Raw genomic sequence first — 57671 nt, 5'->3', positions numbered from 1 at the left:
GCTCCCGGGCCAGCAGGGCGAGCAGCTGCCAGGCCTGGCAGGCGACCACCGGGAGTTCGGCCCGCTCCGCGACCTCGGCCGCCTCCCGGGCCAGCCGCTCGGCGTCGGCCATCCGCTCGCCCTGTCCGGGGAGCAGCGCCAGGTGTCCTTCGACCACGGCGAGCGCGGCGGTCTGCTCCGGCCTGGCGGCCTCGCCGAGCAGGGCGCGGACGGCCGCGACCTGGGCGACGGTGTCCGCGCTGCGCTCGGCGATCACCGCGACCCAGGCCAGCCGGGTGTGCAGCGCGATCCGCCGGTCGGCGCCGAGCGACCCGGCGCCGGCCGGCGGCAGGGTCTCCACCAGCTCGAAGGCGCGGTCGAGCTGCCCGGCCTCGGCGAGTGCGTACAGCAGGGACTCGGTGATGTCGGACCGGTCCGCCTGGGCGAGTTCGTGGGCGAGCTCCAGCAGCAGGACGGCCGAGCCCGAGGTGCCGTCCGCCAGGGCCCGGCGCCCGGCCTCGGCGTACACCAGGGCCGCGCCGGCCGCGTCCCCGGCCGCGACCCGGAGCCTGGCGACCAGCTGGCAGCGGCCGTCGGCCAGCTCCGGGTCGGCCGCCAGCACGGCGGCGGCGGCCTGCCGGGCGATGGCCGCGCGCTCGGCCCGGGGGAGGTTCGCCAGCAGCGCCTCGGCGGTCAGCGCGTGCCGGAAGGCGTACTGGTCGGTGCTGGCGCCGTCCGCGACGATCAGGCCCGCCTCGACGCCGGCCCGCAGCTGGGCGAAGAGCGCCCGCTCGTCGTACCCGGTGACGAGCCGCAGCGTGGCGACCGAGAAGCGGGCGCCCAGGGTGGCCCCGAGCAGCAGGAGTTCGCGCAGCCGGGGCTCCAGCAGGTCGATCCGGTGGCCGTAGCTCTGCACCACGGTCGCCGGGACGGTGGTGGAGAGGTCCCCGGCCACCTGCCAGCCGTCGGCCGTCGGCCGGAGCGCCGCGGAGCCGACCATCTCGGCGAGCAGCTCCTCGATCAGGTACGGGTTCCCGTCGCCGCTCTGCGCCAGCCGGTCGACCACCGGCGACGGCACCTCGCCGACGGTGACCGCGAGGCAGCCGGCGGCGATCGCCCGGACGTCCGGGGCGGCCAGCGGGCGCAGCGTGAACAGCGAGGCGGCCCGGCGCCGGTCGGCCTCGCGCGCCAGGTCGAGGGCGGCCCCGGGCTCGGGGCGCAGCGTGGCCAGCAGCAGCACCGGCAGCCCGGCTATGTTGTCGACGAGGTACTCGACGACGGCGAGCGTCTCGGTGTCCGCGTCGTGCAGGTCCTCCAGGGCCAGCAGCACACCGGCCTCCCGTCCCAGGACGGTGAGCAGGCGCAGCAGCGCCTCGGCGAGCTCGACCACGCTCTCGGGGTAGCCGGAGTGCGCGGCGTGCCGCCACTCCGGGATCACCCGGGCCAGCACCGGGCGGTACGGCTCCAGTTCGGCGTCCTGTGGCGGTCCGGTGGTCCGGAACCGGGAGGACAGCGCTTCGACCAGCGGCCGGAAGGGCGTCCCCGCACTGGTCGAGCTGCCCCGGCCGCGCAGCACCGGCAGGCCCAGGTCGGCGGCGTGCGCGGCGCAGTCGCCGAGCAGCCGGGATTTCCCGATGCCGGCGTCGCCGAGCAGGAACACGGCGCGGCCGTCTCGGGCCCGAAGCTCGGTCAGGGTGGCGAAGAGCTCGGTGAGTTCGGCGTCCCGGCCGACGGTGACCGGCGAAGTGGTACGCATAGGCGCAGGCTACTGGAGAGTTGTGAAGATCCGGTAGCGGGCCTTTCCCGGGCGTCCGCGAGGGCCGGGGCCGGTGCGCCGGTGGCCGGCCGGGCCGGCGGAGGGTGCGCCGCCGGGCAGGCCGGGGCCGCCCGGGGCGCGCGGAACCGCGCGTCGCGGTGGCCGCGGCACCCTCGCTTCCGGTTGGGCGGGTCCTCCGCGCGCCTCCGGCCCGGCACGGCTCCGCGCGGCCCCGGGCGGGCCCGGCAGGCGGCTGCCCGGCGGGCCGGCCGACGGGACTTCAGGACTCCTGGGGTATCGAGAGGGTGAAGGTCATCGTCGGGAACTGGTGCGAGTTGCGCAGTGCGCTGTGTCCGGCCAGCAGGCCGGCCCGGCGGGCGAGGCCGCCGGGCCGGCCGAGGCTGATCTCGCCGGCGGGGTGGTCGACGGTCCCGCCCTGCCGCGCGCCGGGCTGCTTCCACTGGCGGACCAGGTCGATGGTGTCCATGGTGGTGGTTCCTTCCCTGAGAGTCACGGCGCCGGGGGTGACGGCCGTGACGTGACCGGCGGCTGCAACAGCAGCGCCGAAGCTGTGAGTGCGGGGGCGGCGAGCCGCAGCAGCCCGTGCCCGATGCCCGCGAGCCCGGTCAGCAGGCCGGGCGCGGTGACCCCGCCGGGCGTGCCGCAACGCGGTCCGTACCGCTCCAGGTCGGCCAGCAGCGCGCCCGCGCGGCGGTCCGGCCCGGCGGGCTCCGCCGTCCGCGCGAGCAGTTCCAGCACGCCGAGCTCGCCGTGGCAGAGGCTGTGGTCGGACGACGGACCGTCCGGCGCGCCGGCGCCGGGCCCCGACCCGTGGGCAGGCCCCGACCGGTGGACAGGCACCGGCCCCTCGGCGGGAGCCGGGCCGTCGGCGGCCGCGAGCGCGATGCCCGGCAGGCCCCCGCACCAGGACCCGTCCTGCCGGGCGGACGCGGCCTCGGCCGCCGAGCGGAGCGCGGACAGCCCCGCCTGCTCGTACCCGGCGCCGCCGCCGGCCGCCGCGTACCTGCGCAGCGCCCAGCCGACACCGGCCGCGCCGCTGCCGAAGCCGGGGACGGCGGGCAGCGGGCGCTCGGCGAGCAGGGCGGCGCACGTGCGCGCACCCGTCCAGGCCTCGGCGGAGCCGGTGGCCGCGTGCACCGCGAGCAGGGCCGCGAGGCCGCCGGCCGTCCCGTCGAGGACGCCTGACGCCTCCTCGGCCGCCGCCGCGGCGGCGGCGAGCCGTACCGCCGGTGCGACCCAGCTCCGGATCTCGGCGTCGTCCAGCGCGACGGCGACGTGGGTGAGGGCGTAGGCGATGCCGCCCAGGCCGGCGAAGCCGCCGGAACCGACCAGGCCCAGCTCCTCGGGGTGCTCGGCGAGCTGCTCCAGCAGCCCGGGCAGCGGGCGCAGCGCCCGGCGGGCCGTCGTCGCGTAGCGCTCCTCGCCGGTACGTTCGGCCAACTGCGCCAGGAAGAGGGCGACCCCGGGGCAGCCGGAGCCGAGGTCGGCGCCGGCCGGGCCGAGCCGCCAGTACCGGTCGGCGAGGAGTTCGAGCCCGAGCCAGTTCGTCCGGGTGCCGCTGCGGTGCGCGTCGGCCAGCAGCCGGTCACCGATGCGGCGGGCGGCGGCGAGCAGCCGGCCGGGGGTGGCGGCGGGGGCCGCCGGTACGGCCGGGGCCGGGGCGGCGGACCGGGTCGGGGCGGGCGCGTGGGCGGGGGCGGTGGGCGCGTGGGCGGGGGCGGTGGACCTGCTCGCCATCGCCGCCCGGACGATCCACTCCTGCGCGGCGAGGTCGGCCGGGCCCATCCCCCGGATCTTCTCCGTCACCCGGTCGAGCCCGGGCCGGTCCAGGACGCCGGGTGTCCGGTGTCCGGCGCCGCTCCAGAAGTCCGCCGAGCCCGGCCGGGTGGTGAACAACGGGACGTCGCCGTCCCACAGTTCAGCGATCTCCTGGTCGAGCAACCCGGGCCAGCCGGCCGGGTCGAGCGCGTCGGTTCCCAACACGCCCAGCAGATCGTCCCGTTCGGCGGCGTCGCGCAGGACGTCGGGGTGGGTCGACTCGTCGAGCAGCCGTGCGTAGGCGTGGGTGGCCCGGGCCACCACCCGGACCTCGTCCTCCGCGAACCGGCTCAACAGGCCTTGTGGGCCAGTGAGTTCACTCCGGCCCGCCTCGATCGCGCGGTAGCCGGCCCGGAAGCCGGCCAGCAGCGCCTCGGTGTGCGCCGCCGGGTCAGCGTCGGCCCCGGCGAGCCGGGGGCGGTTCGCGGCGCCGCCGAGCCGGGCCGCCCGGCGGACCAGCCGCATCCCGTCGGTGCCGCCGTCCGCCCAGTGCACGCTCTCCACCGGCGAGCGGCGCCCGGCGTCGCCGCCCAGACCGGAGATGTCGGCCGCCGTCTCCTCGCCGAGGAACAGGTGCGGCAGCAGGCCCGTGCGGTACACCGAGGACTCCAGCGCGCGGGCCGCCGGGTCCTCGTCCGGCCGGGCGGGGGCACAGGGGTGGAAGACGGTCTCGACGTCGACCAGGACGGGTTCGGCGCCGCAGGCGATCAGGTTCTCGAAGTGCAGGTCGGTGGTGTCCAGCGCGTGCAGCAGGGCAAGCCAGCCGCCCTGCCGGAGGTAGAACCGCTCCAGCTCACGCTCGGTCGTACAGGGGTGCGGGGTGACGAACTCGGCCCAGCCGTAGCCGTCCCGCACCAGCAGGGCGAGGGGCCGCAACCGGGGTGCGCCGGGCCGGGCGTTGAACCAGCCGACCAGGTCGTTGACGTGCCCGTGGGCGTCCAGCGGGCGCGGCTTGTACACCACCCGGGTGCCGTCGGCGAAGCGCAGCACGGCGACGGACCGGCCGCGGCGGTGGCCGTCGCCGGCCGTCCGCTCCACGGCGACCAACCGCCCGGGGTCGGCGCCGGCCAGCAGGCCGGCCACCACGGCGGCCCGGTCGGCGGCGAACCGGTCCAGCAGTTCCGCCGCCGCCTCGGCCGCGAAACGGCAGGTCTGCGCCAGCAGCCGGGCCAGTACCGGGTACTCCTGGAGCAGCGCGGCCAGGCCGTCCTGACCGCCGATCAGCGCGAGGAAGCTCCGGAACCTCGCCGACGGGGTGTCACCGGCCAGCCGGCCCGTCACCCGGGCGACGTTGAGTTCCAGGACCAGGGTCCGGGCGGCCTGCCGGCCCAGGGTGGCGGCGAGCTGTGTGACGAAGTCCGCCCGGACGGCTCGCAGGTCCGCCGCGTCCTCCGGTACAACGGTGGCCAGGCGTGCTGCGGCGAGTTCGGCGAAGGGCGCCAGTACGGCCGCGAATCCGGTCGTACCGGGCAGCTCGCCACTCGGGACGCGGGGCTGCGAAGTGACGGACGAGACCGCCGACTCGGCGAACTCGGCCCACTCCGGCCTTGTGGTGCAAGGCAGTTCGGCCTTGGGCAGGCCCCGCAACCACCAGGGCGCGGCCGTAACCGCAGCCGCGACTTCCGCCTGCGCACCGATCATGGGGCTGAGCTTGTCAGCCGACGGCGCGGCCGCACAAGAGTGCGATCCACAAATCGGACCCAAAAAGATCATCTTTTCCCCGCAGCTCCGGGTGCGGCCCGTAGGCCGGCCCGAGTGCGGCTCCGCACTCGGGCCGGCCTGCGGGCCGGCCTACGGGCCTAGCTGTACTGACCCGTGAGGTTGGGGACGCGGCTTGCGGGTCGGTACACCTACGGCACCGGCTGCGGCTGGGTGACGCAGTGGATGCCGCCACCGCCGCCGCCGAGGCTGTCGATGTTCAGCTGCTCGACCACCCGGTCCGGGAAGAGCTGCTGGAGCGTGGCCTTCGCGGCGGCGTCGGCCCTGGAGTCGCCGAACTGGGCCGAGATCACGGCGCCGTTGCAGAGGTAGTAGTTGGCGTAGGAGCCGACGAAGTTGGGGTTGGTCGAGCGGATCACGTTGTAGTCGGGGCCCTGGAGCCGGGTGACCTGGATCGGCAGGCCCTGGGCGTCCGTCGCGGTGGAGAGCACCTGGTACTGCTGGCGCTCGTCGTTCGACCAGATGTCGGTGTCCGTCGCCAGCGGCATCTGGACGAGGGCCGTGGCGTCGTCCAGGAACCGGGAGGTCGCGTCCACGTGGTCGTTGGTGATGTCCTGGCCGGAGATCCCGGTGAACCAGATCACCTTGGAGGCCCCGTACGCGGCGCACATCGCGGCCTCGATCTGGGCCTGCGTCAGGTTCGGGTTGCGCTTGGGGTCGATGATGCTGCTCCTGGTGGCCATCAGCGTCGCGTCGCCGTCGGTCTCGATCGCGCCGCCCTCGCTCACCAGCCCGGCGGCGGTGAACGGCACCCCGACGTAGGCCGCCACCTTCGAGGCGACCAGCGCGTCCTTGGCGTGCGTCTGGTGGTTGCCCCAGCCGTTGAAGTTCAGGCCGATGGCGTCCAGCCCGCCCGCGCCGTCGGTGCGGAACACCGGGCCGCTGTCGCGCATCCAGCAGTCGTCGACCGGGATCGTCCCGATCACCGTGACCGAGGAGCCGCAGGCGGACCTCGCCTTGGCGACGCTCGCCGAGTTGGCGCACATCACGACCGGCTCGTACTTGGCGATCGTCCTGGCGATCAGCGCGATGTTGGCCTGGACTCCCGCCAGCTGCCTCCCCCAGATGGCGGAGCTGTCCGGCCAGGCCATCCAGGTCCGGGTGTGCTGGACGCTGTCGATCGGGACGGCGAAGGCCCCGGCCGCGCCCGGCGCGGGCGGCGCGGCGGAGGCCGCCCGCCCGTCGGCCCACGCGGTGCCCCCCGTGCCGGCCGCCCAGACCGCGCCGGCGGCCGTCAGCCCTGCGGCGGCCAGGAAGTTCCGCCGGCCCAGCGCGCGCGGTGCTGTGTGATCGTTCATCTCTGAACTCCCCTCAACCATCGGTGGTGCCTCCACCGATGACCGGAAAGCTATAACTGACCAAGCGCTCGGTCAATAAGAAGCGCAACGCCGGTTTCCGACCTGACACACCGTCAGAAACGGTGCCGGAGAAGGACCGTGCCCGGGGCCGATCACCCGGCCCCGGGCCGCCGGGCCCGGCTCGTTAGAGTGAGCGGGTGGCTACCCGCTCCGAAGACCCCCGCCCCGGCACCCCCGCAGAGCACACGGCAGAACGCACGGCAGAACGCCCCGCGGCCCGCCAGGCCGCCAGGCCGCGTGCCTCGGCCAAGGGCGAGCAGACCCGGCTGCGGCTGATCGCGGCGGCGCGGACCCTGCTGGCCGGGAACGACGAGCTGGGCCCGTTCACCACCCGCAACGTCGCCGCGCTGGGCGGCGTGACGCACGGGATGTGCCACTACCACTTCCAGAACCGGACCGACCTGCTGGTGGCCGTGGTCGAGGACATCCGGCCGGAGTGGATCCTGCCGCTGGAGGAGGCGGTCGGCGCGCCCGGCGGCTTCGCCGAGCGGGCCGAGCGGGTGCTCGCGATGCTCACCCAGCCGGAGGCCGCCGACCTGTCCCGGCTGCACTCCGCCCTGCACTGGTTCGCGCTGAATGACGACCGGGTCCGGGAGAGCCTGGCCGCCGAGTACCGGCGCTGGCGGGCCTGCTTCGTGACGCTGTTCCAGGTGCTGGCGGACGAGCGCGGCGACGGCCTCGACCCGCGCCCGCTGGGCGAGGCCGTGGCGGCGGCCGCCGACGGGCTGGCCGCGATCCAGTCGCTGGACGCGCGACTGGAGGCCGGACCGGCCCTGCGGGCGCTGGTGCTCGGGCTGGCGTCGGGCGCCTCGGCCGGGTGAACCGCCCGTCGGGGTGGGCCGCCCGGGCCGGCGGGCCGCCCGGCGGGCGCCGGGTTCACTCCTCCATGAGCCGCCGTTCGTGCCGGATGCCGAACGCCGCCGTACAGGTCAGGCTCGCCGCGATGATCCCCTCGGCCCAGAAGAACGCGATGTAGTCCATCAGCGAGCCGATCGGCGGCGAGCCCGGGGCCGCGTTGCGCAGCCCGACCAGGGCGAACAGGGTCGCGGCCATCCAGCCGAGGGCCGGCCAGACCAGCCCCTGCCGTTTACGGATCAGCACCTCCGCCCCGCCCAGCACGGCCAGCGCCAGCGCCCACATCGCGGCGATCATGAACCAGGCCAGGATGAAGGTGCTGCGCGACCTGCTGACCCGGGAGTCGAGGCGCGCGGTGGCGCCGGACGCGCCGGTGTTCTTCGGCCGCACGACGAAGAACGGGTCGGAGTCGGTGAAGGTGAGCGCCACCGGCACGGCGCTGCCGCCCGCCGAGGCCGACCAGCCGACCGAGACGGTGTAATGGTCGAAGGGGTAGTCCGAGGGCGTGCCGCCGGACATGCCCACCGGGATCAGCTGGAGTTCGGCCGGCTCCCCCGCCCTGGCCTGGAACGGCTTGGTCAGCGCGGTGGCGGCGATGTCCACGTCCCGGGTGAAGACCGGCGCGTCGGGCGGGCCGCCGGCCAGGGTGCCGTGCGGGATCGGCACCACGGCGAGCGTCAGCTCCTGGGTGGCCGGGCGGACCTCCTGCGCGGTGATGTCCAGCTCCACCCAGTCCCCGGTCGGCCGGGCACCCAGCTCCCTGGTCTGCTGGCGACTGTCGCGCTCGTCGAAGTACAGCGCGATGCCCGTCCCGCACAGCGCCGCGATGAGCGCCAGGACGACGAACTGCCGCACGCCCCGGCGGCCCGGCCCGGCGGTCGTCACGAGCCCGCCGGGGTGGCGGAGGAGGAGGCCGCGCCCGGTTCGGGCTGCTGCTGGGTCGAGCAGTGGATGCCGCCGCCGCCGGCCGCGACGGCGTTGATGGTGACCTGGACGACCTTGCGGCCGGGGTACAGGTCCGCGATGGTCGAGGCGGCGAGGTCGTCCGCCGCCTGGTCGCCGAAGCGCGGCGCGATCACCCCGCCGTTGACCACGTAGTAGTTGAGATAGGTCGCCAGGAAGTCCTTGCCCTGCCCCTGGATCCTGGTGGCGTCGGGCTCGGTGAGCTCGACCACCCGCAGCTTGCGGCCCTGGGCGTCGGTGGCGTCGTGCAGCACCTGGAGCGCCTGGTCGGACGCCCTGGACCAGATGTCCGGGGGCGTGTCGGCCGCCGGGCGGTGCAGGGCGACCACGGCCGGCCCGGCGAACCGGGCCAGCGCGTCGATGTGGCAGTCGGTGATGTCCTGGCCGGCCACGCCCTGGAACCAGATCACCTTCCGCACGCCGAGCAGATCCTTCAGCGCCGCCTCGATCTGGTCACGGCTCCTGCCGGGGTTGCGGTTCGGGTTGACGAGCGAACTCTCGGTGCACATCAGGGTGCCCTCGCCGTCCACCTCCAGCGCGCCGCCCTCGGCCGTGACGGATGCCTGGATGCGCTTGATGCCGTACTTGTCGAGCAGGTTCCGGGCGACCTGGCCGTCGTTGGTGTGGGTCTGCTTGTTGCCCCAGCCGTTGAAGTTGAAGTCCACGCCCGCGAGCCCCTGCGGACCGGTGACGAAGGTCGGGCCGGTGTCCCGGGCCCAGAGGTCGTCCACGGCCAGCTGGACGACCTCGACCGAAGGGCCGCACAGCTGCTGCGCCGCGTCGCTCTGGTCCGGCCGGGCCAGTAGGACCACCGGCTCGAACTGGGCGACGGCCTGCGCGATGTGCGCGATGTCCTGCCGGACGGCGGGCAGTTGGTCGCCCCACACCTCCTCCAGCGCGGGCCAGGCCATGAAGGTGCGGGTGTGCCGGGCCGTCTCGGCGGGCATCGCGTACGAGGCCGCGGACGCGGCGGCCGTGCCGGGCGCGGTGCCCGGCCCGGCCGCGGCGGACGGCCCGGGCTCCGGGGTGTCCGAGGAGGACGAGCTGCAGCCGCCGAGCGCGGCCGCGGCCGCGAGGGCCGGGCCGGAGCGCAGCAGCGTGCGGCGGGACAGCTGGACCTTGCGCATGAGGACCTCGTCGTCGGATGTTCCGGTGGAAATACGGCGATTCCCGACACTAGGTGCCGCCGGGCCCGCCGGCCCCGCACCGCACGCCGCCGTTCGGGCGACCCGGCGCGGCTCCGCCTGCGACAACCACCCGACCTAGGGCCTGTCTGACAATTCGCGTCGGATCAGGCCGGGTCTCCCCCAGCCTTCGGCTGGGAGGTGCCCCCATGGTGCGTGCTCTCGGCGTGCGGCCGGGGCGCCCTCGTAGCGGAGCTACTTGGGCGTTCCGGCCGTGCGGCGAATGGGGGCACCCCCGGCCGAAGGCTGGGGGAGCGTGCCGGGCAGGCCGGACCCGGCTGGGGGCACCTCCCGGCCGAAGGCTGGGGGCGAATTGTCAGACAGGCCCTAGAGCGCCCGCCGGGCCGCCGCGATCCGCCCCGGGTCCCAGCCCGGCCGGGGTACGGACTCCAGCAGCAGCCGGGTGTACGGGTGCTGAGGGTTGGCGAGCACCTCGGCGGTGCGGCCCGACTCGACGATCCGGCCGTGCCGCATGACGATCACCTCGTCGGTGACGCACCGCACCACCCCCAGGTCGTGGGTGATGAACAGGTAGCCGATGCCGGTCTGCTCGCGGATCTCGCCGAGCAGGTTGAGGATCTGCGCCTGCACGGAGACGTCGAGCGCGGCCACCGCCTCGTCCAGCACGAGCACGGCCGGTTCGACGGCCAGCGCGCGGGCGATGGCGACGCGCTGCCGCTGGCCGCCGGAGAGCTGCCGGGGCAGCGCCCCCGCCTCCCGGCTGCCGAGGCCCACCTGGTCGAGCAGTTCGGCGGTCCGCCGGGTGTGGTCGGCGTCGGGGAAGTGCAGCCGCAGGGTCTCCCGCAGCACCGCGCCGACCGGGGTGCGCGGGTCGAGCGAGAGGAACGGGTCCTGGAAGACCAGCTGCACCTCGCGGGCCCGGGCGAGGCGTTCGGCCCGGCCGCGCCGGTGCTGCGTCCGGTCCCGGCCGTGCACCAGGACCCTTCCGGCGTCCGGGTGTTCCAGGCCCACCACGATCCGGGCGGTGGTGGTCTTGCCGGATCCGGACTCGCCGACGATGCCGAGCGAGCCGCCCTCGGGCAGGCTGAACGAGACCTTGTCGACCGCCGCCACGGCACCGAAGGTGCGGCAGAGGCCGACGGCCTCCAGGACTGTGCTACTCATCGGTGGTCCGTCCTTCGAGCCGGTCGCTGTGGTGGCAGGCGACCCAGTGGGCCGGATCGCCCGGCAGGGGCAGCCGCTCGGGCATCCGCTCGGTGCAGACCTCGGTGGCCAGCGGGCAGCGCGGGGCGAACGGGCAGCCCGTCAACTCCTCCTGAAGGCTGGGCGGTTGGCCCTCGATGGCGGCGAGCCTGCCCTGTGGCGCGGCGAGCCGGGGGGTGGCGGCGAGCAGGGCGGCGGTGTAGGGGTGGCGCGGGCGCTCGAACAGCGTGGCCGCCGGGCCGGTCTCGGCGATCCGCCCGGCGTACATCACGTACACCCGGTCGCTGATGGCGGCGGCGAGCCCGAGGTCGTGGGTGACGAAGAGCAGCCCGGTGCCGAACCGCTCGCGCAGGTCGCCGAGCAGCGCGACCACCTCGGCCTGGGTCGTCACGTCCAGTGCGGTGGTCGGCTCGTCGGCCAGGATCAGGGCGGGTCCGCCCATCAGCGCCGCCGCGATCATGACGCGTTGCAGCATGCCGCCGGAGAGCTCGCCCGGGTACTGGCGGAGCGCGGCGGCGGTGAGGCCGACGGCTTCGAGCATCTCGGTGGCCCGCGCGGTGGCCTCGGCCTCGGGGGTGCCCGCGTTCAGCCGCAGGCTCTCGGTGAGGAAGTCGCCGATCCGGCGCAGCGGGTTGATGGCCGACCTGGGGTCCTGGAAGACCATCGCGGCGGTGCCGGTCCGCAGGTCGCGCAGTTCGGCGGGGTTCATCGCCAGCACGTCCTGGCCGGCCACCCGGACGGCGCCCTCGGTGGCGGCGCCGGCCGGCAGCAGCCGCAGCACGCTGCGCGAGGTGAGCGTCTTGCCGGAGCCGGACTCGCCGACCAGCGCGACGGTCTCGCCCGCGCCGACGGTGAGGTCGACGCCGTCGAGGACGGGACGGGCGGTGTCCGGCAGGCGCAGCCGGAGCCCCTGGATGTCGAGGATGTTCAACGGTCCCTCCTGGCGACCTGGTCGGCCCAGCGCTCGCCGACGACGTTGAAGGCGACCACGGTCAGCACGATCGCGGCGCACGGCAGGATCGCCGACAGCGGGTAGCCGTGCTGGATGGCGACCTGCCCGTCGAAGACCATCCGGCCCCAGTCGGGGGTCAGCGCGGGGACACCGAGCCCGAGGAAGGAGAGGCCGGCCAGGTCGATCAGGGCGTAGCCGAAGTTGATGGTGGACTGGGCGAGCACGACGGGTGCGATGTTGGGGATGACGTGCCGCAGGCAGATCTGCAGCCCGGAGTGGCCCTGCACCTGGTACGCCTCGACGTAGGGGCGTTCGCGTTCGGCCAGGACGAGCGAGCGGGTGAGCCGGCTGACGTACGGGAGGTAGGCGACGGCCAGGGCCAGCACGGGGGCCAGCAGGCCATCGCCGTAGATCGAGACGATCAGGATCGCCAGCAGCAGCCCGGGGAAGGCGAAGACCAGCTCGGTGCTGCGGGAGAGCACCGAGTCCAGCCAGCCGCCGCGCCAGGCGGCGGCGACGCCGACGGCGACGCCCGCGAGGGTGGAGAAGACCACCACGCCGAGCGGGCCGAGCAGCGAGGTGCGCGCGCCGGTGACCAGGCGGCTGAGGGTGTCGCGCCCGGCGGAGTCGACGCCGAGCAGGTGGTCGGCGGACGGCCCGCCGTACGCGTTGCCGAGGTCGACGGCGTTGGGATCGTGCGGGGAGAGCCAGGGGGCGAGGACGGCCAGCAGGACGACCAGGCCGACGAAGCCGAGGCAGAGCAGGTAGAGCGGCGAACCGGCGGCGCGGATCCGGGCGAGGCCGGGGCGGCGGACGAGGGCGGCGGTCACGGGGCGGACCTCCGGGGGCCGAGGGTGACCCGGGGGTCGACCAGCGGGTGCAGCAGGTCGACGACCAGGTTCACCGCCATGAAGAGCCCGACGATGATCAGCGAGATGGCCTGGACCACGGGGAAGTCCTTGGTGGTGGTGGAGAGTTCGAGGAGCTGGCCGACGCCGCCCACGCTGAACGCGGACTCCACCAGGACGGTGCAGATCAGCAGCGTGGAGACGATCAGGCCGCCCGTGGTGAGCACCGTGCCGAGCGAGTTGCGGAACACGTGCCGGCGGATCACCTGGTGCTCGGACACCCCCCGGCTGCGGGCCACCGCGACGTGCTCCTGGCCGAGGACTTCGAGCATCGCGGCGCGGGTGACGCGGGCGAGCATGCCGATCAGGTAGAGCGCGAGGGCGATCGCGGGCAGCGTCAGGTGCCACACCAGCTGCCCGAACCCGCTGCCGGTACCGCTGCTGGGGAACCAGCCGAGCTTGACGGCGAACAGGCCCTGGAGCAGGACGGCGGCGACGAACGAGGGGGTGCCGACCGCGAAGGTGGTGGTGACCAGGATGGTGGCGTCGGTGGCCCCGCCCTTGACGGCGCCGGTCCAGCCGAGCGCCAGCCCGAGCACGACCACCAGCACCAGCGCCATCGCGACCAGCATCAGGGTGCTGGGCAGCCGGTCCGCGAGCAGCTTCGACACGTCGGTGCGGTACTCGATCGAGCGCCCGAAGTCGCCGTGCAGCACCTGGCCGAGCCAGCGCAGGTACTGCACCGCGAACGGGTCGTTCAGGTGGTACTGGTCGTTGATCGCCTTCAGCGCCTCCGGCGAGGCCGACCGGCCCGAGAGCAGGAAGCTGGCGGGGTTGCCCGGTGCCAGGTACATCGCGCCGAAGATCACGAAGGAGGCGGCGAGCAGCGTGGCGGCCATCTCGGCCAGCCGTCGTACGGCGAACCTCAGGAAGTTCACCGGGCGGCCCCCACATCGGCGGCCCACGGGTAGTACAGGTACGAGATGGTGGTCGGCGCGCCGGTGATCCGCTTGTTCAGGAAGACGCTGGTGGGCCAGTTGGCGACGGGGATCCACAGCAGCTGGTCGGCGGCCTGCTTCTGCAGCTTCGCCTCGATCGCCAGCCGCTGCGCCGGATCGTAGGCCGACTGGGCCTGCTTGACCAGGGCGTCGTACGCCGGGTCGCTGTACTGGGCGTAGTTCTGGAAGCTGCCGGTCTCGAAGTTGGTGAGCAGGTCCATCGGGTCGGTGACGGACAGGTAGTACGTCTCCGGGAACATGTCGATGCCCTGGCGGGCCTTCGGGTCGGTGAACAGCGCGGAGAAGGCGTCGGGGGCGATCGTCTTCAGCCGGACGTCCAGCCCGATCTGGGTCCCGGCCGCCTGGACGGCGGTGGCCAGCAGCGACACGTCCTGGCCGATCGAGCTGGTCGCGACCGTCACGGTTTTGCCCGTGGCGCCCGCCTCCTTGACCAGCGCCTTGGCCTGCGCCAGGTCCTGCGCGGCCGACGGCAGGTCGAAGGCGGCCTTGCGGGTCTCCTCGGGCGCCGCCGCCCAGGCGGCCGGGACGGTGAGCGCGCCCGTCACGGAGCCGACCCCGGCCAGGCCGGTCTTGACGAACCCGGGCCGGTCCAGCGCCAGCGAGAGCGCCCGGCGCACCCGGACGTCGCCGAGCGCGCCCTGCATGTTGGTGACGTTGAGGTTGACGGTGCTCAGGCTCTCGCCGAAGTACAGGGTGCCCACGCCGCTGGAGCGCAGCCGGTCGTAACTCTCGGTCGGGATCAGGTAGCCGCCGTCGATCTCGCCGCTCAGCATCGCGTTGGTACGGGCCGAGGGGTCCTTGAGGAAGTCGAAGACCACCTTCTTGGACTTGGCCTTCGTGCCCCAGTAGTCGTCGAAGCGGGTCAGTTCGAGCGACTGCCCCTTCGACCAGGTGCCGAGCTTGTACGGGCCGGTGCAGTCGACGCTGTTGCTGCCCCAGTCCTTGCCGGCCGCCTTCACCGCGGCCTGGCTGGCCACCACGCCGGCGGCCGTCGCCATGTACTGCGGGAACTGCGAGTCCGGCGACTTGAGCTTGACGGTGACCTGGAGCGGGCCGGTCTTCGTCACCGAACCGACGTTCTGGAAGACGCTCGACCAGGCCGCGCCCAGGTTCGGGTCCATCTGGCGCTCCAGGCTGAAGACCACGTCGTCGGCGGTCATCACGCTGCCGTCGTGGAAGTGCACGCCCTGGCGCAGGTCGTAGACCCAGGTGGCCGGGTCGGGGTTGCTCGCCTTCTCCGCAAGGCCCGGGACCTCGGTGAGCTGCGGGGTCCACCGCATCAGGCTCTCGCAGACGTTGGACAGGATCATGTTCGACGGGTAGTCGAAGGCGTTGACGTAGTCCAGGGTCAGCGGCTCGGCGTACAGGGCCCAGCTGAACGAGTCCAGCCCGCCCTTGGCGGCGGGGGTGCCGGCCGAGAGCTGGTAGGCGGCGGACGTACCGGAGCCGGCGGGCGGCCCGGAGCAGGCGGCGACCAGGGTGAACGCGGTCAGTGCGGCGGACGCGAGCGCGAACCCGCGGCGCGCGGACGGGCGGCCCCGGTGGGGACGGGGCAGGGGTCTGGACATCGGTGTGCTCTCCTTCACGCGGGGCAGGGGGCGGCCGCGGGGTGCGGCGGCCGGGGGACGACCGCGCGGGTCATCCGGTCGGGCCGGCGACCGGCACCTGCTGGGTGATGCAGTGGATGCCGCCGCCACCGTAGGCGATCACCCGGGTCCGCACACCGACGACCTTACGGCCGGGCAGCGCGGCGGCGATGACGGCGAGCGCGCCCTCGTCCCCGGGCGCGTCGGCGATCGGCACGACCACCCCGCCGTTGGCGACGTAGAAGTTGAGGTAGCCGACCTCGGTGCGGCGGCCGTCGACCTCGACGAACGAGCTCTGCGGCAGCTCGACGATCTCCAGGCTGCGGCCCCGGGCGTCGGTGGCCGCCGCCAGCACGGCGCGGTTGACCCGCATCCGCTCGTGGTCGGGGTGCGCCGGGTCGCTCGGCAGCTGGACCACGACCTTGCCCGGGGCGACGAACGCGCAGACACCGTCCACGTGGCCGTCGGTCTCGGTGTCCTCCAGGCCGCCGTACGGCAGCCAGATCACCTTCGTCACGCCGAGCCGGGCGATCAGCTCGGCCTCGATCTCGGCCTTGGTCATCCCGGGGTTGCGGTTGGGGTGCAGCAGGCACTGCTCGGTGGTGATCAGCGTGCCCTCGCCGTCGACGGTGATCGCGCCGCCTTCGAGGATCATCCGGGACTCGATCCGCGGGACGCCGAGACGCTCCAGCAGCGCGGCGGCGATCTTGTCGTCGGTGTCGAAGGGGTGGTGCTTGCCGCCCCAGGCGTTGAAGCGGAAGTCCACCCCGGCGCGCTCGCCGTCCGGCCCGAGCACGAAGATCGGCCCGGAGTCGCGGAACCACGAGTCGTCGATCGGCAGCTCCACCACCTCGATCCCGCCGCCGTCACCGCACAGTTCGCGCGCCTCGGCCGCCTGGCCCGGCACGCAGACCATGGTGACCGGTTCGAACTCGGCGATGGCCCGGGCGACCTGGGCGTACTCCCGCCGGACCTCGTCGTACGTCTCGCCCCACAGCTCGCGCCGGGTCGGCCAGGCCATCAGGCAGCCCTCGTGCTCGGTCCACTCGGCCGGCATACGGAAGTTCATGATCACTCGCTCACTGTTCGAAGGTTCAGTCAGGGCTGGACAGGGAGAACGGGATGGAGGGGGTGGTTTGGTGTCCCGAATCTTCCATCGAACTGAAAATTCAGTCAATACTTCGGGAGGTGGCAGTTCTGCACCCACCACGACCAGGACATATACCCCCGTATACGCAGGGCTGGGGCCCAGCACCTGGCACATACTGATACTTCAGTCAGGAAATGGCTGCCGACCGGGCCGACCGGCCAGTAGAGTGTCGGCTCGTGTCGGACCGTCGAACAGAGATACTCAGGGCAGCCACCCGCGTCATCACGCGGCGCGGCGTGCGCGGACTGCGGGTGGCAGAGCTGGCAGCCGAGGCGGGCGTCTCCACCTCGCTGATCTACTACCACTTCACCGACCGCGCCGGGATCCTGCACCGGACCCTGGAGTTCATCAGCGACCGGGCCGGCCGCTACACCGCCGAGCGGGAGCCCGTCGGCGAGGACGACACCGACCCGCGGACCGACCTGGAGCAGATCCTGCTGCTCGAACTCCAGGACACCCCCGAGGTGCGGGAGAACAGCACCGCCTGGGGTGAGCTGCGGGCCAGCGCGGTCTTCGACCCGGAGCTGCGTGAGGACCTGGCCAAGGCCACCCACACCTGGGTGCACGAGATCGCCGAGCTGCTCGGCCGCGCCCACCCGATGGGCACCGCCCCCGCCCACGCGGCCTCCGCCGAGCGCCTGACGGCCCTGCTGGAGGGCCTCAGCGTCCGTTGGCTCAGCGGCTCGCTGCCGCTGGAGCACGCGCGCCACCTGCTGCTGGGGGCGATCGACACCGAGCTGCGCCGGCCCTGACCGGCCGGGCGGCACCGCCCGGGGCCGCGAGGGCACGGCTCCGCGCACGGGCCGCCGGGTACCGCACCGACGTGCGACTTCGGTCTTGACTGAATTTTCAGTCAGTGTCAGAGTGTGGCCATGGCGAAGCTCCTTACGGCAGCCCACCTGCCGCCGGAGCGATACTCGATCTGGAGACTCCATGACTGACGCAAGCAGCTCCGGCCGTTCCCTCGGCAGCCGCCTCTTCGGCTCGGCGCCCTCACGGCGGGCCGTGCTGGGCGCCGCCGGGCTGGGGGCGGCCGGGCTCGCGCTCGGCTCGACCGTCGCCGCCGCCGGCCCCGCGAGCGCGGCCACCCGGCGCTGGTGGGTGGAGAAGGACGACGTACCCCACACCCGTACCTGGATGTCCTGGCCGTCCCGCAAGTCCGTCTGGGGCCGGCAGCTGGCCGGCGTCCAGCAGGACATCGCCCTGATCGCGGCGACGATCGCCCGGTACGAACCGGTGGTCATGTGCGCCCCGGAGGAGGACGCCGCCACCGCGCGCTCCTGGTGCGGCCCGATGGTCACCGTGACCACCGCGATCCCCACCGACGACCTCTGGATGCGCGACATCGCACCGGTCTTCCGCCGCGACGGCCTCGGTGGGCTCGACGCCGTGGGCCTCGGCTTCAACGGCTGGGGCAACAAGCAGACCCACTCCTACGACGCCCAGGTCGCCAAGGGCATCGCCGACTACGACTACCTGGCCTTCAGCCAGGCGGACTTCGTCGGCGAGGGCGGCGCGATCGAGACCGACGGCGACGGCACCGTGATGGCCACCGAGAGCAGCCTGGTCAACCGCAACCGCAACCGGGGCATGAGCCGGGACGAGATCGAGGCGGCGGTCCTCGACGCGTACGGCGCGGACAAGATGATCTGGGTGCCCGGCCTCAAGGGCCAGGACATCACCGACGACCACATCGACGTCACCTCCCGGTTCGTCCGGCCCGGCGTGGTGATGGTGCAGCTGCCCCCCGCGGACCGCAACGACGTCTGGGCGCGGGACGCCCGGGAGCAGTTCGGCATCCTGGCCGGCTCGACCGACGCCAGGGGCCGCCGGCTCCAGGTGATCCGGGTGGACGGCCCGGACACCGTACGGTCGAAGGACTCGAAGTTCGTCGACTCGTACCTCAACTTCCACCTCGTCAACGGCGCCCTGATCACCGCACAGTTCGGCGACCAGGTCAAGGACAATGCGGCCCGGCAGGCCCTGGCCGCGGCGTTCCCCGGCCGCGAGATCGTCCAGCTGGACGTGGACCGCCTGATGGCCGGCGGTGGCGGCATCCACTGCTCGACGATGCACGAGCCCCGGCCGTAACGGTCCGTCCGGTCACCTGCCCGCCCGTCCCGTTCCGCCCGTCCAGTTTCGCTCTTCCCGCCGGAGTCCCACGTGTCTGATCCCTCCCTCTCCCGCCGCACGATGCTGCGCTCCGCCGCCGGCGCCGGCCTGCTCGCCCTCGGCGCCGCGGCGTGCGGCCCGGCCGACGACACGGCGGAGCCCGGCACGTCCGCGCAGCCCTCGGCGCCGGCCGCCAAGGGGGTCCCGACCCCCGGGCGCAGGTTCGGCGCCGAGTGGGAGAGCCACGCGCGGACCTTCATGGCCTGGCCCGCCTCGGACGGGATCTGGGGCGGGCAACTGGCCGGCGTCCGGCAGGACATCGCGGGCCTGGCCCGGGCCGTCGGGGGCTACGAGCCGGTGGTGATGTTCGCCCGGCCCGGGCAGGAGGACGCGGCGCAGCAGGCCTGCGGCAACGGCGTCGAGGTCGTGCCGCTGCCCGTGGACGACCTGTGGGCCCGGGACACCGTCTCGGTCTTCGTGGAGGACTCCGGCACCCTCAAGGGCGTCGACTTCAACTTCAGCGGCTGGGGCAACAAGCAGAAGGAGCACGGCAACGACACCGCGCTCGCCGCCGCCGTGCTGTCGAAGTACGGGATCGGGCGGATCGGCACACCGGTGGTCGCCGAGGGCGGCTCGTTCGAGACCGACGGCCAGGGCACCCTGCTGGTCACCGAGAGCTCGGTCGTCAACGAGCGGCGCAACCCCGGCAGGAGCCGGGACGAGATCGAGGCCGAACTGATGAAGGCGCTCGGCGTCAGCAAGGTGATCTGGTTCGCCGGGGTACGCGACAAGGACATCACCGACGCGCACGTCGACTGCCTGGTCCGGTTCGTCGCACCCGGGGTCGTCCTGCTCGACCAGTCCTTCCCCGGCGGACCGGCCGACGTCTGGTCACGCTCGGCCGCCCAGGCGAAGGAGGTGCTGAAGAACGCCACCGACGCCCACGGCAAGCCCCTGCAGGTGATCGAGCTGCCCCAGCCGGACCCGGACCGGATCACCGGCCGGGGTGACGCCTTCGTCTCCTCGTACATCAACTTCTACGTCGCCAACAAGTCGCTGTTCATGCCGCAGTTCGGCGACGCCACGGCGGACGACCGCGCGCAGCAGATCCTCCGGGACCACTTCCCGGGCCGGGACATCGTGCCGCTGAAGATCGACAACATCGCCTCCGGCGGAGGCGGCATCCACTGCTCCACCCACGACCAGCCCGGCAAGCCGGTCGGCTAGCCGTCACCGCCGCCCGACCGGTTCTGGAGCCGCCGCCGACGCCGGCGGCGGCGGCTCGCATCGGAGGGGCGCACCAGCTCGCCTGCGGCGAGCGTCACGCTCGCCACGACGCGGACCCAGCGCGGCCCGCCGCGCTCCGCCCACACCACGCACACGCACCCGCCGACGGCGAGCGCCAAGACCCCGAGCAGTACCGGACCGATCATGTTCCCCACTCCCGCAGCCGTTCGTCCGTGCCGGGTGACCGGCCCCCGAGCGGGCCGGAGCACCCCGGATGCCGGATCGAGGGGCCTCCCGGCCCGGCCCACCATTCTTACCTGCCCGGGCCCCTGACCGATGGTCCGACCTGCGCGGCGGTCCCGCGCACCGCAGGCCGGCTCCGGGAGACCGGGCGCCTGTGACGTCCCGGTCCGGCCGGGTCAGTCGCGGGGTCCTCCGGTGGGTGGTGTCAGGCGTGGAGCCGGCGGAGTTCGGCGTCGATGCCGCCCAGCATCAGTTCGCGGGCGTGCGACAGCGGGAGGCTGCCGCTCAGCCAGCGGACGCTCAAGCCCTCCAGCAGCGCCGTCAGCCGCTCGGCGGAGCCGGCCAGGGCGGCGGCGCCGCCCATCGGGTGGACCTGGCCGAGCAGTTCCGCGACCTCCTGGACCCACACCAGCGTCGCCCGCGCGAGATCCTCCCGCAGCTCGGGGTCGAACACCGCGCTGGCCCGCAACTCGCCCCAGGCGGTGCTGTTCTCGCGGACGACGGGGGTGTCCTGGAGCTCCAGCAGCAGTGTCTGCTCCAGCTCGCCCCGGGCGTCCAGCGGACGGCCGTCGGACCCGCGCTCGGCGGTGTAGCGCTCGGCGCGGTCGCTGATGAACTCCATGGTCGCCCGCAGGATCCCGGTGCGGTCCTTGAAGTGGTAGTAGATCAACGCGGTGGACACACCCGCCTCCGCCGCCAGCTCCTCCACCCGGAGCCCCCGCACGCCACGCCGGGCGATCACCCGCGCGGCGGCCTCCATGATTGCCGTTCTACGATCAGCCACAAGCCGACACCCTACCCGGCCCCGGTTGCCCCGGCGGGCGCCCGCCTGACTAAAATGCCAGTCAAGAGCAGCGCCCCCATCCAGCGGTTTCAGGCCCGGCCCGCGCTGATGCCCCGGTTGCCCGGGGCGTTCCGGCCCGTTGGGAGCGCACATCGTAGAACGGCAATCCCAGATGTCCGCACCCCGGCCGAGCAGCACCCCGCTGCCTCCCCCCTTCCAGGCGCTGTCAGCCGACGACCCGCACGAGGTGGGCGGCTACCGCCTGTGCGCCCGGCTGGGCGCGGGCGGGATGGGCCGGGTGTACCTCTCGTACACACCCGGTGGGCGGCCGGTGGCGCTCAAGGTGGTGCGGCCGGAGCTGGCGGACGACGTCGAGTTCCGCCACCGGTTCGCCCAGGAGGTGGCCAGCGCCCGGCGGATCCACGGGCTCTACACCGCGCAGGTCGTCGACTCCGGCGCCGACGCCGCTACGCCGTGGCTCGCCACCGCGTACGTACCCGGGCCCTCGCTCCAGCAGGTGGTGCACCGGTACGGTCCGCTCCCGGAGCGGGCCGTCCTGCTGCTGATGGCCGGGATCGCGGAGGCGCTCCAGGCGATCCACGGCGTCGGAGTGGTGCACCGTGACCTCAAGCCCGCCAACGTCCTGATCGCCGCCGACGGCCCCCGGGTGATCGACTTCGGGATCGCCCGGGCCGCCGACGCCGCCGCGCTCACCGGGACCGGCGTGCACATCGGCTCGCCCGCCTTCATGGCGCCGGAGCAGGCCCTCGGCCGTCCCGCCACCGCGGCCACCGACGTGTTCGCGCTCGGCGCGCTCGCCGTCTACGTCGCGGGCGGCAACCCGCCGTTCGGCGAGGGGCCGGAGTCCACCTCGCTGTACCGGGCGGTGCACGAGGAGCCGGACCTCGGCCGGGTGCCGGCCGGCCTGCACCGGCTGCTGCTGCGCTGCCTCGCCAAGGAGCCGGCCGACCGGCCGACCACGGCCCAGGTGATCGAGGCCGCCCGCGCCCACCCGGCGATCGGCGGACAGCTGCGGTTCGCCGAGGACTGGCTGCCGCAGCAGGTCGGCCACGAGATCACCCGCCGCGCCGAACTGCCCACCGCGCCGGCCCACCTGCCCACCGTCCTGGCGACGCTGCCCGGGATCGGGATACCCGAGCAGCGGACGATGGCCCTCGGGCACCCGGCGCAGGCCGCCGAGGCACCCGAAGCGCCCGAGGCACCCGAGACGCCCACGGTGGCCGTGCCGCGCGCCGGCCGGCGACGGGTCCGGACGGCGCTGATCGCCGCCACCGCCCTGCTCGTGGGCGCCGCAGGGGCGTTCGCGCTGCTCGACCCGTTCGGCGACGGCGACTCAGGGGCCGCCACCCTGGACGCCGCCTCGTACAGCAGCGCCTACTCCGGCACCGAACTGACCTCGCCGGACCACACCTACGAGTTCGACCTCAAGGCCGGCCAGGTGGTCCCCCAGGAGACCGCAGCCTGGTACCTGGCGCGCAGCGCCACCGAGTTCATCGTCCCCGAGGACAGCGACGCCTACCTGGCACCGGACGGCCCGCTCGCCCTGGCCGACTGCATCCAGGGCCTCGGCAGCCGGCCCGTCACCTCGCTGCCGTTCAGCGCGCTCGCCGACGGCCAGGCCTTCTGCCTCCGCTCCCGGAGCGGGCACGACGTGGCCGTCGTCCGGGTGCTCTCGACGGCTGCGGACGACGGGCCGGTCGCGATCTCGCTGGACTACTACCGCCACGACGGCTGAGCCCGCGCGGGCGGCCCGGCCCTGGGCCCCGGCCCGCTCGCCTGCCCACCGGCCTGCCGCTCGGCCCGCCGCTCGACCCGGTGAACTTCCCGAGTACGAAACGGAGTTACGCCGCCTCGGCGGCGCCTCGATCCGGCGGCCGGGCGTGCCGCCGCGTCAGTCCAGGTACTGCATGGCGATCCGGCAGTTGGCCGACGGCCTGCGGCCGTGCCCGGATCCGGCCTGCTCCTCGTCGTCCTGGCGGGCGGCGAAGACCGTCCCGCGCAGCAGCCCGCGCAGCACCGTGTCGTCCACGGCCGGACGGAGCGTGCGCGCGCCGGGTCCGGCGGGTTCGGACGGCTCGGCGGATTCGGCCGGCTCGGCGGCGACGAGGACCTGGATGTCGGTCATGGCGGATCTTTCCCTCCGGCGACGGTGCGGGCCGGTGGCACTCCCGGCCCGCACCTCCAGTGGAGACCCGGACGGCTCCGGGCGCACCAGGCCTTGACGCCCGGCCTACGCGAAACCGGCCCGCCCTGACGACACCTTGACGGCCACGCCTCCGGGCGGCTTCCGCAGGCGCCGCCAGGACCGCGCCCCGGCGGCCCGGTGCACCGACCCCCGGGCCGCACCGGCGGCCTGACGACCGGCCACGCGCGGCACCACGGGTATCTCCGCCACCGCGCCGTTCCGGCACGACACCGGCGGGACACCGGCGGGAGGGCGGTGGGACATCGGCATGACACCCGACAGATTCCCCGGCCAGATAGTTGTTAGGTAAGGCTCTCCTACTCTATGTTCTATCCGGTCAGGCATCGGTTGCACGGCCGCCGCTGCCCTCGGTCCCGGCTGCCCTCGTGCCCGGCCGTCCTCGCGCCCGCCGGAAGTTTGGAGCTCGCAATGGCCTTCGGATCCAGCAGACCAGTGCGGTTACTGACTGTCCGCCTCCGCCCGCCCCATGCCCGGTAGCGCCCGGGACCGCACCGTGAAGCATCCCGAAACCGATACCCAACCCGCCCGGCGCGGCACCCGACCGCGCACCACGCCCGCACCCACGGCCCGACCGGCCGCCGAACGAGAGCCGACGGGCCAGCCGGCCGCCGAACGGCCTTCCACCGCAACGGAACTGACGGACCGACAGTCGACCGACCGGCACGTGACGGACCGACCGGTGACGGAGCAGCCGACGCCGGACCGCCCCCTCGCGGGCCGGCCGCACGGCGGCGGTCTGCGCCGGTACGGCTACGAGCTCGGCATGACCGCCCTGGTGCCCGCCGAAGCGGCCGTCGTACGCGAGATCTTCGCCGACTTCCTGGCCGGCGCGAGCCTGCGCGCCCTCGCGGTCGGCCTGAACACGCGCGGCGTCCCGACGTCGGGCGGCAGCCGGTGGACGGTCGGCGGGGTCGCCCGCATCCTCGACGCTCCCCGCTACGCCGGGCTGCTCGTCCTGCGCGGCAAGGTCGCCCGTACCGACGACGGCGGCTACCTGTACGGCGCCTGGCCGCCCTGTGTCGGCCTCGCCGAGTGGGAGCAGGTCCGGGAGATGCGCGCCTCGCGGGCCGGCGCGGCCGCCTCGGCCCGGCGGCCCGACGAGCGCTACCCGCTGACCGGCCTGGTGCGGTGCGCGCGCTGCGACCGGCGGATGGTCGGCTCGGCCGTCGCCGGCTACCGGATGTACGCGTGCACCACGCCCAGCCGCCTGCTGCCGCGCCAGTGCACCCGGCGGATCGGCGCGCAGTCCCTGGAGGCGTTCGTCGAGCAGGCGGCGGCGCTCGCCCTGCGGACTCTCGACCCGGCGGCGCTCGGGCATCCGCCCGCCCTGGACGGGGTCACCACCGGCCCGGACGCCGTGCGCCAGTGGCGGCGGCTGTCGCCGGACCGCCGGGCCGCCGCCGTGCACCAGCTGTTCGAGGCCGTCCTGATCGACGCGTCCTCCACCAGCCGCGGCGTCTTCGACCCCGGCCGGGTCCGCACCGCCCGACGCGGCTGACGCGGGCCGCCGCCGCGAGTGGCGACCGCCGCCGAGCGGACCCCCGGGAAGATCGGCCGCTACCAACGCGCCGGTCGGGACACGGATTCACCCGAATCGAGTGAGGCCGCCCGGGACACGCCGAGCGGCACCGCGAGCCGCTGACAGGATCGGGGCCGCACCGGCAGCCCGAACCCGCCCACCGGCCCCGGCCCGCGCCTTCGACGCGGCCGCCCCGCCGGCGATCCGGGCTGCCCGTGCACCGTACATTCCCTACGCCCCACGGGAGTTCGCGTGTCCGAGCAGAACGTGAAGCAGCAGACCAGGCAGGACCGGCATCAGGACCAGGAGCAGGACCAGGACCAGGACCGGCCCACCGAGGAGGAGTTGAGGTTCGCCGGGGCCAGTGACCACCGGAAGGCGGCCGGGCGGAGCATGTCCGCGCTCGCCATGCTGCGCCGTCTGCCGCAGCTCATCCGGCGGGCGCTCGCCCTCGCCTGGCGGGTCGACCGCGGCTCCACCGCCCTCCTGCTGGCCTGCCAGGCGGTCTCGGGTGTCCTCGGCGCGCTCGCCCTGTACGCCACCACCGGCACCATCGCCGCTCTGATCACCGCCGGCCCGGTCGTCGGACGCCTGCACCAGGCCGCGCCGTCGCTCCTGCTGCTGACCGGCTCCAGCGGGGTCCGGGCGCTGCTCGGCGCCGTCATCGCGGGCCTGTCGGAGCGGCTGTCGCCGCGGATCGGCCGGGAGGCGGAGATGGAGCTGCTGACCGTCGCGACGGCCGCCGAACTCGCCGCCTACGACAACCCCGGCTACAACGACCGCTGGGACGCCGCCGACCGGGGCGCCGACACCGCGAAGGAACTGCTCGGCGACGCACAGAACATCCTCGCCGCGGCCGTCTCGCTGGCGGCCGCCGCCGGGGTGCTCACCGCGCTGCACCCGCTGCTGCTGCCGTTCCTGCTCCTCGCCTCCCTGCCGCAGGGGGTGGCGGCGGTCCGCTCCGCCCGGATCCACTACCTCGCCATGCTCGACACCACCGAGGACCGCCGGGTGCTCGGGATGCTCCGCTGGTACCTGGTGGACAAGAACACCGCGGACCAGGTGCGTTCCGACACCGTGGCCGAGCATTTGCTGGACAAGTACCGGCAGGCCGGCGCGCGGATCGACCGGACGACGGACCGGGCGTCCTGGCAGTCCGCCCGGGTGACCCTGCTGGGCTCCACCGCCGCCGGGTTCGCCACCGCGCTGGTCTGGACCGTCCTGCTGGTGCTGCTCGCCAAGGGCCTGGTCGGCGTGGCCTCCGCCGGGACGGCCGTGTTCGCGCTGCGCACCGCCGCCAACGGGTTGCAGGGCATGGTCTCGCACGGCGCCCGGCTGTACCGGGTCGGGCTGTACCTGGACGACTGGGCGGCCTTCCTCGACGAGGCCGGCGGCCACCGGATCGAGCGCGGCAGGACCCTGCCGGAGCCGCCCGAGGTGGTCGAGGTCCGGGACGTCACGTACACCTACCAGGACGCCGACGCACCCGCGCTGGACCGGGTCAGCCTGACCGTCCGGCGGGGCGAGATCGTGGCCCTGATCGGCGAGAACGGGTCCGGCAAGTCCACGCTGCTGAAGCTGGTCTCCGCGCTCTACCTGCCCACCCGGGGCACCGTCAGCTGGGACGGCCTGCCCACCGGCGAGCTGGACGCCCACGCGGCCTGGCGGTACACCGCCCGGGTCCCGCAGGAGTTCGCCCGCTGGCCGCTGACCGCGCGGGAGAACGTGCACCTGGGCCAGCCTTCGGCGGACGGCGACACCGCCGTCCTGGCGGCCACCGCGCTCTGCGGCGCCGACGAGGTGGTGGCCGGTCTGCGCTCCGGGCTGGACACCCTGCTCGCCCGGCAGTGGTGGGGCGGCCAGGAACTGTCCGCCGGGCAGTGGCAGCGCTTCGCCGTCGCCCGCTCGTTCTTCCGCTCCACCCGCAACCCCGGCCTGCTGATCCTGGACGAGCCCACCTCGGCGCTGGACCCGAGGGCCGAGCACCGGATCTTCAAGAACCTCCGCGCCCTCGCCCGCGACCGGGCCGTCCTGCTGGTCACCCACAACCTGAGCAACGTCGTGGTCGCCGACCGGATCGTGGTGATGGCCGGGGGCCGGATCGTCCAGCAGGGCAGCTGGGCCGAACTCTCCGTCCGCCCGGGCCTGTTCCGCGAACTCCTCGACCTCCAGCGCGACCGCGGCGTCCCGGGCCCGCGGACCGCCACCGCCTCCTGACCCCGGCCCGGCGGCGGGCGCGACCCCCCGCGCCCGCCACCGGGCCCCACCGCTACCGACCTACCGCTACCGACCTACCGCTACCGACCTACCGCTACCGACCTACCGCTACCGACCTACCGCTACCGACCTACCGCTACCGGCGCGGCCGCTCCTGCCGCACCCCGTCCACGTACACGTCCACCTTGTCGTCGTAGAACGCCACCAGGCCGGCGATCTTCTGGCTCTCCGGCAGCGGCGTCCGGTACGACCAGGCGATCTCCGGGTACGCCTGCCCGCCGACCCGGGCCGACACGTGCTCCGCCCGGCCCTTGTACGGGCAGTGCGTGACCAGCGGGCTCGGTTCGAGCAGGTCGAGCCGCACGTCCGTCTTGGGCAGGTAGTAGCGCACGGGCAGCCCGGTCTCGAAGAGCAGCCGCGGGCTGCCCGACTCCGCCAGCACCACCCCGCCCAGCTCGATCCGGACCGTCCGGGAGGAGGGCAGGATGTCGATCCGGGTGTACGGGCTGCGCGGGTGCGTGTAGACCTCCTCGTCCTCCTCGAACCAGGCGTCCATCGCGTCCCAGTCGAACCGGACCAGCCCGCGCAGCTCCTCCACCGGCGAATCCTCGAACCGCCAGGCGGCGTCCACCGCCGTCCGGTCACCCGTGGTGACGGTGAACAGCTTCGCGTCACCCCGGCTCGGCCAGTGCCTGGTGCGCCCGGTGTCGGTCAGCAGCTCGGTCCGGACGTCGGCCACCGGCACGTAGTACGCCGGGTAGTGCGGGTTCTCCCAGACCAGCACGGGCCGCAGCGTGTCCACCACCGCCTGCCCGCCCAGGAAGGCGCGCACCCGCTTCGCGCCCGGCTCGATCCGCGTGACTCTGGTGCTCGTAGTAGCCATACCGGTAGAACCCGCCCGGCCGCCCTTTCATTTCGCCTCCGCCTTCGCGCCCCCGCCGCGCAGGGCGGTGCGGTGGCGGGAGGGGGCGGTGCCGAAACGGGTCAGGAAGGCCTGGCGGAGCGTCTCGGTCGAGCCGAAGCCGCAGCGGCGGGCGACGGCGGTGAGCGGGAGGGCGGTGGACTCCAGCAGGTGGGCGGCCGCCTCGGTGCGGGCGGTGCGGACGAACCGGGCCGGGGTGTCGCCGAGTTGGTCGAGGAAGAGCCGGGCGAGGTGGCGCTCGCTGAGGCCGGCCCGGGCGGCGAGGGCCGCGCTGCCGAGATCCTCGTCCAGGTGGCTGGTGATGTGCTGGACGAGTCGGCACAGGATCCGGTTCTCCGGTGGTGCGTCCTTGACGAAGATGGACAACTGGGCCTGGTTGCCGGGCCGTTGCAGATAGGTGACCAGCCAGCGGGCCGCCGTCCGGGCCAGGTCCGGGCCGTGGTCGTCCTCGACCAGCGCCAAGGTCAGGTCCAGCGCGCTGGTCACCCCGGCGGAGGTGTAGACCTCGCCGTCGCGGAGGTAGAGCGGGCCCGGGTCGACGGCGACGGCCGGGTGCCGGTCGGCGAGGTCGCGGGCGTAGGCCCAGTGCGTGGTCGCCCGGCGCCCGTCCAGCAGGCCGGCCGCCGCCAGGACGCCGGCCCCGGTGCAGACCGAGGCGACCCGGCGGCTCCGGGCCGCCAGCCGGCGTACCTGCCCGACCAGCCCCGCGTCCTCGGCGGCGGACCGGTGCCCGAGGCCGCCCGCGACCACCAGCGTGTCCAGCGGCCCGCGGACCTGCTCCAGCGCCTCCTGGCCCGCCAGCACCATCCCGCCGGAGGTCCGCACCGGCCGCCCGCCGGAGGTGGCCAGCCGGACCTGGTAGGGCGGCTGCGCACCGAGCCGGTTCGCCGAGTCGAAGGTGTCGCTCACGCAGGCGATGTCGAGGAGTTCCGCCTGGTCGTAGCCGATGATCACCACGCGTCGGGCTGTTGTCGTCATGGCCGACAACCTACGCGAAGGCGTCCGAAAGACAGGGATCGCAGGATTCCGGACCACCGGATCGGAGCCCGCCCCGGGCGGGGCGGCGCCGGTGTGACAGTGAGTCCACCGCCGGCGCACCAGCCGCGACCCCACCCGAGGAGCCGACATGACCCACACCCCCGCCGCCGAGGCCGAGGCCCGGACCAGGACCATCGCGTTCGCCGTCTACCCCGGCATCACGCCGCTCGACCTGGTCGGCCCGTTGCAGGTCTGCGCCGCGCTGGCCGATCTCGTACCGGGCTACCGGACGGTCGTGGTCGGCGAGCGGATCGAGCCGATGCGCACCGACACCCCGCTCGCCCTGGTGCCGAGCCACACCTTCGCCGAGGTCCCCGACCCGGACGTGTTCATCGTCCCCGGCGGCCTGACGCCGACGCTCACGGCGATGGCCGACGAGACGCTGCTCGCGCACCTGCGCCGGACGGCCGGGCGGGCCCGGATCGTCGGGTCGGTCTGCACCGGTTCGCTGCTGCTGGCCGCCGCCGGGGTACTGGAGGGCCGCCGGGCCACCAGCCACTGGATGTACCGGGACCTGCTCGCCCGGTTCGGCGCGACGCCGGTCGCCGAACGCTGGGTCGAGGACGGGCCGTTCGTCACCGCCGCCGGGGTGTCCTCCGGTATCGACATGGCGCTGCAGCTGGTGAGCCGGATCGCCGGTGAGGAGGTCGCCCGGCAGATCCAGCTGTTCATCGAGTACGACCCCGAGCCGCCGTTCGGCCCGATCGACTGGGCCGCCGCCGGTGCGCCGGCGCACGCCGATTTCGCCTCGGCCGTGCTCGCCGAGGCCCTGGCGGACCATCCGGAGCTGCTCACCCGCCTGACCGCCTGAGCACCCGCTCCCCCTGGACCGGTGGTCTTGGCTCACTGTTAACTCAAATGACCACACGCATCGTTGACGTAGCCGAACACCAGCCCGTACGTTCTGGGCCCGAGGATGTTGGCACCGGACGGTCAACCCGGTGCCGCGTACGTACTGCGAGGTCAGGGGGGAACCGTGCGCATGGCCGAGGGGATTCCCGAGGACGGCGGGCAGGCCAGGTTCACCGTCCTCGGACTGCTCGCCATCGCGGACAGCCGGGAGGTCGCGGTACTCCAACCCTCCAAACCGGCCGCCCTGTTGGCCGCACTGCTGGTCAGACCCAACACCGTGGTGTCGGTCGAGCGCCTGCAACAGGTGATCTGGGGGACCGAGACGCCCGGCACCGCGAAGGCCGCGCTGCAGACCTGTGTGCTGCGGCTGCGGCGGCTGTTCGGCAAGTACGGGATCTCCGGCAGCACCATCGAGGCGGTGCCCGGCGGCTACCGGATGGCGGCCGACGAACGGACCCTGGACCTGCTGCAGTTCCGCGCGTTACTGAGCCGCGCGGCCGCCACCGAGGACCTCGCCGCCGAGCTCGAACTGCTCCGCTCCGCACTGGCGTTGTGGCAGCTGCCGGTCCTCACGAACGTCAACTCCGAGTCACTGCACCGCGACGACGTCCCGCGGCTGACCGAGGAGTGGCTGCGGACGGCCGAGCGGATCTTCGACATCGAACTGGCCCTGGGCCGATGTCGCGAGGCACTGGCCGAACTCCGGCCGGTGGCCCACGCGCACCCCGTGCACGAGCGCTTCTGGGAGCAGCTGATCGAGGCGCTGCACCGGACCGGCAGACGGGCGGAGGCGCTGGCCGAGTACCGCAGGGTCAAGGAGCACCTGCTGGACGAGCTCGGCGTCGACCCCGGACCGGCCTTGCGGCGCCTCGAACTCGCCATCCTGCGCGGCGAGTCCGCGCCCGAGCCGGCGCCCGCCGCACTCCCCGCCGCACTGCCCGGCGCCGCCAGCGGGGCGCGGGTCCTGGAGAGCCTGGTACAGGCCGGGCTGCTGGAGGAGGTACCGCCCGGCCGGTACCGGATCCACGAACTGCTCCGGGCCTTCACACTCGCCGCGGCCGGCAGCGGCCCCCGCGCGCCGACCGACCACCCCGTGGCGCCGTACCCCGGCTCCACGCCTGCGCTCCAACCCCCGCGGCAGACAGCCGCTCCGCTGCGTACGACAGAGGTGTGAGGGATATGGCCGCGTACGAGGAGATCGCCGAGACCCGTCCACGGATCCGGCGTGACGTGTTGTTCAGCCGGACACCGAACGGGGTGCTGTTCCACAACGCCCACGGCGGGTTCAACCTCACCACGAAGGAGGCGTACCGCTTCGCCTCGCTGCTCGTCCCGCACCTGAACGGGCGGCACCGGGTCGCCGAGCTCTGCCAGGGGCTCGCCGAGCAGCAGCGGAGCATGGTCGTCGAGCTCGTCCGCGCGCTCTACAAGCGCGACTTCGCCCGCGACGCCGGGCCGGAGCCGGTGGCGGCACTGCCCGCCGAGGTCGCGGCCCGGTTCGCCCCGCAGATCGACTACGTCGACCACTACGTGGGCGAGGCGGCGAGCCGGTTCCAGCGGTTCCGCGAGACCCGGGTGGCCGTGCTGGGCGACGACGCGCTCGCCCGCTGGTGCGTGCTGAGCCTGGTCCGCAACGGCTGCGCCACCGTCGGCGTGCCGGCCGGGGCGGCCGAGGCGGGCAGCGGAGCCGGTTCAGGCTTCGCGGAGGTCGAGGCGGAGCTGCGGGCGCTCGCCGAGGACGGCTGCCCGGTGGAGCTGATCCGCATCGGCGGCGCCGACCGGCCCGGCGGCGGGCCGGCCGCCGGCGGGCTGGACTGGGCGGACCTGGACGGGTTCGACCTGGTCGTGGTGACCGGCGGGTCCGCCGGGCCCCGGCAGGTGGTCCGGCTGCTGGAGGCCGGGATACCCGACGGCCGGCGGCTGCTGCCGGCCTGGCTGCTCGGCGGCCGCGCGGTGGTCGGCCCGCTGATGGCACCCCGGACACCCGGCTGCTGGGTGTGCGCCGCGCTGCGGCTCGAAGCCAACTCCGAGCCCGGGCCCGCCGCCGAGCTGTGGAGCGGTGTCGCGCCGCTCGCGCCGCTGACCGCGGGCGACCGCCCGCTCGGCGGCCCGCTCGCGGCGATGATCGGCAACCTGCTCGGCTACGAGGTGTTCCGGCTCACCACCGGCGCGCTGCCCGCCGAGACCGACGGACGGCTGCTGATCCAGGACCTGGACTCGCTGGACGTCGTCACCGAGCCGCTGCTCCCGCACCCGCGCTGCCCGCGCTGCTCCGCCGACGCCGCCACGCTCCCGGCGGACTTCGCGGACCTCCCCGAAACCGCCGAGGACCGGCTCCCCGCCGACGGCGCGGCGGAGGAGGCGGCCGCCCAGGCGGCACTGGCCGAACTCGACACCCGGGCCGTCCTGGTCCAGCCGCAGGCCGGTGTCTTCGGCCGGTACGCCGACGACACCTGGAACCAGACCCCGCTCAAGGTCGGCACCGTCGAGCTGGGGGTCGGCCACGGCGTCCGGCGGCAGATCTCGGCATTCGACGTGCACCATGTCGCGGGCGCCCGGCTGCGCGCGCTGTACCGGGCGGCCGAGGTCCACACCGAGCACGTCGTCCCGCTGACCGGCACCCTGCGCGCGGCCGGGGCGGCGGCCGACCCGCGCCCCCGGATCGCCCCGGCGGCGCTGGCCACCGCGAGCGGCGTGGCCGGCCCCGACGCCGAGGTGACCGCCTGGCACCCGGCCGGCTCGCTGCTCACCGGCACCCGGGTCCTGGTGCCCGCGGCCGCGCTGCGCCCCTTCGGGCCGGACAACCGGGACCGCTTCTTCGAGGCCACCGCCGCCGGCACGGGCGCGGGCGGCACGGCGGGCGGGGCGACGGCCCGCGCCCTGCTGACCGCGCTGTCGTACGACGCGCTGCGCCGGGCCGTGCGCGGGGTGTCCCCGGCCGGGCTGGTCACGCTGGACTCGCTCCGGGACGACGTCGAACTCACCTTCCTGGCCCGCTCCGCCAAGAACCTCGGCCTGGAACTCGAACTGCTGGAACTCGGCACCACCCCGCTCCCCGTCGTGCTGGCCCGGGCCGCCGGCCCGGGGGAGGGGCCGGGCGTCTGGACGGTCGGCAGCGGTACCAGGCTGCGCCAGGCGGTGCTGGAGGCCGTCCGCGACCTGCTCGGCCGGGTCCAGCTGGGACGCGACCTCGGCGGCCCGGCCGTCGACCCGGGCGATCCGCTGCTCGGGGAGCTGGACGCCGGGACGCTCACCGCGGGCCGCGAATCCACCGCCGACCTCGGCACCGGCGCGGACTGGCCCGAGGTGCTGGCCGCGCTGCGCGGCGCCGGGCGCGACGTCCTGGTGGCTCCGGCCGGTTCCGCGGACCTGCGGGCGGGCCGCATCGAGGTCGTCCGCGTCCTGCTGGCGGACGGGACCTCCGGTGCGCGGTGACGTCCTCCCCCGCCCGGCGGCCGGGACGACGGGGTACACCGGGCCGTGGACAGACACCTGCGAGGCGCTGGCGGGGCTGCTGACGGCGGGCCTGGCCCGGCACCGGGCCGGCGGGGCGGACCTGCGGGCCGAGGTCTCCGTCCTGGGCACCCGCGACGAGCTGGCGGTGGCCGGGGCCGCCGTGGGCACGGCCGCCGGCACGCCGGTGCACCTCTACGGCCACCACGCGATCGTCGGCCCGTCCGTGACCGGCGCCGCCGACGCACCGTCCTCGCCCTGCCCGCGCTGCCTGGCCCGTCGCTGGCAGGCCGTCCGCTCGGGTTCACTGCGCGAGGCGCTCGAACTGGGCACCGAGAACGGCACCCACGCGGTCGGCGAGCCGCCGTGGGCGGTGCCGTTCCTCGCCGACGCACTCGCCGCACTGCTCGCCGCCCGGGCGGAACGCGCCGAGCGCGTGGGCGACGCCGAGCACACGGCGAGCGGCGCCGAGCGCTTCCCCACCGTCCACCTCCTCGACCTGGAGACGCTGCGGGTCAGCGGCTTCCCGCTGGTGCCGGACGCGGAGTGCCCGCAGTGCGACCGCCGCACCGAGGACAGCGCCGAGGCCGCCCGGATCGAGCCGCAGAGCCGCCCCAAGCCCGCGCCGGAGGTGTTCCGGCTGCACGGGATCGACGAGTACGACCTGCCGCTGGCCGCGTTCGTCAACCCGGTCGCCGGGATGCTCGGGCCCTCGGTCGTCCCCGACCTGGTCTCCGCCTCCACCTCCTCCACCGTCGGCTGCTTCACCATGCGCTCGGGCAGCTACCTGCGGGAGTGCTTCTGGGGCGGCCACACCGCCAACTACCGGACGAGCACCCGGGTCGGCCTGCTGGAGGGGCTGGAGCGCTTCGCCGGGATGCGGGCCCGGGGCCGCCGGACGACGGTGTTCGCCGCCTTCGACGAACTCGGCGGCCAGGCCCTCGACCCGCGCGAGTGCGGCGTGTACGCCGACGCGTTCTACCGCGCCGAGCCCGGCATCACGCCGTACGCGCCGGACCGGCCGATCCCCTGGGTCTGGGGGTACTCGCTGCGCGACCGGCGGCCGGTGCTGGTCCCGGAGATCCTCACCTACTACCACTCCCCCGGCGGGCTGGAGAACCGCTTCGTCCAGGAGAGTTCGAACGGCTGCGCCTCGGGCGGCTGCCTGGAGGAGGCCGTCTACTTCGGGCTGATGGAGGCCGTCGAACGGGACGCCTTCCTGATCGCCTGGTACGGCATGCTCGGGCTGCCCGAACTGGACGCCCGCAGCAGCAGCCGGCCCGAAACCCGGGCGCTGGTCGACCGGTTGGAGATGTACGGGTACCGGGCACGGTTCTTCGACACCCGGATCAGCTTCCCGATCCCGGTGGTGACCGCCGTCGCCGAGCGGATCGACGGCGGGCTCGGGCGGCTCTGCTTCGGCGCGGGCGCGAGCCTGGACCCGGAGGCGGCGCTCTGGGCCGGGCTCTGCGAGATCGCCACCGACGCCGTCAACCTGCGCCGCCGTACGGCCCGGGAGGAGCGGCGGCTGCGGGCGATGGCCGAGGACTTCGACCGGATCCAGGTCCTGCACGACCACCCGCTGGTCTACGGGCTGCCCGAGATGGCCCGCTACGCCGACTTCCTGCTCGCCCCCGGGGGCGGCCCGGCCCGGCGGCCCGGGCCGCTCGGCGGTCTGAGCACGCCCGGCGCCCTCCGCCCGGCCGCCGACCTCCGGGACGACCTGCGCGGTTGCGTGGACGCGGTGACGGGCGCGGGCTTCGACGTGGTCGTGGTGGACCAGACCATGCCCGAGCAGCGCGACCTCGGGTTCCACACCGCGAGCGTGATCGTGCCCGGCCTGCTGCCGATCGACTTCGGCCACCGCCGCCAACGCGCCCTGACCATGCCCCGGTTGCGCACCGCCCCGCGGGAGGCCGGCCTGCGCGGGCACGACCTGCGGGCCGACGAGCTCAACCCCGCACCGCACCCCTTCCCCTGACCTCAGCTGCCTGGAGAGGACCGACCATGGGCTACGCCCACGAGTACGCGACCGCGGTGATGCGGCGGGGCAGGGTCCCGATGGAGCCTGCGGACTTCGTGCCCGACTGGGCGGACCGGCCCAGGAAGGGCAAGTTCTACCCCCGGGCCGAGCACTTCCCGCTGCCCGAGGGCGACGACCCGGCGGCGGCGACCGTGCAGCGCGGGCTGTTCGGGCCGCGCGGGGAGGGCGGGTTCACCCTCGGGCTGCTCGGCGGGATGCTGAAGGACTCCTACGGTCTGACCGGCCGCCGGCTCGCCGTGCAGGCCAACTCGGACCTGGGCACCCTCCCGTTCTACACCCACGCCAACTGGTCGCGCGGCACCGCCTCCGGCGGCGGCCTCTACCCGATCGGCATCCACTGGGCCGCCGGGCCCGGCGGCCCGCTCACCCCGGGCGTCTACCACTACTCGACCCCGCACCACTCGATGCAGCGGCTGCTGGCGGGGGACGTCTCGGCGCAGGTCCGGGCGGCGGCCGGTGACACCGGGGCGTTCGCGGAGACCGACCAGTTCCTGGTGCTCGGCGTCAAGTTCTGGCAGAACGCCTTCAAGTACAACAGCTTCTCGTACCACGTCGTCACCATGGACATCGGCGCCCTGCTCCAGACCTGGCGGATCTGGGCGCGCGCCCGGGGCCTGCACATCGGGGCCGCCCTCTGGTTCGACGAGGCCCGGCTCGGCCGGCTGCTGGGGATGTCCGAAGCGGAGGAGGGCGTCTTCGCCGTCGTCCCGCTCCGCTGGGAGCACCCGGCACCCGAGCACCCCGCCACCGGCCCCGGCACAGCCCCCGCCACCACCACTGCGCGGGTGCGGATGACGGACCAGGAGCGCTCCCGGCGGGTCTTCACCTTCGGGACCGTCGAGCGGATCCACGCCGCCACCCTGGTGGGCGCGGCCGAGCGGCCGCCGGCCGCCGCGCTGGCCGCGGCCCTCGCGGTCCCGCCCGCGCTCCCCGGGGAGCGCGTCGCCCTGCCCGAGCCGCAGCCGCTCGGCCTCGGTGTCCGCCGCTCGCTGCGCGAACGCCGCAGCAGCTTCGGGCGGTTCACCGCCACCGTGCCCCTGGGTGCCGGGCAGCTGTCGGCCGCCCTCGCGGCAGCCGCCGCGGCGGGCCGCCTGGACAGCGACACCGAGACCCCGGACGGACCGCCGCTGACCCGGCTGTACGTCTTCGTCAACCATGTGGCGGACGTCCCGCCCGGGGCCTACGCGTACGACGAGGCGACCCGCTCGCTGCGGCTGCTGAAGCCCGGCCCGCAGGGCGACTTCCTCCAGCGGAACTACTTCCTGGCCAACTACAACCTGGAGCAGGCGGGCGCCGTGATCGTCCCCGCCGCCCCCACCCCCGCCGTGCTGGACGCCGTCGGCGACCGGGGGCTGCGCCTGGTGAACGCCGCCGTCGGCGCGGTCTCGCAGGCGGTCTACACCGCCGCCGCCGCGCTGGGGCTCGCCTGCGGCGTGGCCCTCGGGTTCGACTGCGTCTCCTACGCGGACGAGCTCGGGCTGGCGGAGCGCGGCGAGGTGCCCCTACTGATCATGATGATCGGCCACGACCGGCCCCGCCCGGCCGACTTCAGCTACCCGATCGCCTGATCCGGCGGTGCGGACGATGGAACGGTCGAGGGAGGAGAAGCCGATGGACGGAGCAGGGCTCAGTCCCCGGTTCATGCTGCGGGCCGCCGGGCTGCCCGTCGAGGCGGTGCACGGCCTGCGCTGTCCGGACGCGCGCCGCTGGGCGGACGAGCTGCTCGCGGAGGAGGAACGCCTGACCGGCCTGGGCGCCCAACTCAGCGAGCCGCTCTCGGCGCTGGTCCGGGAGGCCCCGGACGACCGGGCGCGCCGCGGCCTGCTCGCCGTCCGCCGGGAGGTGTTCAACAACCGGCTGCCCCGCGATCCGGGCCCGGTGCTGGAGCTCGCGGCGGCGGTCGGCGGGCCGACCGGCGAGCTGCTCACGGACTGGCTGCACGCCCGGCAGCGGCTGGCCGGGCTCCGGGCGGCGGGCGAGGCCGAGTTCACCGGGGAACTCGCCCGCAGCCGGGCCGAGTTGGTCCGGCTCGCCGGGCAGGAGCAGCTGCGGCTCGGCCTGCTGCTGGCCTCGCCGACCCTGGAGGGCAAGCTCGACGCCTTCGTCGCCGCCGCGGCCGCCGGCCCGGCCGCGCCGGACAAGCGCGCCCGCAAGATGGAGCGCTCACTGCTCTCGTACCTGTACCGGACGGCCTGCAAGACCAGCCCGTTCAGCACCTTCACCACCGTCTCCCCGGGCCTGTTCGGCGATCGTGACCACCCGGTGCTGACCGGGGAGTCGGCGAGCCACCCCCGGCTGAACACGGTGGTGCTGAGCCGGCTCGCCGAGCTGATCGGTGCCGACCCCGAGCGCCGCCGCGACCTTCCGGTCGCGCTCGCCTCCGGCTGGGTACTGGACGAGGACCGGATCCGGTACGTCCGCCGCTCGGTGACGGCGGGCGACGACAGTGCGGCCGTGAGCTTCGACGCCGCCCAGGACCGGCTGTTCTTCCTGCGGCTCAGCGGCGCCCTGGAGCGCATGCTGGAGCTGTTCCGGAGCGAGCCGCTGATCCGCCACCGTGAGCTGGCCGCCCTGCTCCGTGCCGAGACCGGCGCCTCGACCGAGGAGGCCGAGCACTACCTGACCGCGCTGCTGGACCTCGGCATGCTGCAACTCCCGCTGCTGGCCACCGATGTGCACAGCCACGACCCGCTGAACTCGTTCCAGGCGGCGCTGCGCTCACTGGACCGCCCGTGGGCGGACACCGTCGCCCTCCGGCTGGCCGGCCCGGCCGGCTGCCTCACCCGCTACCCGGCGGCCGGCGTCGCCGCCCGCCGGGCCCTGCTCGGCACGCTGCGCCGCGAACTCCTGTCCATCCAGCGCGAGTTGGGAGCCGAAGAGCCGACCCTGCCGCAGACCCTGCTGTACGAGGACGTGACCGGCGGGCCGGTGGAGCTGGCGGCGGCCCGCTGGGTGGAGACGGCCGCCCGCCCGCTGCGCTCGCTGACCCGGGTGCTGCCCGCCTTCGACGTGGCCCTGGCCCAGCGGCTCACCCTGAAGGGCTTCTTCCTGGTCCGCTACGGGAAGGGCGGCCGCTGCGAGGACCTGCTCCAGCTGGTGCACGACTTCCACGAGGACATCTTCCACCAGTACCTCCAGTTCACCGCCGGCAAGCCCGCCTTCGACGAGGACGGCGGCTACCTGCCCGAGGAGAACTGGCTCGGCATGCCCGAGGTCACCGCACTGGACCGGGCCCGGGCCGAACTCGCCCGCCGGATGCGCCGGCTCTGGGAGGAGCGCCCGGACGGCGCCGAGGAACTCGTGCTGGACGACCCGGCGGTCGCCGCCGTCGCGGCCGAACTCGCCCCGCTCGGCGAGCGGTTCGACCCGCACAGCCACTTCCTCCAGCTCGCCGAGCGGCCCGGCGCCGACCCGCTGGTGGTGCTCAACAACTCGTACGGCGGCCTCTGCTTCCCGTTCACCCGCTTCACCCACTGCTTCGACCGGGCCGAACCGGCGGCGGGCGGCGGCCTGCCGGCCGAACTCGCTGAGAACCTGGCCGGGTTGCAGCCGCCGGGGGCGGTGTTCGCCGAGGTGACCGCCGGGGCCGCGACCACCAACCTCAACCTGCACACCAGGCTGACGTCCTACGAGATCGTCTGCCCGGGCGAGACCAGCACCGCACCCGAGCCGGCCCGGATCCGGCTCGACGACCTGTACGTCGAGCACGACCCGGCGGCGGACCGGCTGGTGCTGCGCTCGCGGCGGCTGGAGCGCGAGGTGGTCCCGCTCTACCTCGGCTACCTGGTCCCGATGGTGCTGCCCGAGATCCCCCGGACGCTGCTGCTGTTCTCCCCCACCTCCCGGGTCACCCCCGAGGTCTGGCGCGGTGTCCCGGCCGGTCCGGCCACCGACGGCGTGACCCACCGGCCCCGGGTGCGCCACCACGGCCTGGTGCTGCAACGGCGCGGCTGGACGGCGCTGCCCGGCTCGCTGCCGGTGCACCCGGCCGGCGGCGCGGAGGCCGACCGGTTCCTCGGCTGGCAGCGCTGGCGCCGCCGGCACGGGCTGCCCGACCGGGTGTTCGCCCGGGTCCGCCCGGAGGCCGCGGCGGGCGAGGACGGCGGCGGCTGGCTCGGCGCGTCCAAGCCCCAGTACGTCGACTTCGACAGCCCGCTCTCGCTGCTGGCCCTGGACGGCCTGGTCGCGGGCCGGGCCGCCCGGGTGGTCTTCGAGGAGATGCTGCCGGGCGAGGACGCACTGCACATCCGCTCCGCCCACGGCCGCCATGTGGCCGAACTCGCCGTCGAGATCACCCCCGTGGAGGCCTGAGCCGTGCCCGAGACGACACCCCCGACCCCCGACCCCGGCGACTGGCTGGCCTTCCACGTCTTCTACGCCGCCAGCCCGCGCCCGATGCTGCTCCAGTGCGTGCGCCCGCTGACCGACGCGCTGACCGAGGAGGGCCTGCTCGCCGGGTACTTCTTCATCAACTACTGGCTGGAGGGCCCGCATGTGCGGCTGCGCCTGAAGCCCTCCTCACCGGCGGCGGCCCGGCAGGTGCACGAGCGGGCGGAGCAGGCGATCGCGGAGTTCCTGCGCCGCCGGCCCGCGCTGTACGAGGTGAAGGGCGGTTTCCTCGCCGAGCTGTACAACACGCTGTTCGAGCTGGAGTACCCGGCCGAGCAGCGGGACCGGCTGCTCGGACCGGACGGCCGGATGCGCCTGCGCGCGAACAACTCCTTCAGCCTGGAGCCGTACGAGCCGGAGTACGGCAAGTACGGCGGCCCGGCCGGGGTCGAGCTGGCGGAGTGGCACTTCCAGCGCTCCAGCGACCTGGTGATCGAGGCGGCCCGCACCATGAACCTGCACCTGCGCACGGTGGTGCTCGGGCTGGCCGCCCAGCTGATGATGACCATGTCGGGCTGCTTCCTGCGCGAGGACGCGGAGCTGCTGGCCTTCCTGGACCGCTACCACGCCTTCTGGAACGGCGCGTTCGAGGGCACCAACTACACCGCCCGGGACGGCTACGACCGCGCGTACGGCACCATGGACGCCTCGCTGCCCACCCGGTTCCAGGTGATCCGGACGGCGGTCGGCGCGGACGCGCCGGACGCGCTGCCGAGCTTCCTGCGGGCCTGGGCGGTGCACTGCCTGGAGCTGCGCGAGCGGGTGCTGGAGCTCACCGCGCGCGGCGCGCTGGTCTTCCGCTCCTGGGACGGCACCCGCGACCTGCCGGTCACCGACCCGGCGCAGGCGCTGCCGATGCTGCTCTCGCCGTACCTGCACATGACCAACAACCGGCTCTCGGTGACCGTCCGGGACGAGGCGTACCTCTCCTACGTCCTGGCCCGCGCGCTGCGCGAGCCGCAGCCGGCGGCGGCGCCGTGACCGATGCGAGACTGCTGGCGCTGCGCCCGCGGGTCCGGCCCGGACTGCGGACCAGCCGTGCGCTGCTGCGCGGCACCGTCCCGCTGCACCTGCTGCGGGACCCGGTCACCGGCAGGCGCCTGGAGGTCGGGGCCAAGGAGCACTTCATCATCGAGCGCCTCGACGGCACCCGCTCGCTGAGCGAGATCGGCGAGGAGTACGCCCGGCGGTTCCGGGTCCGCCTCGGCGAGCCGCAGTGGCAGCAGATGCTGCGCCTGCTGTACGGCCGCGGTCTGCTCGCGGACGGCCCGCCGGCCGCCGCGCCGCCCGCCGAGGCGCCGTCGCGCTCCGGCCTGCTCGGCGGCCGGGTCCGGCTCGCGGCGGATCCGGCCGCCCTGGTGGAGCGGCTGCACCGGGCGACCGGCTTCGCCCGGCGGCCCTGGTTCCTGGCGCCGCTGCTCACCCTGGTGGCCGCCCTGCTCGCCGGACTGGCCCTCCAGCTGGGCGAGTTGACGCACGACACGGCCCGGCTCGGCCACCAGCCGGTCGCGCTGGCGGCGGCGGGCGCGGTGCTCTGGGTGAGCCTGGGCCTGCACGAACTGGCCCACGGGCTGGTCGGCCGGGCGTACGGCGGCCGGACCACCGAGATCGGGCTGCGCTGGCGGCTGCTGGCGACGTACCTGTACTGCGAGGTGGAGGACGTCCAGTTCTTCGCCCGCCGCCGGCAGCAGATCGCCACCGCGGGCGCCGGCGTCCTGGCGAACCTGGTCTTCCTGCTGCCGTGCTACCCGGTCTGGCTGCTGCTCCCCGCCCACGCCCAGGCCCGGCCGTTCTTCGGCGGCCTGCTGCTGCTCGGCGCGGTCATGGCGCTCGGCAACCTGCTGCCGCTGCCGCCGCTGGACGGGTACAAGATGCTCGGGTACGCCCTGGACAGCGTCCAACTCGCCACCGACAGCCGCCGGTTCGCCGCCCTGCTGGCCGCCTCGGCGGTCCGCCGCCAGGCGCGCGCCGCCGTCCGGGCCTACCCCGCCCGGCTGCGCCTGGTACACGGCGGGTACGCCCTCGGGTGCGCGGCCCTGGCCGGGGCGGCGCTGGCGGCCGTCGCTCCCGTCGCCCGGCGGCTGCTGCCCGCCGGGTACGGGCCGGTCGCGGCCTACGCCCCGGCGCTGGTGGCGGGCGGCGCGCTGGCGCTCTGGGCCGTGGGCCTGCTCGGCCGGAGACTGCGCCGGGCCGGCCCTGCGGTACCCCCTTCGACAGCCCCTCCCTCTAGGAACAACGGAGCAGACGGATGAGTCCAGCTGGAACCACGTCGGGCCCCGCCGTGGTGCTCGACGGCGTGGCCAAGCGGTACGGGGAGGTGCGGGCGCTCGACGGGGTCTCGCTGACCGTGGAACGCGGCGAGTTCTTCGGCGTCCTCGGGCCGAACGGCGCCGGGAAGACCACCCTGGTCGAGATCGTGGTGGGGATGCGGCAGCCGGACACCGGCACGGTGTCGGTGCTGGGCGAGAACCCGTGGCCGCGCAACACCGCGCTGCTGCGGCGGCTCGGGGTGCAGACCCAGACCTCCGCCTTCTTCACCCGGCTGACCGCCGCCGAGCACCTGGAGACCGTCGCCGCGCTCTACGGGCTGGACCGGGCCGCCGCCCGCCGCGCCCTGGAGCTGGTGGACCTCGCCGAGAAGGCCCGCAGCCGGGTCGACGACCTGTCCGGCGGCCAGCGGCAGCGGCTCGCCCTGGCGACCGCGCTGATCCACGGGCCGGACCTGATCTTCCTGGACGAGCCGACGGCCGCGCTCGACCCGGAGGCCCGGCGCTCGCTCTGGGAGGTGCTGCGCTCGCTGCGCAGCGAGGGCCGGACCATCGTCTACACCACCCACCACCTGGACGAGGCCGAGGCGCTCTGCGACCGGGTGGCCATCGTCACGCGCGGTTCGGTGGCGGCCCTGGACAGCCCCGGCAACCTGATCAGGTCGCTGGCCGCCCCGGCCCGGCTGCTCGTCCCGGTCGGCCGGATCTCCGCCGAACAGGCCCGCGCCGTCGAGGGCGTGGACCGGGTCACGGTCGAGGGCGGTGAGCTGGTGATCGAGACCAGGGCGGCCAACCGGGTCCTGGTCAGCGTCGGCGCGCTGGTCGGCATGGAGTCGATCCAGACCCGCACCGCGACCCTGGAGGACGCCTACCTGCGCCTGACCGCCGCCACCCGCGACGCAGCCGCAGCGCAGGCCACGAACGCAACGGAGCAGCAGAGTTGAGCGCCTACACCGCGATGACCAGGGCCACCTACCTGGCGTACGTCCGGGACCGGACCTCGGTCTTCTTCACCTTCGCCTTCCCGCTGCTGTTCCTGGTGGTCTTCGGCCTGATCTTCCGGGGCCAGTCGGTGAACGGCGGCCTGGCGTACATCAACTACATCGCACCGGGCGTCCTCGCCTGGGGCATCGGCAACGCCGCGCTGTTCGGCGTCGCGTTCACCCTGATGCACTGGCGCCGGGACGACCTGCTGCGGCTGGTCTGGCGCACCCCGACCCCGCTGCCCTCCGTGCTCGCCTCCCGGTACGCGGTGGCGCTCGGCACCGGCATCGTCCAGGCGGTGCTGTTCACCGGCATCGCGCTGCTGCCGGTGTTCGGCCTGCACGTGTCCTCCTCCTGGCCGCTGGCGCTGCCGGTGCTGCTGCTCGGCGTCACGGCGTTCGTCGCGATCGGCCTGGTGGTGGGCGGGCTGGCGAACACGCCGGAGGCGGTGGCGGCGATCGCCAACTGCGTGATGGTGCCGATGGCGTTCCTGTCCGGCGCGTTCTACCCGATCGACCTGATGCCGGGCTGGTTGCAGACCTTCTCCCGGGTACTGCCGCTGCGCTACTTCGACGACGGGCTCACCGACGCCTTCGGCGGGCGTCACGGCGTCGGCGGGCCCGCGCTGGCCTGCCTGGGCCTGGCCGTGTTCGCCGCGCTGTTCGGGCTGCTGGCCGCCCGGACCTTCCGCTGGAGCAACCGCACATGACGACCGCCACCGATCCCGCCCACCTGCTGGAGCGCCGCCTCGCGGCCCGGGCCGGCGGCGCCGCGCCCCGGGTGGCCGCGCTCGGGGACCGCGACGCGCTCACCGTCGTCGGACCGCAGCCGCGCGCCGGGGCCACCGTCCACCTCACCGCGCAGGCCGTCCTGGTCGGGCCGTGGGGCGGCTCGGCCGAGGCCGGCCCGGCCTGCGGCCAGTGCCTGGCCATGCGCTGGCAGCGGCTGCGCAGCCGCACCGAACGCGAGGCGCTGGAGACCGGTTCGGCGACCACGGCGGTGGACTCCCGCTGGCCGGTGCTCACCGACTACGCGGTGGACGCGCTCTGGTCGCTGCACCAACTGGTCTCCGGCGCACGGTCGGAGCTGCCGCAGGTGTCCCGGCTCGACCTGGAGACGCTCCAGGTGCGGACCTTCCCGCTGCTCGGCGACCCGCTCTGCCCGCACTGCGCCGACCCCGCCCCCGAGGGGCCGGTCCTGCCGCTGCGCCCGCGCCCGAAGCCGTCCCCCGACGGCTACCGGCTGCGGACGCCGGAGTCGTACGCGCTGCCCGCCGAGGCACTGGCCAACCCGGTCTGCGGGGTGCTCGGCGCGGGCACCTGGGCCGACGTCACCTCGCCGACCACCGCGCCGGTCGCGGGCAGCGTCTTCATGCGCGGCTATGCCGGGCTGACGGACGTCACCTGGAGCGGCCAGGCCAACTCCTTCCGGCGCAGCCGCGAACTGGCCTTCCTGGAGGGCCTGGAGCGCTACGCCGGGACACACCGCCGCCGGGCGGGCGGGCTGGTGACGGATTCGTACCGCAACCTGGCGGGCGGCGCGCTCGACCCGCGCGACTGCGGCCTGTACGCGCCCGGGACCTACCGCGACGACCCGATGCTCAGCCCCTTCGACCCGGACCGGCCGATCCCGTGGGTGCAGGGCTGGTCGCTGCGGGACGAGCGCCCGCTGCTCGTCCCGGCCCGGCTCTGCTACTACAGCGCGGGGACGGCGGCCGACAACTTCGTCTTCGAGTGCTCCAACGGCTGTGCCATCGGCAGCTGCCTGGAGGAGGCGGTGCTGTTCGGCCTGCTGGAGCTGATCGAGCGGGACTCGTTCCTGCTCGGCTGGTACGGCGGCCTGCGGCTGACCGAGATCGACCTCGCCTCCTGCGCCTCCCCCGCCGTGCGGGCGATGGTGGAGCGGGCCGCCCTGCAGGGCTACGACGTGCACGCGTTCGACAACCGGGTGGACCTGGCGATCCCCGTCGTCACCGGCCTGGCGGTCCGCCGGGACGGCGGCCCCGGGACGCTGGCCTTCGCGGCGGGCGCCGGGTTCGACCCGGAGGGGGCGGTGGAGTCGGCCGTCTCGGAGATCCTCACCTACCTCCCGCACCTGCCCCGGCAGGTGGCCGAGCGGCCGGCCGAACTCGCCGCGATGGCGGAGGACTTCAGCCTGGTCCGGCGGCTGCCCGACCACGCGGCCCTGTTCGGCCTGCCCGGGATGGCCCGGCACGCCGACGGCTACCTGGACCCGGCGGCCGTCCGGCCGCTGGACGAGGTCTACGGCGGCTGGCTGAAGGCCCGGCCGCAGTCCTCGGACCTGCTGGACGATCTGCGGTTCTGCCGCGACGAGTTGGTCCGGGCCGGGTTCGACGTCGTGGTGGTCGACCAGACCACCCCGGAGCAGCGGCGGCTGGGGCTGCGGACGGTGTGCACGCTGGTCCCCGGGCTGCTGCCGATCGACTTCGGCTGGTCACGCCAACGTGCCCTGGAAATGCCCAGGTTGCACGCGGCGGCCGGCCCCGGCGGCCTGCGCCGGGTGCCGCACCCGTTCCCGTGAGCGGTGCGCCGGCAACAGCAGGCCGCCGAACCGGGACCGGCGGGCCCCCGGGAGGGCCCGCCGGCTCGCTGGAGTCGCCCGAATCAGGCGGTGCAGCTGGTGGTGCTGGTGGTGCTGGAGCAGGTGCTGGTGCTGGAGCAGCTGGTGGACGAGCCCAGCATGACCTCGCTGGCGTCCGAGTAGTCGCTGATCTCGAAGGTCTCCGACTCCAGGTTCAGGATCTCCTGCGCGAGGGAGGCGAGCGTGATGTCGGAGTTGATGGCAGCCATGATGCTCCTTCGGGAAACGGGGAGAACCTGCTTCTCCCACAGCACAGTTGTACGTCAGGGCGCTGGCAGATCCGCTGCTGCCCGCTGACACCTGACTGACACCCGTCCGCCCTCGACCCTCGAACCCGAACTCTCGAACCGGAGCCCGATCCGATGCCTCCCGCCCCGCCCGACCTCGCAGCGACCGCCGAGTTCTACCTCGACCTGCACCGCCACCCCGAGCTGTCCGGCGCCGAGGAGCGCACCGCCGGACGGCTGGCCGCGCGGCTGGCCGCCACCGGCTACCGGGTGGAGACCGGGATCGGCGGCCACGGCGTGGCCGGGGTGCTGCGCAACGGGCCGGGGCCGGTGGTGCTGCTGCGCGCCGAGCTGGACGCCCTGCCGGTCGAGGAGCGGACCGGGCTGCCGTACGCCAGCACCGCGACGGCGGCCACCGCCGACGGGCGGCAGGTCCCGGTGATGCACGCCTGCGGCCACGACGCCCATCTGGCCTGTCTGGCCGGCGCGGCGGCCGAGTTGGCGGCCTCGGCCGGGCAGTGGAGCGGCACCGTCCTGGTGGTGGGCCAGCCCGCCGAGGAGACCTTGACGGGGGCCCGGGCGATGCTGGCGGACGGCCTGTACGAGCGCTTCGAGCCGCCGTCGGTGGTACTCGCCCAGCACACCGCGCCGCTGCCGGCCGGGATGGTCGCCCACGGCACGGGGCCGGTGACGGCCGGGAGCGTCACCCTGGAGGTGGTGGTCCACGGCCGGGGCGGCCATGCCTCGGCCCCTCATCTCGCGGTGGACCCGCTGCCGGCGGCCGCCGCGATCGTGCTGCGGCTCCAGGGTGTCGTCGCGCAGGAGACCGGCCCGGCCGAGCAGGTGGTGCTCACGGTCGGTTCCCTGGAGGCGGGCAGCCGGGCGAACGTCATCCCGGACCGGGCCACCCTGCGGCTGACCGTCCGCGGGTTCTCCGAGCAGGTCCTGGACCGGGTGACGGCGGCCGTCCGGCGGATCGTCCGCGCGGAGGCGGCGGCCTCCGGCTGCCCGCAGGAGCCGACGGTGCGGACCGTCTCCCGCTCGGGCGTCAACCTCCCGGACCCCGGGCTGACTTCGGCCGTACGCGACGCCCACCGGGCCGCCTTCGGCGGGCCCCGGGTCACCGGCTGGCCGCCCTCGATGGCCACCGAGGACTTCCCGCTGTTCGGCGAGGAGGGCGCCGCCCTGCACGGGGTGCGCGGCATCCGGACGGCGTACTGGATGCTCGGCATGGTCGGCCCCGCGCAGTGGTCGGCCGCCCCGGGTGCCACGGCGGCCGAGAAGCTGGCCGCCCTGCCCGCCAACCACTCCCCGGAGTTCCGCCCCCATGTCGGCCTGACCCTGCGGACCGGTGTCACCGCCCTGGTGACGGCCGCCACCGCCGTCCTGCACCGCCCGGGCGCGTGACGGCGACCGGGCCCGGATCCCCTTGAGGCAGCCGGGCCGAGGGCGCCTCAGGCCGCCGGGAGGACCTCCACCGGGATGCCGTTGAGGACGGCGGTGCCGGAGAGCGGGTCGAGCGGGAGCTCGTCGGTGAGCAGGTTGCTGTTGACGCCGGGGGCGCCGGCGGCGAGCGTGCCCCGGGTGGCCGGATCGGTGTGGCCCCAGCCGTGCGGGAGGCTGACCACGCCCGGGGAGAGCGTGTCGGTGATCTCGGCGGTGGCCGCCAGCTCGCCGACCCGGGAGCGGACGGTGACGGGCTGGCCCGGGCCGATGCCGAGGCGGGTGGCGTCCTCGGGGTGCAGTTGGAGGGTGCAGCGGTTGCTGCCGCCCGCGAGCAGCGGGAGGTTGTGCAGCCAGGAGTTGTTGGAGCGCAGCTGGCGGCGGCCGACGAGCAGCAGCCCGCTGTCCTGCACGGCAGTGAGGTGCTCGGCCAACCGCCGGGTCTCGTCCAGGAGTTGCGGCGGGGCCAGTTCGACCTTGCCGCTCGGGGTGCGCAGCACGCCGGGCAGCCGGGGCCGCAGCGGGCCGAGGTCGAGTCCGTGCGGGGCGGCCGCCAGGGTGTCCAGGGTGAGGCCGTCGGGCTTGGCGCCGAAGCCGTCGCCGTACGGACCGCCGCGCAGCAGGAGGTCGAGCAGGCGGTCCTGGCGGCGGCGCCCGGAGACGGCCGCGAGCAGCTCGACCGGGTCGCGGCCGTGGGCCGGCGAGGACGGGTCGGCGGACAGCCGGCGGGCGGTGTCGGCGGCGGTGAGGTCGTCCAGTTCGTCGGGGGTGAGGCCGCCGCCGAGGGCGGTGCAGGCGAGCCGGAGCAGCACCTCGGACTCGTCCAGTTCGCCGGGTGCGAGCGGGAGGCTGGGCGGGGAGTACTTGGCGGTGTTGCGGACGGCGAAGCCGGGGAAGACCAGGTCGTAGTGGCTGCGGGCGAGCGGCGAGGCGGCGGGCAGCAGCACGTGGGCGTGCCGGGTGGTCTCGTTGAGGTAGGCGTCGACGCTGATCATCGCGTCGAGCGAGCCGAGGGCGGCGCCGAGCCGGGCGCTGTTGGGGGCGGAGAGGGCCGGGTTCCCGGCGAAGGTGATCAGCCCGCGGAGCCGGCCCTGGCCGGGGGTGTCGATCTCCTCGGCGAGCGCGCCGACCGGGAACTCGCCGAAGACGCTGGCCAGTTGGCGCACCCTGGTGCGGCGCGACCCGGGCACCCGGACGCCCCGGCCCCGGCCGGGTTCGCCGCTGGTGTTGGGCAGGCCGGTGGCGGGTTCGGGGAAGAGGACGCCGCCGGGCCGGTCGAGGTTGCCGGTCAGGGTGTTGACCACGTCGACCAGCCAGCTGGCGGCCGTGCCGAAGGCCGTGGTGGTGGTGCCGATCCGGCCGTACACGGCGGCGCTGGGCGCGGCGGCGAGTTCGCGGGCCAGCCGGCGGACGGTGTCGGCCGGGATCCGGGTGGCGGCGGCGACCGCCTCGGGGGTGAACGGCTCCAGTGCCGCGCGGAGTTCGGGCAGGCCGTTCAGGTGCGGGGCCGCGCCGCCCGGGTCGGCGAGGTCCTCCGCGAGCAGGGTGCGGGCGATGCCGGCCAGCAGCAGCGCGTCCGTGCCGGGACGGATGGCGAGGTGTTCGTCGGCGATCTCGGCGGTGCGGGTGCGGCGCGGGTCGACCACGACCAGGCGGCCGCCGCGCCGGCGCAGGGCGCGCAGCCGGCCGGGCAGGTCGGGGGCGGTGAGCAGGCTGCCGTTGGAGACCATCGGGTTGGCGCCGAGCACCAGCAGGTAGCCGGTGCGGTCGATGTCGGGGATGGCGATCGACAGGTCGCTCCCGTACATCAGGCCGGAGGCGACCTGTTTGGGCATCTGGTCGACCGTGCTGGCGCTGAACCGGTAGCCGGTGCCGAGCGCCTGGACCAGGACCCGGGTGTAGAGCGAGGCCGCGTGGTTGTGCACGGTCGGGTTGCCGAGGTAGACGGCGACGCTGTCCCGGCCGTGGTCGCGGATCAGCGGCCCGAGCAGCCGGCCCGCTTCGGCGAACGCCTCGTCCCAGCCGGCCTCCGTCCAGGTCGCGCCGCGCCGGATCAGCGGGGTGCGCAGCCGGTCCGGGTCGCTGTGCAGCTGGCCGAGCGCGACGCCCTTGGGGCAGACGTACCCCTTGCTGAACGGGTCCCGCTCGTCGCCGCGCACCGAGATGCCGCCGGGGGCGGTCGTGACCGTCAGCCCGCAGGTCGCCTCGCAGAGCGGGCAGGTGCGGTAGCTGACGGATTCGGACGCGTTACCACTGGGTAGCCCGGTCATGTCTGCGAGGGTAACGGCCCGGCGGCGTCCGCAACAGGGGCTCGTCGCACGGCGTCCGGCGCGGGCGGCGGGCCCGGTCAGCCGAGGGGGAAGGCCCGGCCCAGCAGGTGCTGGAAGCTCGCCCGCTCCTCCTCGGACATGCCCTCCAGCCCGGTGAGGCTGGACATCAGCTCGGCCCGGATCCCGCGGACGGCCTCCTCGCCGGCGGCGGTGAGCACCACGTTCTTGATCCGCCGGTCGGCCGGGTCCACCTCGCGGCGGACCAGTCCGCGCGCCTCCAGCCGGTCGACGATGCCGGTGACGTTGGAGGCGTCGCAGGCGAGCAGGTCGGCGAGGCTGCGCATCGGCATCGGCCGCCGGAGCAGGCTGAGCATCTTGCCCTGCATGAGGGTGAGGCCGCGCTCCGCCGCCACCGCGGCGAAGTGCCGGTAGTAGCCGGCCGCGGCCTGCGCGAACCGGTCCATCAACTCTAGGGGGGTGGGGGCGGTGGGAGTCATGGGCCAAGTGTAGGCGAGATTGCTTGACATCCTGAACTATTGAGGACTACCTTCAAGGCAACTGCTTGAAGACATCAACCTTCCAAGCCTTCAAACTCCGAGTTTTCGAACTCCGAGCCTTCAAAACTCCCGTAAGGACCGCTGGATCCTCATGAGTCTCGCCTCAACCCCTGCCAAGGAACGCGGCAGCACACCCCTGATCCTCGCGCTCGGACTCGCCGCGATGGTGGTGGCCATGGCGCAGACCCAGGTCGTCCCGATCCTCGCCCTGCTGCAGCAGAAGCTGCACACCGGCTCGGCCGGCGTCAGCTGGGTGACCACCGCCGCCCTGCTGTCGGCCGCAGTCTTCACCCCGCTGCTCGGCCGGGTCGGCGACCAGTACGGGAAGAAGAAGACCCTGCTGGCCGTCCTGGTGGTGATGGTCATCGGCTCGGTGATCGCCGCGACCACCACCTCGCTGACCCTGCTGATCGTCGGCCGGGTGCTCCAGGGCTCCGCCACCGCGATCTTCCCGCTGGCGCTCTCGGTGATCCGCGACGAGGTCCCGCAGCAGAAGCTGCACGGGGCGATGGCGCTGGTCAGCGGCACCCTCGCGTTCGGCAGCGGCCTCTCGCTGGTCGCCACCGGCCTGCTCACCCAGGGCGCCCACCCGGACTACCACCTGGTCTTCTGGTTCTCCACCGCGCTGACCGTGCTCGCCCTGGGCGCCGTCGCGTACGTCGTCCCGCACGGCGGCTCCCCCACCGGCGGCCGGATCGACGTCCTCGGCGCCCTCACGCTGGCCGTCTTCCTGGTCCTGCTGCTGCTCGGCATCTCGCAGGGCCACGAGTGGGGCTGGTCCTCCGGCCGCACCCTGGGCTGCCTGGCCGGCGCCGCCGTGATGGCCGCCGTCTGGGTGCTGGTCGAGCTGCGGGTGGCGAACCCGCTGGTGGACATGCGGATGTTCGTCCACCGCCAGGTGCTCTTCACCAACCTGACCGGGCTGTTCTTCGGCTTCGCCGCCTTCGCCCAGTTCATCGGCATCTCGTACCTGGTGCAGATGCCGCAGCGGCTCACCGGCTACGGCTTCACCGCCTCGGTGCTGCGCGCCTCCGTCGAGTACCTGCTGCCCAGCGCCCTGATCGCGCTGGTCGCCGCCCCGCTCAGCGGGATCCTGGTGCGCCGGATCGGCGCCCGCTTCACCCTCGCGGTCGGCGCCCTGATCGGCGTCGCGGGCTTCGCCTGGCTGGCCTGGGGGCACGGCGCGAGCGCCTCGGTGATCGTCGCCGGGATGCTCACCGGCATCGCGATCGCCTTCGGCTACGCGGCCATGCCCGCCCTGATCGCCGCCAGCGTCCCGCTGGAGCAGACCGGGATCGCCAACGGCATCAACTCCATCTCCCGGTCGGTCGGCAGCTCGATCGCCAGCGCGGTGGTCACCTCGCTGCTCGCCTCCAAGACCGTCGTCTACGCCAAGGTCGGCGTGGCGCTGCCCGCCGAGAGCCAGTTCACGCTGAGCTTTGTGATTGCCGCCGGCGCGCTGCTGCTCGCGGTGCTGGTCGCCCTGGCCGGGCTGAGCAGGCACCACCGCCCGCACCTCGCCACCACCCCGGTGGCGGCGGGCCCGGCCGCCGAGCAGCCCGTCCCCGCCAAGATCTGAAGACCTGAACCCCGTCAGGAGCACCACATGACCTCCGCACTGTTCGTCGTCACCGGCGCCACCCACTGGACGCTCGCCGACGGCACCCCGCACCCGACCGGCTACTGGGCCGAGGAGCTCGCCGAGCCGCACCGGATCTTCCGCGAGGCCGGGTACGAGATCACCATCGCCACCCCGGGCGGGGTGCCCGCACCCGTCGACCACGGCAGCCTGAGCGCGGCGGCGAACGGCGGCGAGGAGCGGGCCGCCCGGATCGGCGCCTACCTGGACTCGATCCGCAACGGGCTCGACGGCCCGGCCAAGCTGGAGGACGTCGACCCCGACGGGTACGACCTGGTCTTCTACCCCGGCGGCCACGGCCCGATGGAGGACCTCGCGGTCAACGCGGCCTCCGGCCGGATCCTCACCCGCACGCTCGACTCCGGCAAGCCGCTCGGCGTGGTCTGCCACGCCCCCGCCGCGCTGCTGGCGGCCCGCCGCGAGGACGGCGGCTGGCCGTTCGCCGGGTACCGGATGACCTCGTTCACCAACGCCGAGGAGCAGGCCGTCGGTCTCGCGGCCAAGGCGAAGTGGCTGGTCCAGGACCGGCTGGTCGAGCTCGGCGCCGAGTTCGTCGAGGCCGCGCCGTTCACCCCGCACACGGTGACCGACCGCAACCTCTACACCGGCCAGAACCCGGGCTCCTCGGCCACCCTGGCGCACGCCCTGGTCGCCGCCCTCGCCACCGGCCCCGCCGAGGTGGTGGCCCGGGTCCGCGCGACCTTCGACTCCGGTGCCACCAAGCCGCTGGAGTGGCGGCTGCGGCAGCTGGCCGCGCTGCGCCTGATGCTCACCGAGCAGACCGAGGCGTTCTCGCAGGCCCTCCAGGCCGACCTGGGCAAGAGCCCCAAGGAGGCGTACCGGGGCGAGATCGGCTTCGCGCTGAACGAACTCGACCACACCGTCGAGAACTTGGCGCAGTGGCTGGCCCCCAGGCCCGCCACCGTACCGGAGTTCTTCCGGCCCGCCGAGGCCAAGGTGGTGCGCGAGCCGCTCGGCGTGGTGCTGGTCATCGCGCCGTGGAACTACCCGCTGCAGCTCGCCCTCGTCCCGCTGATCGGCGCCCTGGCGGCCGGCAACACCGCCGTGCTCAAGCCGAGCGAGCTGACGCCGGCCACCTCGGCGGCGATCGCCCGCCTGCTGCCGCGCTACCTCGACCGGGAAGCCGTCGCGGTCGTCGAGGGCGGCGTGCCGGAGACCACCGCACTGCTGGAGCAGCGCTTCGACCACATCTTCTACACCGGCAACGGCGTGGTCGGCCGGATCGTCATGACGGCGGCCGCCCGCCACCTGACCCCCGTCACGCTGGAACTCGGCGGCAAGAGCCCCGCCGTGGTCGAGCCGGGCGTGGACCTGGCCGCCACCGCGCAGCGGATCGTCCGGGGCAAGTTCGGCAACGCCGGCCAGATCTGCGTCGCCCCCGACTACGTGCTCGCCATCGGCGGGACGGCCGCCGAGCTGGAGCCGCACCTCGCCGCAGCCGTCCAGGGGCTGTACGGGGACGACCCGGCCGCCCACCCCGCGTACGGCCGGATCGTCAACGAGCGGCACCACGACCGGCTCACCGCGCTGCTCGGCGACGGGCGGATCGTCACCGGCGGCGGCCACGACCGCGCGAGCCGCTACCTCGCGCCCACCGTGCTCGCCGACGTCTCCCCCGACGCGCCGGTGATGCAGGCGGAGATCTTCGGGCCGGTGCTGCCGATCGTCCCGGTGCCCGACCTGGACGCCGCGATCGCCTTCATCAACGACCGCGACAAGCCGCTCGCCCTGTACGCCTTCACCGAGTCGGAGCAGACCAAGCAGCGGCTCACCGCCGAGACCTCCTCCGGGGCGCTCGCCTTCGGCCTGCCGGTCTCCCACCTCGCCATGCCCGACCTGCCGTTCGGCGGCGTCGGCCAGAGCGGGATGGGCCGCTACCACGGCGAGTACTCGATCGACACCTTCAGCCACACCAAGGCGGTTCTCGACAAGCCGATCGTCTGACCGGCTTCACCGGGCGCTCCCCTCAGGGGGGCGCCCGGTGCGCGGACGCCCATCGCGCACCTCACCTTCCGGGACCGCACCACCACGAAAGGCCCGACCACCGAATGAACACCTCGGACCAGACCCTCCCCGGCGCGCCGGTCGACCACCGCGCGGCCGTCGCGGCGGAGACCGCCCGTTTCGTCGCCGTGCTCGACGGCGCCGACCTCACGACCCCGGTGCCCAGCTGCCCCGACTGGACGCTGACCGACCTGGCGCGCCACGCCGGCAGCGTGCAGCGCTGGTTCTCGCTGCTGCTGCGCCAGCGCGTGCAGGAGCGTCCCACCACCCGGGACGTCGAACTGCACCTGCCCGAGCACGCGGACGGGTATCCCGCGTGGCTGACCGCGAGCGCGGCCGTGGCGGCGGACGCGTTCGCCGGCACCGACCCGGACGGCCCGATGTGGGCCTGGGGGGCCGACCAGCACGCCCGGTTCTGGGCCCGCCGGATGCTGTTCGAGACCCTGGTGCACCGGGTCGACGCCGAACTGGCCCTCGGCCTGGAGCCCACCCTCGACCGCGCGCTGGCGGCCGACGGCGTCGACGAGTTCCTGGTCAACCTGCCGTTCGCCCAGTTCTTCGCCCCCGGGCTGGCGAACCTGCGCGGCGCGGACCGGACCATCCGGTTCAGCTGCACCGACGGGCAGGGCGACTGGCTGGTCCGTCTGCGGCCCGACGGCTTCGGCCTCGCCCCCGACGGCGCGGACACCGACGCCGACGCCACCCTGCGCGGCACGGCGGCCGACCTGCTGCTGCTCCTCTACCGCCGCCTGGACAGCGCCTCCCCCGCCGTCGAGCGCTCCGGCGACGAGGACCTGCTCGCGCTCTGGTTCGCCAACTCGCAGTTCTGACCGCCCCTCGGGCAGGCGCGGCCGGACGGGGGCCCGGGGGCTCGGCGACCCCCGGTCCCCGTCCCCGCCGGACCGCCGCCCCGCTCACTGGTTGAACGTGTCGATGCCCGCGATCCGCCAGCCGCCGCCCTGGCGCACCGCGTCCACCGCGAACATCGCGGCGGCGTAGCTGGTCGCGGCGGGCTTGGCGGAGTCGGCGGTGCTGGTGTTGCGCTGGTCCGCGAAGACCAGCAGCCGGGCCCGGTCGCCGTCGATCAGCTCCACGCCGCTGTCGGTGACCGTGGTGGTGAGGACGAGCTTCTGCTGCGGGGCCTGCTTGCGCACCTCGGCGAGCATCGACGCGTACTGCTGGACGGCCTTGCCGACCAGCAGGGTCTTCGCCGCCGTGTCGGTCCTGGCGGTGTCCGCGTAGTTGTACGAGAAGAGCGTGTTCACGGCCTGGGCAAGCTCGCCCTTCACCTCGCTGGTGCGGGCCGGGTCGGTGAGCGCGAGGTTGTGGGCGGCCGGGTCGGCCTGCAGGGCCGCCACCCGCGCGGCCGCTCCGGCGGCGAAGCCGCCGAGCAGGACGGCCAGCACGGCCAGCACGACGGGCAGCCGCCGACGGCCGGCCGCGCGGCCGAAGCCACGACGGGCCGCCGGCCCGGCCGCCGCCTCAGGGACCGGCTCGACGGTCGGCTCAGCGGTCAGCTCGGTGGTCGGCTCGGCGGTCCGCACGACGGACAGCCGTGCGCGCTGCCGGACCGGCTGCGCGGCGAGGTCCGCCGAGGCGGGTGCCTCGGCGGGCGGCACCGGCGGGCGGGCCGCCGCCAGGCGCCGCCGGCGGTTGATGAGGTGGCGGGTGGTGGTCGACGACATCTGCGGCGGTCCTCTCGGGTGGGGCTACTGGCCGGCGGACGGCTGGGGGGAGGCGGCGGCACTGTCGCCCGTCGGGGCCTGGCCCAGGGCGCTCAACTTCCAGCCGTCCACGGTGCGGGTGAGTTCGCCGAGCATCCGGCTCTCCTTCGCGGACGGCTTGCCCTGCGGCGCCTGTACCGTGATCCGCAGCGCGATCATCACGCTCGCCCGGCCGGCCCGGTCGTCCAGCTCGGTCACCGCGCCGGACAGCACCTGCGCGGTGGAGACGGTCTGCGCCTGCTGCACCTGCTTCTCGAAGTCGGCCCGCCCCTGGACCAGTTGGTCGTGCAGGTCACCCGTGGTGGACGCCTCCCAGAGGTCCAGCCCGTGCGAAAGGTCGGCGTGGTCCAGGGTGTTCATGTTCTGCACCGCCTGCTCACCCGCCGCCAGCACCTTGTCCCGGGCCCGCGCGTACCGCGCCGAGTCGTCGTGCGCCGCCTGGTACCAGGACCAGCCGGACCAAGCCGCGCACACCGCCGCGACCACCAGCAACGCCACCGCCACCGTCGTCGCCCTGCGGGTGAACACCGCACCTGCTGCCATCTTCCGCTCCCCTACCGGGCCTTGAGTTCGGTGATCCGCCAGTGCCCGCCGCGCAGCTGCGCGGTCACCGACAGCTGGGCCGCCGCCGTGGTCGGCGGCCGGCCCGCGCGCTGGGCGGTCTGGTCCAGGAAGACCAGCAACTGTGCCCGGTCGGCGGTCAGTTCCTCCACCCCGGCTCGCACCACCCGCGAGCTGAGCGTCAACTTCTGTTCGGCCACCTGCTGTTGCACCTGGCCGAACAACGTCCGGTACTGGTCCGCCGCCGTGCCGTCCAGCAGCTGCGCCGCCGCCTGCGCGGTGGCGGCGGTGTCGGCGGGGCTGTAGGAGAAGACCTTCCCGAGCGCGCTGCTGACGTCGCCGATCACCCCGGTGGTGGCGGGGGTGTCGACCAGCGCCCGGTTCGCCGCCGCACCCGGGTCCCGCTCCTGGACCCCGAGCGAGAGGAAGCCGCCGCCCGCGAGCAGCAGCACGACCGGCAGCGCCCGGACGGCCCACCACCCGGGCCCCCGCCGACCGGGCCGCCGGGCCGTCTCCGCCCGGTCGGGTACGGCGGACTCGGGCGCGTCCACCACACTGCTCGGTTCTGTTCTGCTCACGCGCCGGAGTCCTTTCGATCCACTCGGTCCACTCGGTCCACTCGGTCCACTCGGTCCACGGGGTCAGCCCGCGCCGACGGGCACGGCGGTGAGCGCCGTGACCTTCCAGCCGCCCGCCGTCCGGGCCAGCGCCGCGTCGAAGCGTTTGCGGTCGGTGGTGGCGGCGCCCGTCCCCGGCGTGATGTCGACCTGGACGGAGGCGATCAGGCGCGCCGTCCCGGCCCGGGTGTCGAGTTCGGTGACGGCGGCGTCGGTGACCGTGCCCCGGGTCGAGGTGCCGGCCTTGCGCAGGTCGGCGCCGTCCGCCGCCCCGGTCCGGTTCAGCTGCTCGCGCAGCGGGCCGGTGGTCGCGTCCAGCCACTGCCGCAACCCCGCGTCCACGCCCGAGGCATCCACGGTGTTCAGGCTCGCCAACTCCTGCCGTGCGGTGGCCAGTACGGTGTCCCGGGCCTTGGCGTAGGCGAGCGAGTCGTCGGAACGCGCCTGCGCGTACCACCCGGCGGACAGTACGCAGAACACCACGGCGGCCGTCGTGGCCGCGGGGAGCATGATCCGGCGGGCTCTCATGAGGCCGGGCCTCCCAGTCCGAGCAGGCCGCGCAGGTCGGTCGGACCGCCCGCCGGGAGGGCGGGCAGCCCCAGGGCGCCGGGCAGCGACGTGACGGCGGCGCCAGGAGCGGCGCCGGGAGCGGACGGCGGCAGCGAGCCGGGCTGGGCGGGCGTCGGGACACCGCCGCTCGGCGCGGCGGCGGAGCCGCGGACGTCGACTCCCGTACCGGGGTCGGCCGTACAGCGGGCCGCGGTGTTGAACGCCGGGGCCGGGCCGGTGTCGAGGCCGTTGCGGTAGGTCGTGCCGCCGTAGCCCGAGGTGCAGGGCAGCGGGGAGAAGAACGTCACCGCCATGCCCAGGTGGGCGCCCTGGGCGTCGACGGCGGTCGAGCCGGCGGCGGCCAGTGCGGGGAGCCGGACCAGGAGTTCCTGGATGCCGTGCTGCCGGGTGACCGCCAGGTCGGAGGTGGTGAGCAGGTTGGCCAGCACCACGCTCAGGCTCGGGTCCAGGTCCCGCAGCAGGGCGCTGACCTGCCCGGCCGCCGCCGGCCCGGTGGCGATGATCCGCCGCAGGTCGGTGTCGGAGGCGTCGAGCTGCCCGGCCAGCCGGTTCGCGCTCGCGGCGAAGGAGGTCAGGGCGTCGCCCTCGTCGATCTGGGTGCGGAGCACCGTCTGCCCGTCGACCATCAGGGTGGTGTCGCCGGGCAGCGCCTTGTCCGCCGCGTCCAGGAAGTGGCCGCTGTTGTCCAGCAGCGACCGGAGGTTGGCGGCCTGGCCGTCGAAGGCCTTGCCGAACTCGTCCACCACGGTGCGCAGTGACTCCAGCGGCACCGAGCCGGCCAGGCTGT

47 protein-coding genes and 1 pseudogene (2 of these 48 running past the window's edge) are annotated in these 57671 nt (G+C 74.6%); 23 read left to right on the top strand and 25 right to left on the bottom strand.

What is annotated here, in order from left to right; all coding sequences use genetic code 11:
* The 4 genes from ABD330_RS04280 to ABD330_RS04265 form a co-directional block, all read right to left on the bottom strand.
* Positions 1 to 1735, bottom strand: partial view of a helix-turn-helix transcriptional regulator gene (locus ABD330_RS04280; RefSeq protein WP_344460847.1) — the 5' portion only. Its footprint begins 1172 nt before the window's first position; the window shows 1735 of its 2907 coding nt (coding positions 1–1735); its start codon is at positions 1733 to 1735; its stop codon lies off the left edge, out of view.
* Positions 1736 to 2015: 280 nt separating this feature from the next.
* Positions 2016 to 2222, bottom strand: coding sequence for a hypothetical protein (locus ABD330_RS04275; protein WP_344460845.1), 207 nt, complete (start codon positions 2220 to 2222; stop codon positions 2016 to 2018).
* Between the two features lie 23 nt (positions 2223 to 2245).
* Entirely contained in the window at positions 2246 to 5215 is a 2970-nt protein-coding gene (locus ABD330_RS04270) for a type 2 lanthipeptide synthetase LanM family protein (protein WP_344460843.1), read from the bottom strand.
* A gap of 209 nt (positions 5216 to 5424) precedes the next feature.
* Positions 5425 to 6591: an agmatine deiminase family protein gene (locus tag ABD330_RS04265; RefSeq protein ID WP_344460841.1), complete on the bottom strand. Its 1167-nt coding sequence runs from the start codon at positions 6589 to 6591 to the stop codon at positions 5425 to 5427.
* A gap of 197 nt (positions 6592 to 6788) precedes the next feature.
* On the opposite strand from ABD330_RS04265, the gene ABD330_RS04260 reads away from it, so the two are divergent.
* Positions 6789 to 7472 (top strand): TetR/AcrR family transcriptional regulator, encoded by a 684-nt coding sequence (locus ABD330_RS04260; RefSeq protein ID WP_344460839.1) that lies wholly within the window; start codon positions 6789 to 6791, stop codon positions 7470 to 7472.
* A 55-nt stretch (positions 7473 to 7527) separates the two neighbouring features.
* Here the strand turns inward: ABD330_RS04260 and ABD330_RS04255 are convergent, their stop codons facing one another.
* From ABD330_RS04255 to ABD330_RS04220, 8 genes are all read right to left on the bottom strand, one after another.
* Positions 7528 to 8391 (bottom strand): DUF4436 family protein, encoded by an 864-nt coding sequence (locus ABD330_RS04255; protein WP_344460837.1) that lies wholly within the window; start codon positions 8389 to 8391, stop codon positions 7528 to 7530.
* Positions 8388 to 9596 carry an agmatine deiminase family protein gene (locus tag ABD330_RS04250; protein WP_344460835.1) on the bottom strand — a complete coding sequence of 403 codons (1209 nt, stop codon included), beginning with the start codon at positions 9594 to 9596 and terminating at the stop codon, positions 8388 to 8390. Before ABD330_RS04250 ends, ABD330_RS04255 begins: the two co-directional genes overlap by 4 nt.
* Positions 9597 to 9980: 384 nt before the next feature.
* The gene (locus ABD330_RS04245; RefSeq protein ID WP_344460833.1) at positions 9981 to 10778 is read right to left on the bottom strand and encodes an ABC transporter ATP-binding protein; all 798 of its coding nucleotides are present in this window, start codon (positions 10776 to 10778) and stop codon (positions 9981 to 9983) included.
* Positions 10771 to 11748 (bottom strand): ABC transporter ATP-binding protein, encoded by a 978-nt coding sequence (locus ABD330_RS04240; protein ID WP_344460831.1) that lies wholly within the window; start codon positions 11746 to 11748, stop codon positions 10771 to 10773. Before ABD330_RS04240 ends, ABD330_RS04245 begins: the two co-directional genes overlap by 8 nt.
* Positions 11745 to 12599, bottom strand: coding sequence for an ABC transporter permease (locus ABD330_RS04235; RefSeq protein ID WP_344460829.1), 855 nt, complete (start codon positions 12597 to 12599; stop codon positions 11745 to 11747). The genes ABD330_RS04240 and ABD330_RS04235 overlap by 4 nt, the downstream gene beginning before the upstream one ends.
* Positions 12596 to 13555 carry an ABC transporter permease gene (locus ABD330_RS04230; RefSeq protein WP_344460827.1) on the bottom strand — a complete coding sequence of 320 codons (960 nt, stop codon included), beginning with the start codon at positions 13553 to 13555 and terminating at the stop codon, positions 12596 to 12598. Before ABD330_RS04230 ends, ABD330_RS04235 begins: the two co-directional genes overlap by 4 nt.
* Positions 13552 to 15204 (bottom strand): ABC transporter substrate-binding protein, encoded by a 1653-nt coding sequence (locus tag ABD330_RS04225; protein WP_344460824.1) that lies wholly within the window; start codon positions 15202 to 15204, stop codon positions 13552 to 13554. Before ABD330_RS04225 ends, ABD330_RS04230 begins: the two co-directional genes overlap by 4 nt.
* A gap of 70 nt (positions 15205 to 15274) precedes the next feature.
* Positions 15275 to 16291 carry an agmatine deiminase family protein gene (locus ABD330_RS04220; RefSeq protein WP_344460822.1) on the bottom strand — a complete coding sequence of 339 codons (1017 nt, stop codon included), beginning with the start codon at positions 16289 to 16291 and terminating at the stop codon, positions 15275 to 15277.
* Between the two features lie 257 nt (positions 16292 to 16548).
* Here ABD330_RS04220 and ABD330_RS04215 point away from each other — a divergent pair, with 257 nt between their 5' ends.
* The 3 genes from ABD330_RS04215 to ABD330_RS04205 all read left to right on the top strand — a co-directional run bounded on the left by ABD330_RS04215 (position 16549) and on the right by ABD330_RS04205 (position 19711).
* Complete coding sequence (locus ABD330_RS04215) at positions 16549 to 17124, top strand: TetR/AcrR family transcriptional regulator (protein WP_344460820.1); 576 nt, start codon at positions 16549 to 16551, stop codon at positions 17122 to 17124.
* Positions 17125 to 17305: 181 nt separating this feature from the next.
* Positions 17306 to 18463: an agmatine deiminase family protein gene (locus ABD330_RS04210; protein WP_344460818.1), complete on the top strand. Its 1158-nt coding sequence runs from the start codon at positions 17306 to 17308 to the stop codon at positions 18461 to 18463.
* A gap of 72 nt (positions 18464 to 18535) precedes the next feature.
* Positions 18536 to 19711, top strand: coding sequence for an agmatine deiminase family protein (locus tag ABD330_RS04205; protein WP_344460816.1), 1176 nt, complete (start codon positions 18536 to 18538; stop codon positions 19709 to 19711).
* On the opposite strand, the gene ABD330_RS04200 is transcribed toward ABD330_RS04205, so the two are convergent.
* Positions 19708 to 19917 carry a hypothetical protein gene (locus ABD330_RS04200; RefSeq protein ID WP_344460814.1) on the bottom strand — a complete coding sequence of 70 codons (210 nt, stop codon included), beginning with the start codon at positions 19915 to 19917 and terminating at the stop codon, positions 19708 to 19710. The two genes, ABD330_RS04205 and ABD330_RS04200, sit on opposite strands and share 4 nt — an antisense overlap.
* Before the next feature lie 242 nt (positions 19918 to 20159).
* Positions 20160 to 20714 (bottom strand): TetR/AcrR family transcriptional regulator, encoded by a 555-nt coding sequence (locus ABD330_RS04195; protein WP_344460812.1) that lies wholly within the window; start codon positions 20712 to 20714, stop codon positions 20160 to 20162.
* Between the two features lie 196 nt (positions 20715 to 20910).
* Between ABD330_RS04195 and ABD330_RS04190 the strand changes: the two genes are divergently transcribed.
* On the top strand, positions 20911 to 22494 hold the full coding sequence (locus tag ABD330_RS04190) for a serine/threonine-protein kinase (RefSeq protein WP_344460810.1): 1584 nt from the start codon (positions 20911 to 20913) through the stop codon (positions 22492 to 22494).
* Between the two features lie 156 nt (positions 22495 to 22650).
* On the opposite strand, the gene ABD330_RS04185 is transcribed toward ABD330_RS04190, so the two are convergent.
* Positions 22651 to 22884, bottom strand: coding sequence for a hypothetical protein (locus ABD330_RS04185; RefSeq protein WP_344460808.1), 234 nt, complete (start codon positions 22882 to 22884; stop codon positions 22651 to 22653).
* Positions 22885 to 23644: 760 nt separating this feature from the next.
* On the opposite strand from ABD330_RS04185, the gene ABD330_RS04180 reads away from it, so the two are divergent.
* Together ABD330_RS04180 and ABD330_RS04175 are read left to right on the top strand one after the other, a co-directional pair.
* Positions 23645 to 24463, top strand: coding sequence for a recombinase family protein (locus ABD330_RS04180; RefSeq protein WP_344460806.1), 819 nt, complete (start codon positions 23645 to 23647; stop codon positions 24461 to 24463).
* Positions 24464 to 24736: 273 nt separating this feature from the next.
* On the top strand, positions 24737 to 26701 hold the full coding sequence (locus ABD330_RS04175; RefSeq protein ID WP_344460804.1) for an ATP-binding cassette domain-containing protein: 1965 nt from the start codon (positions 24737 to 24739) through the stop codon (positions 26699 to 26701).
* A 136-nt stretch (positions 26702 to 26837) separates the two neighbouring features.
* Here the strand turns inward: ABD330_RS04175 and ABD330_RS04170 are convergent, their stop codons facing one another.
* On the bottom strand, positions 26838 to 27584 hold the full coding sequence (locus ABD330_RS04170; protein ID WP_344460802.1) for a DUF427 domain-containing protein: 747 nt from the start codon (positions 27582 to 27584) through the stop codon (positions 26838 to 26840).
* Positions 27585 to 27611: 27 nt separating this feature from the next.
* A complete protein-coding gene (locus ABD330_RS04165; RefSeq protein WP_344460800.1) occupies positions 27612 to 28601 on the bottom strand; it encodes a GlxA family transcriptional regulator in 990 nt (329 codons plus the stop codon).
* 148 nt (positions 28602 to 28749) lie between these two features.
* On the opposite strand from ABD330_RS04165, the gene ABD330_RS04160 reads away from it, so the two are divergent.
* From ABD330_RS04160 to ABD330_RS04110, 11 genes are all read left to right on the top strand, one after another.
* Positions 28750 to 29472: a DJ-1/PfpI family protein gene (locus ABD330_RS04160; protein ID WP_344460798.1), complete on the top strand. Its 723-nt coding sequence runs from the start codon at positions 28750 to 28752 to the stop codon at positions 29470 to 29472.
* 171 nt (positions 29473 to 29643) lie between these two features.
* Positions 29644 to 30687 carry an AfsR/SARP family transcriptional regulator gene (locus ABD330_RS04155; RefSeq protein ID WP_425555443.1) on the top strand — a complete coding sequence of 348 codons (1044 nt, stop codon included), beginning with the start codon at positions 29644 to 29646 and terminating at the stop codon, positions 30685 to 30687.
* A gap of 5 nt (positions 30688 to 30692) precedes the next feature.
* Complete coding sequence (locus tag ABD330_RS04150) at positions 30693 to 32948, top strand: TOMM precursor leader peptide-binding protein (RefSeq protein WP_344460796.1); 2256 nt, start codon at positions 30693 to 30695, stop codon at positions 32946 to 32948.
* Positions 32938 to 34947: a TOMM precursor leader peptide-binding protein gene (locus tag ABD330_RS04145; RefSeq protein ID WP_344460794.1), complete on the top strand. Its 2010-nt coding sequence runs from the start codon at positions 32938 to 32940 to the stop codon at positions 34945 to 34947. Before ABD330_RS04150 ends, ABD330_RS04145 begins: the two co-directional genes overlap by 11 nt.
* Positions 34948 to 34973: 26 nt before the next feature.
* A complete protein-coding gene (locus tag ABD330_RS04140) occupies positions 34974 to 36578 on the top strand; it encodes a SagB family peptide dehydrogenase (RefSeq protein WP_344460792.1) in 1605 nt (534 codons plus the stop codon).
* A 43-nt stretch (positions 36579 to 36621) separates the two neighbouring features.
* A complete protein-coding gene (locus ABD330_RS04135; RefSeq protein ID WP_344460790.1) occupies positions 36622 to 39321 on the top strand; it encodes a lantibiotic dehydratase in 2700 nt (899 codons plus the stop codon).
* Between the two features lie 3 nt (positions 39322 to 39324).
* Positions 39325 to 40380, top strand: a complete 1056-nt coding sequence (locus tag ABD330_RS04130; protein WP_344460788.1) for a lantibiotic dehydratase C-terminal domain-containing protein — start codon at positions 39325 to 39327, stop codon at positions 40378 to 40380.
* Complete coding sequence (locus ABD330_RS04125; RefSeq protein ID WP_344460786.1) at positions 40377 to 41651, top strand: M50 family metallopeptidase; 1275 nt, start codon at positions 40377 to 40379, stop codon at positions 41649 to 41651. The genes ABD330_RS04130 and ABD330_RS04125 overlap by 4 nt, the downstream gene beginning before the upstream one ends.
* Positions 41648 to 42610: an ABC transporter ATP-binding protein gene (locus ABD330_RS04120; protein ID WP_344460784.1), complete on the top strand. Its 963-nt coding sequence runs from the start codon at positions 41648 to 41650 to the stop codon at positions 42608 to 42610. Before ABD330_RS04125 ends, ABD330_RS04120 begins: the two co-directional genes overlap by 4 nt.
* Positions 42607 to 43359, top strand: coding sequence for an ABC transporter permease (locus ABD330_RS04115; RefSeq protein ID WP_344460782.1), 753 nt, complete (start codon positions 42607 to 42609; stop codon positions 43357 to 43359). The genes ABD330_RS04120 and ABD330_RS04115 overlap by 4 nt, the downstream gene beginning before the upstream one ends.
* Complete coding sequence (locus tag ABD330_RS04110) at positions 43356 to 45191, top strand: TOMM precursor leader peptide-binding protein (protein WP_344460780.1); 1836 nt, start codon at positions 43356 to 43358, stop codon at positions 45189 to 45191. Before ABD330_RS04115 ends, ABD330_RS04110 begins: the two co-directional genes overlap by 4 nt.
* Before the next feature lie 83 nt (positions 45192 to 45274).
* On the opposite strand, the gene ABD330_RS04105 is transcribed toward ABD330_RS04110, so the two are convergent.
* Positions 45275 to 45460, bottom strand: a complete 186-nt coding sequence (locus ABD330_RS04105; protein ID WP_344460778.1) for a thiazolylpeptide-type bacteriocin — start codon at positions 45458 to 45460, stop codon at positions 45275 to 45277.
* Between the two features lie 153 nt (positions 45461 to 45613).
* On the opposite strand from ABD330_RS04105, the gene ABD330_RS04100 reads away from it, so the two are divergent.
* Positions 45614 to 46885 (top strand): amidohydrolase, encoded by a 1272-nt coding sequence (locus ABD330_RS04100; RefSeq protein WP_344460776.1) that lies wholly within the window; start codon positions 45614 to 45616, stop codon positions 46883 to 46885.
* Between the two features lie 47 nt (positions 46886 to 46932).
* On the opposite strand, the gene ABD330_RS04095 is transcribed toward ABD330_RS04100, so the two are convergent.
* Both ABD330_RS04095 and ABD330_RS04090 read right to left on the bottom strand, forming a co-directional pair.
* The gene (locus ABD330_RS04095; protein ID WP_344460774.1) at positions 46933 to 49191 is read right to left on the bottom strand and encodes a molybdopterin-dependent oxidoreductase; all 2259 of its coding nucleotides are present in this window, start codon (positions 49189 to 49191) and stop codon (positions 46933 to 46935) included.
* Positions 49192 to 49268: 77 nt separating this feature from the next.
* Positions 49269 to 49688 (bottom strand): MarR family winged helix-turn-helix transcriptional regulator, encoded by a 420-nt coding sequence (locus ABD330_RS04090; protein ID WP_344460772.1) that lies wholly within the window; start codon positions 49686 to 49688, stop codon positions 49269 to 49271.
* Between the two features lie 151 nt (positions 49689 to 49839).
* Between ABD330_RS04090 and ABD330_RS04085 the strand changes: the two genes are divergently transcribed.
* The 4 genes and pseudogenes from ABD330_RS04085 to ABD330_RS04070 all read left to right on the top strand — a co-directional run bounded on the left by ABD330_RS04085 (position 49840) and on the right by ABD330_RS04070 (position 54242).
* On the top strand, positions 49840 to 51327 hold the full coding sequence (locus ABD330_RS04085) for an MFS transporter (protein WP_344460770.1): 1488 nt from the start codon (positions 49840 to 49842) through the stop codon (positions 51325 to 51327).
* A gap of 27 nt (positions 51328 to 51354) precedes the next feature.
* A pseudogene (locus ABD330_RS04080) lies at positions 51355 to 52047 on the top strand (type 1 glutamine amidotransferase domain-containing protein); the annotation flags it as partial.
* A complete protein-coding gene (locus ABD330_RS04075) occupies positions 52033 to 53352 on the top strand; it encodes an aldehyde dehydrogenase family protein (RefSeq protein ID WP_344461083.1) in 1320 nt (439 codons plus the stop codon). The pseudogene ABD330_RS04080 and the gene ABD330_RS04075, both read left to right, overlap by 15 nt.
* Before the next feature lie 104 nt (positions 53353 to 53456).
* Positions 53457 to 54242, top strand: a complete 786-nt coding sequence (locus ABD330_RS04070; RefSeq protein WP_344460768.1) for a maleylpyruvate isomerase family mycothiol-dependent enzyme — start codon at positions 53457 to 53459, stop codon at positions 54240 to 54242.
* An 84-nt stretch (positions 54243 to 54326) separates the two neighbouring features.
* Here the strand turns inward: ABD330_RS04070 and ABD330_RS04065 are convergent, their stop codons facing one another.
* From ABD330_RS04065 to ABD330_RS04045, 5 genes are all read right to left on the bottom strand, one after another.
* Positions 54327 to 55097 carry a hypothetical protein gene (locus tag ABD330_RS04065; RefSeq protein ID WP_344460766.1) on the bottom strand — a complete coding sequence of 257 codons (771 nt, stop codon included), beginning with the start codon at positions 55095 to 55097 and terminating at the stop codon, positions 54327 to 54329.
* A gap of 24 nt (positions 55098 to 55121) precedes the next feature.
* A complete protein-coding gene (locus ABD330_RS04060; protein ID WP_344460764.1) occupies positions 55122 to 55679 on the bottom strand; it encodes a hypothetical protein in 558 nt (185 codons plus the stop codon).
* Between the two features lie 11 nt (positions 55680 to 55690).
* A complete protein-coding gene (locus ABD330_RS04055) occupies positions 55691 to 56275 on the bottom strand; it encodes a hypothetical protein (protein ID WP_344460762.1) in 585 nt (194 codons plus the stop codon).
* 63 nt (positions 56276 to 56338) lie between these two features.
* Positions 56339 to 56842: a hypothetical protein gene (locus tag ABD330_RS04050; RefSeq protein WP_425555441.1), complete on the bottom strand. Its 504-nt coding sequence runs from the start codon at positions 56840 to 56842 to the stop codon at positions 56339 to 56341.
* Positions 56839 to 57671, bottom strand: partial view of an MCE family protein gene (locus tag ABD330_RS04045; protein WP_344460760.1) — the 3' portion only. It continues 442 nt past the right edge of the window; only the last 833 of its 1275 coding nucleotides appear in the window; the start codon falls outside the window, past its right edge; its stop codon occupies positions 56839 to 56841. Before ABD330_RS04045 ends, ABD330_RS04050 begins: the two co-directional genes overlap by 4 nt.

The organism is Kitasatospora kazusensis (assembly GCF_039529945.1).
In the GTDB taxonomy this organism is placed as follows: Bacteria; Actinomycetota; Actinomycetes; order Streptomycetales; family Streptomycetaceae; genus Kitasatospora; species Kitasatospora kazusensis.
Note: the sequence above shows the minus strand (reverse complement) of the source record. Positions and strands in the feature narration are given on the sequence as shown.

Coding starts and splice junctions, on each gene's coding strand:
- ABD330_RS04110 (WP_344460780.1), top strand. CDS start 43,356: ATGACGACCGCCACCGATCCCGCCCACCTGCTGGAGCGCCGCCTCGCG.
- ABD330_RS04065 (WP_344460766.1), bottom strand. CDS start 55,097: ATGTCGTCGACCACCACCCGCCACCTCATCAACCGCCGGCGGCGCCTG.
- ABD330_RS04140 (WP_344460792.1), top strand. CDS start 34,974: ATGGGCTACGCCCACGAGTACGCGACCGCGGTGATGCGGCGGGGCAGG.
- ABD330_RS04185 (WP_344460808.1), bottom strand. CDS start 22,884: ATGACCGACATCCAGGTCCTCGTCGCCGCCGAGCCGGCCGAATCCGCC.
- ABD330_RS04265 (WP_344460841.1), bottom strand. CDS start 6,591: ATGAACGATCACACAGCACCGCGCGCGCTGGGCCGGCGGAACTTCCTG.
- ABD330_RS04220 (WP_344460822.1), bottom strand. CDS start 16,291: ATGAACTTCCGTATGCCGGCCGAGTGGACCGAGCACGAGGGCTGCCTG.
- ABD330_RS04070 (WP_344460768.1), top strand. CDS start 53,457: ATGAACACCTCGGACCAGACCCTCCCCGGCGCGCCGGTCGACCACCGC.
- ABD330_RS04050 (WP_425555441.1), bottom strand. CDS start 56,842: ATGAGAGCCCGCCGGATCATGCTCCCCGCGGCCACGACGGCCGCCGTG.
- ABD330_RS04195 (WP_344460812.1), bottom strand. CDS start 20,714: ATGGAGGCCGCCGCGCGGGTGATCGCCCGGCGTGGCGTGCGGGGGCTC.
- ABD330_RS04095 (WP_344460774.1), bottom strand. CDS start 49,191: ATGACCGGGCTACCCAGTGGTAACGCGTCCGAATCCGTCAGCTACCGC.
- ABD330_RS04120 (WP_344460784.1), top strand. CDS start 41,648: ATGAGTCCAGCTGGAACCACGTCGGGCCCCGCCGTGGTGCTCGACGGC.
- ABD330_RS04150 (WP_344460796.1), top strand. CDS start 30,693: ATGGCCGCGTACGAGGAGATCGCCGAGACCCGTCCACGGATCCGGCGT.
- ABD330_RS04225 (WP_344460824.1), bottom strand. CDS start 15,204: ATGTCCAGACCCCTGCCCCGTCCCCACCGGGGCCGCCCGTCCGCGCGC.
- ABD330_RS04100 (WP_344460776.1), top strand. CDS start 45,614: ATGCCTCCCGCCCCGCCCGACCTCGCAGCGACCGCCGAGTTCTACCTC.
- ABD330_RS04160 (WP_344460798.1), top strand. CDS start 28,750: ATGACCCACACCCCCGCCGCCGAGGCCGAGGCCCGGACCAGGACCATC.
- ABD330_RS04060 (WP_344460764.1), bottom strand. CDS start 55,679: ATGGCAGCAGGTGCGGTGTTCACCCGCAGGGCGACGACGGTGGCGGTG.
- ABD330_RS04190 (WP_344460810.1), top strand. CDS start 20,911: ATGTCCGCACCCCGGCCGAGCAGCACCCCGCTGCCTCCCCCCTTCCAG.
- ABD330_RS04170 (WP_344460802.1), bottom strand. CDS start 27,584: ATGGCTACTACGAGCACCAGAGTCACGCGGATCGAGCCGGGCGCGAAG.
- ABD330_RS04165 (WP_344460800.1), bottom strand. CDS start 28,601: ATGACGACAACAGCCCGACGCGTGGTGATCATCGGCTACGACCAGGCG.
- ABD330_RS04090 (WP_344460772.1), bottom strand. CDS start 49,688: ATGACTCCCACCGCCCCCACCCCCCTAGAGTTGATGGACCGGTTCGCG.
- ABD330_RS04105 (WP_344460778.1), bottom strand. CDS start 45,460: ATGGCTGCCATCAACTCCGACATCACGCTCGCCTCCCTCGCGCAGGAG.
- ABD330_RS04245 (WP_344460833.1), bottom strand. CDS start 10,778: ATGAGTAGCACAGTCCTGGAGGCCGTCGGCCTCTGCCGCACCTTCGGT.
- ABD330_RS04275 (WP_344460845.1), bottom strand. CDS start 2,222: ATGGACACCATCGACCTGGTCCGCCAGTGGAAGCAGCCCGGCGCGCGG.
- ABD330_RS04200 (WP_344460814.1), bottom strand. CDS start 19,917: ATGATCGGTCCGGTACTGCTCGGGGTCTTGGCGCTCGCCGTCGGCGGG.
- ABD330_RS04085 (WP_344460770.1), top strand. CDS start 49,840: ATGAGTCTCGCCTCAACCCCTGCCAAGGAACGCGGCAGCACACCCCTG.
- ABD330_RS04210 (WP_344460818.1), top strand. CDS start 17,306: ATGACTGACGCAAGCAGCTCCGGCCGTTCCCTCGGCAGCCGCCTCTTC.
- ABD330_RS04270 (WP_344460843.1), bottom strand. CDS start 5,215: ATGATCGGTGCGCAGGCGGAAGTCGCGGCTGCGGTTACGGCCGCGCCC.
- ABD330_RS04250 (WP_344460835.1), bottom strand. CDS start 9,596: ATGCGCAAGGTCCAGCTGTCCCGCCGCACGCTGCTGCGCTCCGGCCCG.
- ABD330_RS04155 (WP_425555443.1), top strand. CDS start 29,644: ATGGCCGAGGGGATTCCCGAGGACGGCGGGCAGGCCAGGTTCACCGTC.
- ABD330_RS04135 (WP_344460790.1), top strand. CDS start 36,622: ATGGACGGAGCAGGGCTCAGTCCCCGGTTCATGCTGCGGGCCGCCGGG.